The organism is Phycisphaerales bacterium AB-hyl4 (assembly GCA_041821185.1).
Taxonomy (GTDB): domain Bacteria; phylum Planctomycetota; class Phycisphaerae; order Phycisphaerales; family Phycisphaeraceae; genus Natronomicrosphaera; species Natronomicrosphaera hydrolytica.
On record JBGUBD010000002.1, the window covers coordinates 112,891 to 170,561 of the forward strand.

At 62.5% G+C, this 57,671-nt stretch carries 51 protein-coding genes (2 of these 51 only partly in view); 25 read left to right on the top strand and 26 right to left on the bottom strand.

The features are described from left to right. Window positions 1-40, top strand: the end of a protein-coding gene (locus ACERK3_02980) for a tetratricopeptide repeat protein (protein MFA9477253.1). Its footprint begins 272 nt before the window's first position; 40 of the gene's 312 nt are visible here — the last part of the coding sequence; the start codon falls outside the window, past its left edge; the stop codon is at window positions 38-40. 40 nt (window positions 41-80) lie between these two features. On the opposite strand, the gene ACERK3_02985 is transcribed toward ACERK3_02980, so the two are convergent. From ACERK3_02985 to ACERK3_02995, 3 genes are all read right to left on the bottom strand, one after another. Then, window positions 81-881, bottom strand: coding sequence for a prepilin-type N-terminal cleavage/methylation domain-containing protein (locus tag ACERK3_02985; protein MFA9477254.1), 801 nt, complete (start codon window positions 879-881; stop codon window positions 81-83). A 194-nt stretch (window positions 882-1,075) separates the two neighbouring features. Continuing rightward, on the bottom strand, window positions 1,076-1,843 hold the full coding sequence (locus ACERK3_02990; protein ID MFA9477255.1) for a GDSL-type esterase/lipase family protein: 768 nt from the start codon (window positions 1,841-1,843) through the stop codon (window positions 1,076-1,078). Window positions 1,844-2,071: 228 nt separating this feature from the next. Next, window positions 2,072-2,902: a YdjY domain-containing protein gene (locus ACERK3_02995; protein MFA9477256.1), complete on the bottom strand. Its 831-nt coding sequence runs from the start codon at window positions 2,900-2,902 to the stop codon at window positions 2,072-2,074. 144 nt (window positions 2,903-3,046) lie between these two features. Between ACERK3_02995 and ACERK3_03000 the strand changes: the two genes are divergently transcribed. Next, window positions 3,047-4,393 (top strand): sulfatase-like hydrolase/transferase, encoded by a 1,347-nt coding sequence (locus ACERK3_03000; protein ID MFA9477257.1) that lies wholly within the window; start codon window positions 3,047-3,049, stop codon window positions 4,391-4,393. A gap of 22 nt (window positions 4,394-4,415) precedes the next feature. Here the strand turns inward: ACERK3_03000 and mgtE are convergent, their stop codons facing one another. Next, window positions 4,416-5,831 carry a magnesium transporter gene (mgtE, locus tag ACERK3_03005; protein MFA9477258.1) on the bottom strand — a complete coding sequence of 472 codons (1,416 nt, stop codon included), beginning with the start codon at window positions 5,829-5,831 and terminating at the stop codon, window positions 4,416-4,418. 568 nt (window positions 5,832-6,399) lie between these two features. On the opposite strand from mgtE, the gene ACERK3_03010 reads away from it, so the two are divergent. Continuing rightward, the gene (locus tag ACERK3_03010; GenBank protein MFA9477259.1) at window positions 6,400-7,446 is read left to right on the top strand and encodes a Gfo/Idh/MocA family protein; all 1,047 of its coding nucleotides are present in this window, start codon (window positions 6,400-6,402) and stop codon (window positions 7,444-7,446) included. A 91-nt stretch (window positions 7,447-7,537) separates the two neighbouring features. Here the strand turns inward: ACERK3_03010 and ACERK3_03015 are convergent, their stop codons facing one another. Beyond that, the gene (locus tag ACERK3_03015; GenBank protein ID MFA9477260.1) at window positions 7,538-8,038 is read right to left on the bottom strand and encodes a protease complex subunit PrcB family protein; all 501 of its coding nucleotides are present in this window, start codon (window positions 8,036-8,038) and stop codon (window positions 7,538-7,540) included. A gap of 103 nt (window positions 8,039-8,141) precedes the next feature. Continuing rightward, on the bottom strand, window positions 8,142-8,834 hold the full coding sequence (gene trmB, locus ACERK3_03020) for a tRNA (guanosine(46)-N7)-methyltransferase TrmB (GenBank protein ID MFA9477261.1): 693 nt from the start codon (window positions 8,832-8,834) through the stop codon (window positions 8,142-8,144). A gap of 70 nt (window positions 8,835-8,904) precedes the next feature. Between trmB and aroB the strand changes: the two genes are divergently transcribed. After that, complete coding sequence (gene aroB, locus ACERK3_03025; GenBank protein MFA9477262.1) at window positions 8,905-10,005, top strand: 3-dehydroquinate synthase; 1,101 nt, start codon at window positions 8,905-8,907, stop codon at window positions 10,003-10,005. A 44-nt stretch (window positions 10,006-10,049) separates the two neighbouring features. Here the strand turns inward: aroB and ndk are convergent, their stop codons facing one another. Next, on the bottom strand, window positions 10,050-10,502 hold the full coding sequence (gene ndk, locus ACERK3_03030) for a nucleoside-diphosphate kinase (protein ID MFA9477263.1): 453 nt from the start codon (window positions 10,500-10,502) through the stop codon (window positions 10,050-10,052). Between the two features lie 117 nt (window positions 10,503-10,619). On the opposite strand from ndk, the gene ACERK3_03035 reads away from it, so the two are divergent. The 6 genes from ACERK3_03035 (at window position 10,620) to ACERK3_03060 (ending at window position 16,860) form a co-directional block, all read left to right on the top strand. Continuing rightward, a complete protein-coding gene (locus ACERK3_03035) occupies window positions 10,620-11,111 on the top strand; it encodes a hypothetical protein (GenBank protein MFA9477264.1) in 492 nt (163 codons plus the stop codon). Window positions 11,112-11,396: 285 nt separating this feature from the next. Further along, window positions 11,397-11,990, top strand: a complete 594-nt coding sequence (locus tag ACERK3_03040; GenBank protein MFA9477265.1) for a 3D domain-containing protein — start codon at window positions 11,397-11,399, stop codon at window positions 11,988-11,990. Between the two features lie 238 nt (window positions 11,991-12,228). Beyond that, complete coding sequence (locus ACERK3_03045; GenBank protein MFA9477266.1) at window positions 12,229-13,623, top strand: folylpolyglutamate synthase/dihydrofolate synthase family protein; 1,395 nt, start codon at window positions 12,229-12,231, stop codon at window positions 13,621-13,623. A gap of 179 nt (window positions 13,624-13,802) precedes the next feature. Next, entirely contained in the window at window positions 13,803-14,867 is a 1,065-nt protein-coding gene (locus ACERK3_03050) for an aldo/keto reductase (GenBank protein MFA9477267.1), read from the top strand. A gap of 116 nt (window positions 14,868-14,983) precedes the next feature. Then, complete coding sequence (locus tag ACERK3_03055) at window positions 14,984-15,769, top strand: enoyl-ACP reductase (protein ID MFA9477268.1); 786 nt, start codon at window positions 14,984-14,986, stop codon at window positions 15,767-15,769. Window positions 15,770-15,810: 41 nt separating this feature from the next. Continuing rightward, window positions 15,811-16,860 carry a Gfo/Idh/MocA family protein gene (locus ACERK3_03060; protein ID MFA9477269.1) on the top strand — a complete coding sequence of 350 codons (1,050 nt, stop codon included), beginning with the start codon at window positions 15,811-15,813 and terminating at the stop codon, window positions 16,858-16,860. Between the two features lie 45 nt (window positions 16,861-16,905). On the opposite strand, the gene ACERK3_03065 is transcribed toward ACERK3_03060, so the two are convergent. Further along, on the bottom strand, window positions 16,906-17,799 hold the full coding sequence (locus tag ACERK3_03065) for a B12-binding domain-containing protein (GenBank protein MFA9477270.1): 894 nt from the start codon (window positions 17,797-17,799) through the stop codon (window positions 16,906-16,908). A 223-nt stretch (window positions 17,800-18,022) separates the two neighbouring features. Here ACERK3_03065 and ACERK3_03070 point away from each other — a divergent pair, with 223 nt between their 5' ends. Further along, window positions 18,023-18,553: a CDP-paratose 2-epimerase gene (locus ACERK3_03070; GenBank protein MFA9477271.1), complete on the top strand. Its 531-nt coding sequence runs from the start codon at window positions 18,023-18,025 to the stop codon at window positions 18,551-18,553. 13 nt (window positions 18,554-18,566) lie between these two features. Further along, on the top strand, window positions 18,567-20,042 hold the full coding sequence (locus ACERK3_03075; protein MFA9477272.1) for an SDR family oxidoreductase: 1,476 nt from the start codon (window positions 18,567-18,569) through the stop codon (window positions 20,040-20,042). Window positions 20,043-20,093: 51 nt separating this feature from the next. Here ACERK3_03075 and ACERK3_03080 read toward each other — a convergent pair whose 3' ends face one another. The 7 genes from ACERK3_03080 to ACERK3_03110 all read right to left on the bottom strand — a co-directional run bounded on the left by ACERK3_03080 (window position 20,094) and on the right by ACERK3_03110 (window position 28,277). Further along, complete coding sequence (locus ACERK3_03080) at window positions 20,094-21,248, bottom strand: glycosyltransferase family 2 protein (GenBank protein ID MFA9477273.1); 1,155 nt, start codon at window positions 21,246-21,248, stop codon at window positions 20,094-20,096. After that, on the bottom strand, window positions 21,245-22,081 hold the full coding sequence (locus ACERK3_03085) for a lysophospholipid acyltransferase family protein (protein MFA9477274.1): 837 nt from the start codon (window positions 22,079-22,081) through the stop codon (window positions 21,245-21,247). Before ACERK3_03085 ends, ACERK3_03080 begins: the two co-directional genes overlap by 4 nt. Before the next feature lie 46 nt (window positions 22,082-22,127). Next, window positions 22,128-23,729 carry a phytoene desaturase family protein gene (locus ACERK3_03090; protein MFA9477275.1) on the bottom strand — a complete coding sequence of 534 codons (1,602 nt, stop codon included), beginning with the start codon at window positions 23,727-23,729 and terminating at the stop codon, window positions 22,128-22,130. A gap of 17 nt (window positions 23,730-23,746) precedes the next feature. Further along, a complete protein-coding gene (locus ACERK3_03095; protein MFA9477276.1) occupies window positions 23,747-25,192 on the bottom strand; it encodes an aldehyde dehydrogenase family protein in 1,446 nt (481 codons plus the stop codon). After that, window positions 25,189-26,739, bottom strand: coding sequence for a phytoene desaturase family protein (gene crtI / locus ACERK3_03100; protein ID MFA9477277.1), 1,551 nt, complete (start codon window positions 26,737-26,739; stop codon window positions 25,189-25,191). The genes ACERK3_03095 and crtI overlap by 4 nt, the downstream gene beginning before the upstream one ends. Window positions 26,740-27,156: 417 nt before the next feature. After that, window positions 27,157-27,699, bottom strand: a complete 543-nt coding sequence (locus ACERK3_03105; protein ID MFA9477278.1) for a GNAT family N-acetyltransferase — start codon at window positions 27,697-27,699, stop codon at window positions 27,157-27,159. 59 nt (window positions 27,700-27,758) lie between these two features. After that, window positions 27,759-28,277, bottom strand: a complete 519-nt coding sequence (locus ACERK3_03110) for a metallophosphoesterase (GenBank protein ID MFA9477279.1) — start codon at window positions 28,275-28,277, stop codon at window positions 27,759-27,761. 228 nt (window positions 28,278-28,505) lie between these two features. Between ACERK3_03110 and trpC the strand changes: the two genes are divergently transcribed. The 9 genes from trpC to ACERK3_03155 all read left to right on the top strand — a co-directional run bounded on the left by trpC (window position 28,506) and on the right by ACERK3_03155 (window position 38,293). After that, window positions 28,506-29,315, top strand: coding sequence for an indole-3-glycerol phosphate synthase TrpC (gene trpC / locus ACERK3_03115; GenBank protein MFA9477280.1), 810 nt, complete (start codon window positions 28,506-28,508; stop codon window positions 29,313-29,315). 165 nt (window positions 29,316-29,480) lie between these two features. Beyond that, the gene (rpsU, locus tag ACERK3_03120) at window positions 29,481-29,702 is read left to right on the top strand and encodes a 30S ribosomal protein S21 (GenBank protein MFA9477281.1); all 222 of its coding nucleotides are present in this window, start codon (window positions 29,481-29,483) and stop codon (window positions 29,700-29,702) included. Between the two features lie 238 nt (window positions 29,703-29,940). Beyond that, complete coding sequence (locus tag ACERK3_03125; GenBank protein ID MFA9477282.1) at window positions 29,941-30,690, top strand: hypothetical protein; 750 nt, start codon at window positions 29,941-29,943, stop codon at window positions 30,688-30,690. A gap of 118 nt (window positions 30,691-30,808) precedes the next feature. Further along, window positions 30,809-31,738 carry a D-alanine--D-alanine ligase gene (locus tag ACERK3_03130; protein MFA9477283.1) on the top strand — a complete coding sequence of 310 codons (930 nt, stop codon included), beginning with the start codon at window positions 30,809-30,811 and terminating at the stop codon, window positions 31,736-31,738. A gap of 117 nt (window positions 31,739-31,855) precedes the next feature. After that, the gene (locus ACERK3_03135) at window positions 31,856-32,815 is read left to right on the top strand and encodes a cell division protein FtsQ/DivIB (GenBank protein ID MFA9477284.1); all 960 of its coding nucleotides are present in this window, start codon (window positions 31,856-31,858) and stop codon (window positions 32,813-32,815) included. Window positions 32,816-32,963: 148 nt separating this feature from the next. Beyond that, on the top strand, window positions 32,964-33,845 hold the full coding sequence (locus tag ACERK3_03140; protein ID MFA9477285.1) for a hypothetical protein: 882 nt from the start codon (window positions 32,964-32,966) through the stop codon (window positions 33,843-33,845). Between the two features lie 175 nt (window positions 33,846-34,020). Further along, window positions 34,021-34,491 carry a transcription elongation factor GreA gene (greA, locus tag ACERK3_03145; GenBank protein MFA9477286.1) on the top strand — a complete coding sequence of 157 codons (471 nt, stop codon included), beginning with the start codon at window positions 34,021-34,023 and terminating at the stop codon, window positions 34,489-34,491. A gap of 84 nt (window positions 34,492-34,575) precedes the next feature. Then, on the top strand, window positions 34,576-36,348 hold the full coding sequence (locus tag ACERK3_03150; protein MFA9477287.1) for a hypothetical protein: 1,773 nt from the start codon (window positions 34,576-34,578) through the stop codon (window positions 36,346-36,348). A gap of 115 nt (window positions 36,349-36,463) precedes the next feature. Further along, the gene (locus ACERK3_03155) at window positions 36,464-38,293 is read left to right on the top strand and encodes a SpoIIE family protein phosphatase (GenBank protein MFA9477288.1); all 1,830 of its coding nucleotides are present in this window, start codon (window positions 36,464-36,466) and stop codon (window positions 38,291-38,293) included. 33 nt (window positions 38,294-38,326) lie between these two features. Here the strand turns inward: ACERK3_03155 and neuC are convergent, their stop codons facing one another. The 6 genes from neuC to ACERK3_03185 all read right to left on the bottom strand — a co-directional run bounded on the left by neuC (window position 38,327) and on the right by ACERK3_03185 (window position 44,413). Then, entirely contained in the window at window positions 38,327-39,478 is a 1,152-nt protein-coding gene (gene neuC / locus ACERK3_03160) for a UDP-N-acetylglucosamine 2-epimerase (protein ID MFA9477289.1), read from the bottom strand. Between the two features lie 29 nt (window positions 39,479-39,507). Further along, window positions 39,508-40,227, bottom strand: a complete 720-nt coding sequence (locus ACERK3_03165; protein MFA9477290.1) for a cytidylyltransferase domain-containing protein — start codon at window positions 40,225-40,227, stop codon at window positions 39,508-39,510. A 90-nt stretch (window positions 40,228-40,317) separates the two neighbouring features. Next, window positions 40,318-42,033 carry an urease subunit alpha gene (gene ureC, locus ACERK3_03170; GenBank protein MFA9477291.1) on the bottom strand — a complete coding sequence of 572 codons (1,716 nt, stop codon included), beginning with the start codon at window positions 42,031-42,033 and terminating at the stop codon, window positions 40,318-40,320. Between the two features lie 40 nt (window positions 42,034-42,073). Further along, complete coding sequence (locus tag ACERK3_03175) at window positions 42,074-42,847, bottom strand: urease subunit beta (protein ID MFA9477292.1); 774 nt, start codon at window positions 42,845-42,847, stop codon at window positions 42,074-42,076. Window positions 42,848-42,908: 61 nt separating this feature from the next. Continuing rightward, a complete protein-coding gene (locus ACERK3_03180) occupies window positions 42,909-43,784 on the bottom strand; it encodes an urease accessory protein UreD (GenBank protein ID MFA9477293.1) in 876 nt (291 codons plus the stop codon). Beyond that, window positions 43,775-44,413 carry a HupE/UreJ family protein gene (locus ACERK3_03185; protein MFA9477294.1) on the bottom strand — a complete coding sequence of 213 codons (639 nt, stop codon included), beginning with the start codon at window positions 44,411-44,413 and terminating at the stop codon, window positions 43,775-43,777. The genes ACERK3_03180 and ACERK3_03185 overlap by 10 nt, the downstream gene beginning before the upstream one ends. Window positions 44,414-44,793: 380 nt before the next feature. Between ACERK3_03185 and ACERK3_03190 the strand changes: the two genes are divergently transcribed. Both ACERK3_03190 and ureG read left to right on the top strand, forming a co-directional pair. Next, on the top strand, window positions 44,794-45,510 hold the full coding sequence (locus ACERK3_03190) for an urease accessory protein UreF (protein MFA9477295.1): 717 nt from the start codon (window positions 44,794-44,796) through the stop codon (window positions 45,508-45,510). 26 nt (window positions 45,511-45,536) lie between these two features. Next, window positions 45,537-46,235, top strand: a complete 699-nt coding sequence (gene ureG, locus ACERK3_03195; protein ID MFA9477296.1) for an urease accessory protein UreG — start codon at window positions 45,537-45,539, stop codon at window positions 46,233-46,235. Between the two features lie 148 nt (window positions 46,236-46,383). On the opposite strand, the gene gap is transcribed toward ureG, so the two are convergent. Next, entirely contained in the window at window positions 46,384-47,409 is a 1,026-nt protein-coding gene (gene gap / locus ACERK3_03200; GenBank protein ID MFA9477297.1) for a type I glyceraldehyde-3-phosphate dehydrogenase, read from the bottom strand. 278 nt (window positions 47,410-47,687) lie between these two features. Further along, entirely contained in the window at window positions 47,688-48,401 is a 714-nt protein-coding gene (rph, locus tag ACERK3_03205) for a ribonuclease PH (protein MFA9477298.1), read from the bottom strand. Window positions 48,402-48,576: 175 nt separating this feature from the next. Here rph and ACERK3_03210 point away from each other — a divergent pair, with 175 nt between their 5' ends. After that, window positions 48,577-49,602 carry a ketose-bisphosphate aldolase gene (locus ACERK3_03210; protein MFA9477299.1) on the top strand — a complete coding sequence of 342 codons (1,026 nt, stop codon included), beginning with the start codon at window positions 48,577-48,579 and terminating at the stop codon, window positions 49,600-49,602. A gap of 106 nt (window positions 49,603-49,708) precedes the next feature. On the opposite strand, the gene purM is transcribed toward ACERK3_03210, so the two are convergent. Continuing rightward, entirely contained in the window at window positions 49,709-50,794 is a 1,086-nt protein-coding gene (purM, locus tag ACERK3_03215) for a phosphoribosylformylglycinamidine cyclo-ligase (GenBank protein ID MFA9477300.1), read from the bottom strand. A 113-nt stretch (window positions 50,795-50,907) separates the two neighbouring features. Between purM and ACERK3_03220 the strand changes: the two genes are divergently transcribed. Continuing rightward, the gene (locus tag ACERK3_03220; protein ID MFA9477301.1) at window positions 50,908-52,224 is read left to right on the top strand and encodes a homoserine dehydrogenase; all 1,317 of its coding nucleotides are present in this window, start codon (window positions 50,908-50,910) and stop codon (window positions 52,222-52,224) included. 177 nt (window positions 52,225-52,401) lie between these two features. On the opposite strand, the gene smc is transcribed toward ACERK3_03220, so the two are convergent. After that, a complete protein-coding gene (gene smc, locus ACERK3_03225) occupies window positions 52,402-56,550 on the bottom strand; it encodes a chromosome segregation protein SMC (protein MFA9477302.1) in 4,149 nt (1,382 codons plus the stop codon). A 214-nt stretch (window positions 56,551-56,764) separates the two neighbouring features. Then, window positions 56,765-57,671: the 3' end of a flagellar basal body P-ring protein FlgI gene (locus tag ACERK3_03230; protein MFA9477303.1), read on the bottom strand. Its footprint extends 1,160 nt past the window's final position; only the last 907 of its 2,067 coding nucleotides appear in the window; its start codon lies off the right edge, out of view — the gene reads right to left on this strand; the stop codon is at window positions 56,765-56,767.

Sequence of the window (57,671 nt, forward strand, 5' to 3'; positions counted from 1 at the left end):
TGCAAGTGAGATCAGCGAATTGCTGGCTTCAATTGAGTAGGTTCTGATTCCCGGAAGAATCGAATTGTCATACGTAAACGCTAGCGCGGCGGTGGCCCACCACCATGCGGAGGTCCGCCACCGTGGGGCGGCCCACCACCGTGGGGCGGTCCGCCACCGGGTTTGCCGGGCCCACTGATCGGTGAGCCCATGCCGCCGGTGACCATGCGATCCGTGAGTTCGAAATGGGTGGCGACGTGACCGTCGGCGAATGCGACGTTGCCCTCGTTCATGTGCCGGCGAACGAAGGCGTTCGCGGCGTAGTCGTGCGAGTCGTCGAAAGCGCCTTGGAACTTCCCTTCGCCACCTCCGTTTTGCCCTTCGCTTTCAAAGAAGGTTGCGGTATGGCTCGGCGTGAAGATCGAGTCGAACCGCACGCCGCGAAGCATGAGGTCGATGTTGTAGGTGTAGCTGAGGAGGGTTTCATCATCGAGTTCGCCGTTTGGCCCCATCACCGGCACGGTGCCGCCGGACCTGTCGGTGGGGCAGGGCAGAATGTCGCGTAAGAACATGCTCCAGCCTTCGGTCCGAGCGAACGGTGGCCTGACGAGCACGAGGATTTTGCCCGGGGGCCCGGTGACATGGTCGGGGATTTTGTCCGAATCCGTAAAGTGGTTGTAGAAGAACCGAGGGAATCGGCCGTTGTTTTCGTCGCAGTACATCTGCGTCAGCGTCGTGATCTGTCGCAGATTCCCCATACACACCACTCGCTGCGCAGTGGCTCGAGCACGTGACAAAACCGGCATCGCGATGCCGATCAGGATGAGAATGATGGCGAGCACAACGAGCAATTCAATGATCGTCATCCCGCGATGTACGCGATAGTTGTTAGTACGCTTCATGTTCGGCCCCCCTGAGGCTGTGATACGAAATCTGAAATGCAGGCTTCAATTCGCCCACGTACGAAAATACACCACGTTTGGCGGGAGGCCAATGAAAATCAGCATGTGAGAAATATTTTTGTTACGGCAGCCGACTGACGGGCCGGTGCTTCAAGCGGCCGGCGACGTGGCGGGCAGGCATGGCCGGTCCTGTTTTACCGGGTTATCGACCCGTCATGGCAAACGCCGGTCCGCGCTTCAGGGGGCATGGGGCCGATATGTCGTCGCACCTCCTCCGCCCAGATCGTGTAACCCTCCCCGGTCAGGTGCACGCCATCGATGGTGTAGGGCAGTTCCAGTGAACCATTCGGCGCGAGGCTGGCGTTCAGGTCGATAAACGCAATGCCCGACTGCTGACAGAACTGGCGGACCGCATCGTTGATCTGTGCGATTTTCTCGTTAGTGCTCGGCGGCCGAACCGGTCCCACATGAAGCGTGCTTTGAAACACCGGCGCCGCGCCGCTGGCTTGAATGGTGGACAGGATCGTCTGGATGTTTGCGACAACGGTGCTGACTGGAATGCCGTGATCAAGATCGTTGATGCCGATCATCACGAACACCCATTCGGGCGAGGTGTCGAGGGAGTCGTTCAATCGATCCAGAACGCCTTGCGTCGTGTCGCCGCCGATGCCGCGGTTGGCGACGGGAATCTCCGGCAGCATCTCCCGCCATTCACCCTCGCGCGTGATTGAATCACCAATCATCACGACAACGGGCGATTCCGGCAGGGAGCGAAGATGCGAGAGTCGCCGTTTGTAGCTGGGGCCCCAGTTTTCATGTGGTAGCGGTGGCGGAAAGGCCATCTGCTTGATGTCACGCAGCAGTTGAAAAGGAAACGCCTCATGTCTGCCCACGCTGACGCCATAGCCGAATGCCGCGAGCATCGCGCACGCTATCACCGTTGCGACAAGCAGTTTCTTCATCGGCCGGGCGCCTTTCTCCACCTCCATCCGTTGGCCGTTCGTCTGGTTACTCGATTATTCTCATCGAGTGTCGTGATTTCTCGGTGGATCTCATGGGTCGGCCGTGGGAGATGTGCGGAATGCGAAGCCGGTGTGTCCGGATATCCGCCGGGCGGCAACGTCGATCAGCCGACTATCGTGTGGTGAAATGACGCGATCGTGCATCCGTGGGGCGACGGATTCAATCATTCACTCATCCACCTCCGGCGGCGCATCGTGTGGCGTGCCGGGCGGCGGCGGGGTTTCGTGCAGCAGTTCCTGCTCGGCGTCAACGAGGTCAGCGACGTCGTCGGCATCGCCGTCGTAGGGACGGATGCGCAGCTTCACGGATGTGCCCGTTTCGGGGATGCGCTCGGTATAGGTGTTCCACCGCTGCTCGTCGGTTTGGTCGGTGACCTGCGTGGGCCGGGCGATCAGGTCGTCGCCGAAGTTCACCAGTGAGACGATCGTGCCATTCAGGTCGGCGACGTAAAGGTTCTGCTCATGGATTCGTTCGAACACCGAGCCGGCGAAAAGCCAGACGTTGCCCGCCATCGTTTCGCCGGTGGGCTCGTGACGTATCCAGTCGGTGGCGGGTACTTCTACTTCTTCGCCGTCGTCATCTTCGTAGGCGATGTAGATGCTCAGCAACTCGCCTTGCGGTGGGCGGGTGAGGTAGCCGTCGTCGGTTTGTTCCCATTGCATCGGTGAGCCGGGCTGATAACCCAGCAGCAGCAGGGCAAGGTGAATGTGGCTCGGCCTTGCTTCGACGGTAAGGATCGATTCATGCTCGCGTGTCTGCGGCGAGCAGACCAGCAGTTCCAGCCAGTCGCCATCACGCAGCACGACGACGGCCTCGAGTTCGAGCTGCCGGGTTTCAAGATCCACCGTCACGCCAGGCAGCGCTTCCTCAAGCGACGCCAGCGGCGGCGGGGGAAGCGGCGCGTCGTCATCGTCTGCTTGCTCTGCCCAACTGGCGGTGAGCGGTGCTGACATGATGAGCATCGTGAGCGTGATGATCCAGCTTTGTCGTCGCCTCATTGACCTACTCCAAATAACCGGAACGATCGTCGCCAGAGGCGTTATGAGCAATGGCGACGCGACCGTCTCATTGTACGGCAGCCACAAGGCAAGGGGGCAAACACGACTCGATTCGCCTCGTGATTTCGCCGATGAAAAGAAGGTATGCGCGTTGACCGGAACCTGCTGCTGTTGTTCGCCCATGGTTTGCGAGCAGATGTGATCGGTGACACCAAGGCCTGGCCGCTGCGGACGCCGCACCTCGAACAATTGGCGGAAGGGGGCCTGCGCGTCGTGGCCGGCTCGGCGTGTCCGCAGGCGCAAGGCGGCATGGCCAGCCTGCTCACCGGTCTGCATGCCCGGCAGTATGACAGCACCGCTAACGCAGCCCGCGAGCAGGCGTCGCACAGCTTTGCTCACTGGCTTACCGAAGCGAACTACCACGTTGCGGGCGTGGGCCATGTCGGGCCGATCCGCTCGGCGCTCGACGAGTCCGTGCTGGTGGAAAATGTTGCCGTGGTCGAGCCGGCGCATTGCGCCTATTGGACTATGGCTCGCGGCCGCGGGTTGACCGATGCACTCAGCGACCAGCGCCGCCGTCGGCTTCGCAGCGGGCCGTTCGATCCACACCGACTGTTGCTTGAGCCTGAGGAAGACGTCGACGGGTTTATCGGCCAGCAAGCGGCGCTGATGCTCGAACGCATGCCCGACGATCGCCCGTGGGCGCTGATCGTCGTGTTCACTGGGCCTGGCAACGACTTGCCGCCGCCGCCGTTGTACGCCGATGTGGTCAGTGCTGCTGCGGTGAAGTCGCCGTTCGTGCCAGTCGATCTGCGCACGCTCGACGCGCTGGGCGAGCCGAGCTATCCGCGCTCGATGCTGCAACGCCTCGAACCAACGGCGATCGGTCGCCTTCGCGCTGACTACCTCGGACGCGTCAGCCTGCTCGACTACACTGTCGCTCAGTTACGCAAAGCACTGCACGCGCGTACTGACGCCGGCCGCACTTGGACGCTCGCCACCGCCGACCACGGCCATCTGCTCGGCGAGCATGGCCTCATCGGCGCTCAATCTTTCCTCTCGCCCGCCGTCGAAGTGCCCTTGCTGCTCGTGCCTCCGACCAACAGAAACCACGAACTCAACCAGGTGTCCGTCGACGGTTTGGTGAGCACCATTGACGTTGCGCCCACCGTCGCCGCCCTTGCTTGCACCGACCTGCCGCCTTGTCGCATCGGCCGATCGCTCGTGCCCATGCTTCGCGGCCAGACGATGCCCGCCGGCGACCAACTGGCCAACCTCAGTGAGTTTCACGATCGGCTGATGCTCGAAACCGAGCGATTCAAGGCCGTGTTCAACCGTGCCAACCGCGCCTGCCTCGGCCTCTACGACCTGTTCAACGATCCGAACGAAAAGCACAACCTTGTCGATCGTCCCGATGCAGCCAAGTTGCTGGACCCACTTCGGCTGCGCCTGGCCGACGTGCTGCTACCACTACGCTGCGCGACAGGGTAGCGCGGCGGTTTCGAAGTGTCGGCTACAGCCCCACGCTCGCGGCGGTTTCACGGAACTGGTCTGACAGCCACCATGTCGCGATGGTGAAATACAGCAGCAGGCCCGCAACGTCGACGACGGTTGCGACGAACGGCGTCGAGCCTGTCGCCGGGTCGAGCCCAAGTTTCAGCAGGAGGAACGGCAGCACCGATCCGACCATGTTGCCGAACAACACCACTGCAATCACCGACATGCTCACCGCCACCCCAACATTTGCCGAGCGTGAAAGCAGTTGCACGTCGCCTGAGTAGATCCACATGCCGACGATCGTCGCCATGATGAAGGCGATCACCGCGAGGATCAGGCCCAGCAGCAGGCCGCCGAACATCTCGCGTCCGAACACACGGCCGAAGTGGCGCGGCTCGACTTCCTGTAACGCGATGGCGCGTGTCATGATTGTCGCTGCCTGGAAGCCGCTGTTGCCTCCGGTGGCGATGATCAGCGGCACGAACACCGCCAGCAGCGGCAGTTGCTCGATCTGCTCTTCGAACGCCCCCATTGCGCCCACGGTCAACAGGCCTGCCCCGAAGAGGATCGCCAGCCAGCCGACGCGTTTGGACACCAGCGTCGGAATGGTCGTGCTCAGGTAAGGCTGCGTGAGCGAGACGACACCGCCGAGCTTGTGGAAGTCTTCCGTGGCTTCTTCCTGCTGCACGTCGAGCACGTCGTCAACGGTGACGATGCCCACCAGTCGATTGTCGCGGTCGACCACCGGCAGGGCGAGCAGGTCGTACTGCTGAATCAGCCGGGCGGCGTCGGCCTGGTCGTCCTCGGCCGAGATGGTGATCGGCGAAGTGTCCATCAGGTCGATCAGTTTCGCCTCGGGCGGACTGATGACCAGATCCTTCAGCGAGACAATGCCAACCAGGCGATGTGCGTCGTCGACGATGTAGTTGTAAAAAATCGTCTCTTTCTCACCAGCCTGTCGGCGAAGCTGTTCGAGCGCGCCTTGCACGGTGAGGTCCGCCTTGAGCGAGACGACGTCCGTGCTCATCACTGAGCCGGCGGTGTGCTCGGCGTACTGGTCTAGCCGTTCGATCTCCTCACGCTCGGGACCAGCCATCTCCGCGAGGATGCTTTCCTGCTGCGCCGGGTCGAGTTCCTGAATGACGTCCGTGCGGTCGTCCGGCGCGACCTGTTCCAGCAGCGTCGCCACCTCGCGGTCGTCGAATTGCTCCGCGAGACTCGCCTGCCGTTCCAGATCGAGATGCGAATACACCTGGCCCGCCTCGGTCGGGGGCATCTTTTGCAGCAGCGACCAGACCTGCTCGTCTTCCAGGTCAGCCACCAGTTCGGCGATGGTATGCGGGTGTGCTTCCTCGGCCAGTTGACGAATGGCCGCCTCGTCACCCTGCTCCAGCCAGGCTCGCACATTTTCCAAGGTTGGGGAGTCGGGCACGGTTGCCTTCCTTTCTCTAAACCCTTGGCCGGGCGAGGGAGGCAACCAGCGAGTCGGGCGGCCGCTCACATCAGCGACCGCTCTGCACGTGGGCGGGCTCCCCATCGGGGCGGTTGAGATGTCGTGGACACCTCAACCGAACAACTGCCGTCCGGATCCTCCGGCTCAACATAGAGCAGGAGTGCGGGGGTTTGATTGCCGTTTACATTCATCTCAGCAACACGCTTCATCAACAGGCAGCCGATGGCTTGCAATGCTGACGCGTAGCAGGACGATGGCCGGAGCAACGCTACTCCTGCCGATTTTTAAGTTACCGTCTGCACGGTGATTGATCAAGACAGGTACAAGCAACAGATGAAGCCAAAAAAAGAGGCCCGGTATGGGACTAGCCCACACCGAGCCCTTCCGGGGGCAAAAGAGGTTCAACAAGCATAATGGTAACTAAGCTTTCCGCGATCGCAAGGGGTGATCGCCACCTCCAGTAATTTTTCATCTACCATCTCACTGTGTCAGGGGGACTGAAGTCAGATCTTTCAAGTGGACCATTTGCACTTAAGAAAGTGGACCCATGAGCGACAAGAAGACGATCGGAATCGGTTTCATCGGTGCCGGCGGCATTGCACGCAGCCAACACCTGCCTCGCTTGCGCGAAATGGACGACGCGGCGGTGCGGGTGGTGTGCAATCGCAGCGAAGCCAGTTCGCGACAGGTGGCGGAGGAATATGACATCCCCGACATTGAAACTGACTGGCAGCGACTGATCGAACGCGATGATATTGACGCCGTGTTTATCGGGACGTGGCCTTGCACGCATAAGGCGATGTCAATAGCGGCACTGGAAGCGGGCAAGCATGTGTTCTGCCAGTCGCGGATGGCGATGGACCTGGCCGAGGCGAAGGCGATGGTCCAGGCGGCCGAGCGTCATGCCGGCCAGGTGGCGATGCTTTGCCCGCCGCCGCACCGCATGCCGTGGGAGCCTTACGTTCGGCAGGTGATCGACCGCGGCGAATTGGGTGAGCTGCGCGAGGTTCGGCTGGTTTCGGTTAGTGGTGCGAACCTTGGTGACTTGTCATGGCGTGAACGTGTGGAGTTGTCCGGCCGCCAGATGCTTCAGGTCGGCATCTGGGCTGAAACGCTGCACGCGTGGGTGGGCGAGTACGCCTCGTTGCACGCCCGTCTTGCCACGCCGATCGCCACCAAACGCGACGCGGCCGGCCAGACGTATGACATTCAGATCCCCCAGTCCGTGCTCATCCACGGCCGACTGACCAACGGCGCCGCCATCAGCGAGCACCACTCCGGCCTCTCGCCACACGAGAACATGAACTTCGTCAGCATCTACGGCTCAAAGGGTACGCTGCGCGTCGACGCCATGAAGTCGATCCAGTTCGCCCCCCTCGGCCAACCGCTTGCGCCTGTCGACGTGCCTGCCGAGCTTCAGCGGCCGTGGCGGGCAGAGCGTGATTTTCTTGACGCCGTGCACGCCACCCGGCAGGGCGAGTCGTGGCAGGTCAGCCCGGACTTTCACGAAGGCTTGCGTTATATGGCCAAGGTCGAAGCGCTGCACCGTTCGCACGACACGGACCAGGCCATCGCGCCTACCGATCTGGTCTGACGCGGCTTGAATGTGAAACATGAAAAGCCCCTCGCCGTCGATGACGGGAGGGGCTTTTTGATTGGAATCGTCAGTGCGACGGTAGGGCGGTTTACTCCGGCCGGGATTCGCCGCGGACCGAGTCGATGTCGCTGAGGGTTGTGGCCGCGTCGGTCTTGGGGATCACGACGGCGGCGAAGGGGTAGGTGAGCGCTTGCGTGGCGGCCTGATCTTCGCCGGGCTGGTTGGCCGTGCCTTGGACGTAGAGCACTTCGCCGACCTGCTGGACGCCGCTGATGTGGGCCCAGTAGCCGCCGGAGGGCTGTTCGCCGAGGGCGAAGACGATGACGTCGTACTCGGAGAAGTTGACTTCGAGGTTGCTGAGTTCTTCAACGCCGAGTTCGTCGAGCGCGTTGCGATCCTGAATCAGTCTGATGGTTGGTTCGTCAAGTGCCGAGTCATTGCCATGCACTTGCTCAACCACGGGCACGGCCCGGGCGCCTTGGAAGGCCTCACCGCCGGGGATGTCGGTGCGGTCGTTGTTCCCGCCGCAGCCGACCATCAAGGCGAGCATCAGCAGGGGCAGTCCGATTGAAGCGAAACGGTTGAGCATGTGAAATCTCCAATGTTGGCACGGGCAAGGTGGTGGTCGATTGACAGTGGGCAATATAACGCAAACTGCGGCCAAGGTCAGTTTCACTCTCCGCCGGGCGGGCTCAAAGCACCTTTTTTCGCAGGATCATGCCTTGGAACTGGCGTCCCTCTTCACGATATTTGCGTTCGAAATTCGTGCCCACCAGTTCGCCTTCGCCCGCGGAGGCGGGACGCTCAAAGGGCAGGCGGTCGAAGTGATCGGCAACCTTCGCCGCGTGCTCCTCCATCCATTCGAAGTAGTCGGCGTGATCGGTCGCCAGCCTCACCTGCCCCGCTTCGGTGTCGTCGGCACGCGGGTCGGCGAGGATGCGGTGCAACTCCAGCAGGAAGGGGGCCTGCACGAGTCGGCGTTTGTTGTGGCGTTTCTTCGGCCAGGGGTCGGGGAAGTAAATGTGCACCTGGCGGATCGAGCGGTCGGCGATGAGGTTCCGCACGAACGCGCCGGCCTCGGTGTGCACCAGCCGAACGTTTGTGATGTTGTTGCGACGAACGCGGTCGGCGGCGTGCCGCCAGAAGGCGCGGGCATATTCGAGCCCAACGTAGTTGATGTTCGGCGTCTGCACGGCCTGCTGGACGAGGAACGTGCCTTTGCCCGAGCCGATCTCCAGGTCGAGGGGGTGGTCGGCCCGGTCGTCGTCGGCGAACCAGGCGCTCAGGTCGATCGGGCCCGCGTCCCAGGCGGGCAGGCTGTCGCGGTCGATGCCGAATCGGCCGACGTCAAGCGATCGGCCATGTGATGAAAGCGATGCACTCATAGCCGAAGAGTGTAGCGACGGAACCCGAGTTTGGCCCGCCCGCGGCAAGCGCTTTTGCTATCCTCCCGCCATGGCTACCGTCAACGTCACACTCCCGCATCACCGTTACGAAGTCCGCATCGAGCCGGGCTCGCTCGTTCGCCTCGGCTTGCTCGTCCGCGAGGCATCGCCGCACGATCGCGCAGCCCTAGTTGTCGATGAGCAGATCGCCAGCAGCCACGGCCGGGTCGCCGCCCGCTCGCTCTCGGCGGCTGACTATGACACGCAGGTCGCCAACATGCCGACCGGCGAAAAACATAAGACGCTCGGCACGGTTCGCGGCCTCTACGAAGTGCTGCTCAACGCCAGGCTCGAACGCAAGAGCCCGGTCGTCGCGCTAGGCGGCGGGATCACGGGCGATACCGCCGGCTTCGTCGCGGCGACATATCTGCGCGGTGTGCCGCTGGTGCAATGCCCCACGACGCTGCTGGCCATGGTCGACGCGTCGGTCGGCGGCAAGGTCGGCGTGAATGTGCCGCAAGGTAAAAACCTCATCGGTGCATTTCATCAGCCGACGCTGGTGGTGATTGACCCCGACACGCTGCGCACGCTGCCGGAGCGGGAGCTGCGCTGTGGGCTCGCCGAGTGCGTGAAACATGCGGTGATTCGTGACGAGGCCCTGTTCGACTGGCTGGAAGACCGCCGTGACGACATCCTCAAACTCGACAGCGACACGATGACAACCCTGGTCGAACGGAACGTGGCGATCAAGGCGGCGGTGGTGATGGAAGATGAGAAGGAGGCCGGCGTGCGGGCGCACCTGAACTTCGGGCACACGTTCGCCCACGCGATCGAGGCGGGGACGGAATATGGCACATACCACCACGGCGAAGCAGTAAGCCTGGGCATGGTGGCGGCGACTCGGCTGGCGGTTGATCGCGGGCTTTGCCGAGCGGGTGTGCTCGATCGACTGGTGACGCTGCTGGAGGCGGTGGGTCTGCCGACGTCGGCGGAAGACTTGCCCGCAGCGGAAAAACTGCTCGATTTGATGCGGTCGGACAAGAAGGTGGCCGACGGGCGTATTCGCCTGGTGCTGCCGACGCGGTTGGGCGAGGTTGTCATCGTGAACGACGCGCCGGATGAGGCGATCGCGGCCGCGTGGGGGGCGTTAAGTGAAAAGCCCACGGATTGAATCCGTGGGCTTCGGGGGTTGCTCTGATTTGGTGGGAGGGTGTTTTACTCGGTGATCCACGCACCGACGGTCTGTTCGTAGGTGTGGATTTCGTCCTTGGTGAAGAACAGTTCGAGCTCGCGTTTGGCGGACTTGGCGCTGTCCGAGCCGTGGACGAGGTTGTAGCCCTTGCTCAGGCCGAAGTCGCCGCGGATCGTGCCGGGGTCGGCTTCGATGCCATTGGTCTTGCCCAGCAGCCGACGGCAAACTTCAATCGCCTCGTCGCCGCGGATGGCGAGCACGAGCACGGGGTTGCTCGTCATGAACTTGACCAGCCCGGCGTAGAACGGCTTGCCCTCGTGCTCGGCGTAATGCTTGCCGGCGAGGTCCTCGGTGATGCGCATCAGCTTCGCGCCGACGACTTGAAGGCCTTTGTCTTCGAAGCGGGCGATGATGCGCCCCATCAACTGCCGCTGCACCGCATCCGGCTTGAGAATGATCAACGTCGTCTCAACCATCGCTATCGCTACCTCTCGTTCAGGGTTGCCGGGCGGTTTGCAGTGCCCGAGGGTTCAGTCCGTTTCCGACCCACGGCCGGGGCGGTGTTATCTCCGATACCCGCGCCGGCTGCAACCTTGGACGTCAGAAAGGGGGAGTTCCAATTTGCCAGAAAAAGCGTAAAAACCGCCAGTTGGCGAGATCCAAGCATCTACATGATCAAGCTGACCTTAGCGCATTTCACCGACGAAACCCGCCGTGACCGCCCGGAAGCGATACGAGAAACGCGGGTTGGCTGGTTCTACGATTCGCACCAAAGAGGGCAACAAATCATGCGAAAGATTCAAAACACTCAAGATTATTCGGGACGGACCCTCAGTCGAGGCGAAACCGTCAGCACCCTCAATGGTTATCTCACGGCCCGCATCTGCGACATCGCCGCCGACGACGGTGCGACGTTCGTGCGCCTGCGGCCGTTGCATCAGCCCTATGGCCCGGGCACGTGGCACGCCGCCGACCGGGTGGTCTGGGTTGCCGCGGCCTCGCGTCGACGTCGGCGTCGCAAGTCCCGCGCCGCCGCCGAGGCCTCGACCGCTGAGCCCGTGGCCAGTGGCAGCGTTGCCGAGTGAACGGTGGCACGGCCTTCGTGAGGCCAACTTACCGACATTGCCTAGCTTGCCCCAGGGGTGCAAGCGGGCGCTCTCGGCTGGGCAGGGGGTCGGACTTTAGTTTTTCCGAAAAAATTTTCGCACGGGGTCGATTCAAGGGGTATGATGGCGAGCGATCTACTTAACCGCCAGGGACGGCGGCGATCGTCGAAAGCCCCTTTGTGATGGGGTTCGAAGAGAGTCGTTCCTTTTTGTGTGGTCGGAGGGATCAGTATGAGACGCGCTCAGCGGCCTGCCGTTTTCGGCATGCCAGGCATTTTCTTGATCGGTTCTGTAACGGTGCTGGGTATGTCGGCACTGGCGTGGGGGCTATGGGCGGCGGAAGACCGCGTCGGGTCGCCGGGGTTGATGTCGATTGAGTCGCGGCCGATCGCGTCGGCGAACTCGGCTTCGCAACAGGCGGCGACGGCGGTTGTGCCGCAGCTTGAGATACCGGCCCTGTACGAGCCGCAAGTGGAAGAAAAGGAAGAGGTTGCGCCGTCGTACGATGGTCCGACCTTTGACGGCCGACCGTTGCGGCCCGCTGGGAAAATGGACATGACCGTCACCGCGTACAGCCCGGACGAGCAGTCCTGCGGCGTGTGGGCCGACGGCTGGACCGCCTCCGGCTACAGCGTCTGGACCAATGGGATGAAGCTCGTCGCGGCTGACATCTCCATCCTCCCATTCGGCAGTATCGTCAGCATCCCTGGCTACAACAACGGTGAGCCCGTTGAGGTGCTCGACGTCGGCGGGGCGATCAAGGGCAACCGCCTGGATGTGCTTTATCCGACCCACGAACGGGCCCTGCAATGGGGCGTGCAGCGACTCAAAATTACGGTCTGGGAATATGCGGACTGATCGGCGAAGGTCTGCCGGAGAGCGTGGCCGATGTTTTATACGACACGCAACCTGGCCGTTTTGGTGTAAGTCTATTATAATCAGCCGTTAACAATCGACTCATTGACGGATTGGCTCATTTATGCTAGTGTGATGGGCTATGCCTTCCTCGTCAGCACCCACCCCGAAAAAGAAAAGTACCCGGCGATCGCAGGTCTCCAAAAAGGCCGCGCCGAGCCGGCCCCGGAGCAGCAAGCCGTTGAAAACCGCTACCCGTGGGCGATCCGACGCCGCCGCGTCGATCACCAACTACACCACCGCTTTGCGCTGGCTTTATGAGCATGTTGACCATGAACGACTGCGGATCGTCCGCTACAACGAGCGGACGTTCAACCTCAGTCGCATGCGTAAGTTACTGGAACTGATCGGCAACCCACACGAGCAGCTTCGCTGTGTGCAGGTCGCGGGCACGAAGGGCAAGGGGTCGACCTGCTCGATGCTTGCCCGCATGCTGCAGGAGGCCGGCTACGGCGTCGGGCTGTACACAAGCCCGCACCTGGTTGACCTGCGTGAACGCATCACCGTCAACGGTCAGATGATCGCGTACAACGATGCGGCCGAGGCGTTCAAGCTGATCGCTTCGGTGGAGGATAAGTTCGGCGAAGAGCCGCCGACGTTCTTCGAAATCATGACCGCTGCGGCGTTGAAGCACTTCGCGGATCAGGCGGTGGACGTCGCGGTGCTGGAGACCGGCCTGGGCGGTCGACTGGACTGCACGACGGTGGTCGACCCGTTGGTTACCGGCATCACGCGCATCAGCCTCGATCACACGAACATCCTCGGCAACAAGCTGGAGGAAATCGCTCGGGAGAAGGCTGGCATTTTCAAAAAGGACGTGCCCGCGGTCAGTGTGGAGCAGACGCCGGAGGTTGAGGCGGTGCTGCGCGAAGTGGCCGAGGAAGTGGGTACGACGGTGGAGTTCACCGGCAACGAGATCGACTTCAGCTACCGTTTCGAAGCCAACCGCGAGTTGGGGCCGCACACGCGTGTCTGCGTGACGACTTCGACAAGCAAGTTCGAGCACCTGCCCGTGCCGTTGCGTGGTGAGCATCAGGCGCACAACTGCGGCCTCGCGCTGGCGATGCTCGACAAACTCAAGGGCCACGAGTTCAGCCTGCCGGAAGAAAAGATCATCGTCGGTCTGGCGAGCACCGAACTGCACGGCCGTATGGAGCAGGTCTGGACTGAACCGCGCATCATCATTGACGGAGCACACAACGCCGCGTCGATCACCGCTTTGATCCGTGCGCTGGGCGCTCACATCAGCTACGACTCGCTGGTGATGATCTTCGGCTGTGGGCAGGACAAAGACGTTGAAGGCATGCTTCAGCAGATCGCGCTGGGGGCGGACAAGGTGATTTTCACGCGAGCGAAATCGAATCCGCGAGCGGTCGAGCCTGGCGAGCTGATGACCAAGTTCAACGAGGTGTCAGGCAAGATGGCGCAGACCGCGCCGAACCTGCCGGACGCGATTCGGCTGGCAGCTCGGGCAGTCAGCCGAGAGGATCTGATTGTGATCTGCGGTAGCTTCTACATCGCGGGCGAGGCGCGGAAGTATTGCCTCGACGCCCAGTCGAAGCGACAGCGGCGATGAGCGGTTGAATTGGCGTCCTGGTGGTGAGTCCGTCTGGGTTTACCCAATTGGTAAAATTAAGCAGCTACGATGCAACCCCGACGCTAGCAGGCGTCGGGGTTGTTTCATGTTCGGGTTGAGGCGTTATGATCGGAGGGGGCGTTGGTGTCTGTGGTGTCATTTTCAGCAAGGGATTGGTCATGGAATTTGAATATCGCTACCTCGGCCGAACCGGCATTCGCGTGAGTCCGCTTTGCCTGGGCACGATGATGTTTGGTGGCAAGACGTCGCCGGAGGACAGCTACGCGATCATCAACCGTGCGATTGATGAGGGCATCAACTTTATTGACACTGCCAACGTCTATGTCAACGGCCGCAGTGAAGAGGTCACGGGCGAAGCGCTAAAGCGCAACGGTCATCGTGACTGGATCGTGCTCGCTACGAAATGTCACGGCAACATGCACAAGGTTCCCAGCAAGGGCGACGATGTCGACGAGACGCAGAAGCTTCGCGCCCGGCTGAACCCGAACCGTTGGGGCAACTCGCGCAGGCAGATTATCGAGCAGTGTGACGCGTCGTTGAAGCGATTGCAGACCGACTGGATCGACCTGTACCAGATCCATCGGCCGCATCCGGATTGTGCGATCGACGAAACGCTGCGCGCCATGGATGACCTCGTGCGAGCGGGCAAGGTTCGATACATCGGCTGTTCGACGTTCGCGGCGTGGCAGGTGGTTGAGTCGCTATGGGCGGCGGATCGTCATCAATTGAATCGCTTTGTGACCGAGCAGCCGCCTTATCACCTGTTGGACCGACGCATCGAGCGAGAGCTGATCCCGGTGGCGCAGACGTATGGCTTGGGGTTGATTCCCTGGTCGCCGCTGGCGGGCGGGTTCCTTACGGGCAAATACAAACGTGGCGTCGATGCGCCGGCCGATACGCGCTACGGCAGCGGGCATGGGCGGTCCGATTCGTTGCTGGGTGTGGATCGCGCGTTTGATGTGGTTGAGGTGCTGGAGCAACTCGCGAAGGCGAAGGGGTGCACAGTGAGCCAGCTTGGGCTGGCGTGGTGCATGCATCAGCCGGGCGTGACGAGTCCGGTCGCCGGGCCGCGCACAATGGAGCAGTTGGAAGATAACCTTGGCGCGTTGAGCGTCGAGGTGACGGACGCGGATCGTCAGAAGCTTGATGAAGTGTCGCCGCCTGGCAGCGTGATCGTGCCTTTTTATGAGGCGCAGTTCGGGCCGAGCGTGCATCGATTTTAGCCAGAGCGAGGGGCTGGGAGGGGCTGTTGGCGGTGGCGCCATGATGCGTTTGGCATTCGCGACGCTTTTCTCTACCCTTTGCTCTTCGTAATAACCGCAAACAGGAGCGTACGACCATGGGTCTACTTGAGGGTAAAAAGGGCATCGTCTTCGGCATCGCCAACGACCGCAGCTATGCGTGGTACATCACCAAGTGCCTTGTCGAGCAAGGGGCGGAGTGTGCGTTTACGCACCTGCCGGACGAGAAGGGCAAGATGGAGCGGCGCTGCCGAATGGCGGTGAAAGAGCTTGGCGTGGAAGACCCGTGGCTTACGCCGTGTGATGTGAGCAAGGACGAGGACCTTGACGCAGTGTTCGCGAAGCTCAAAAGCGACTTTGGCAAGATCGACTTCATCGTGCACAGCGTCGCGTATGCTGACCGGCAGTTTCTCCAGATTGGCAACTTTCACAAGACGTCGCGCGAGGCGTGGACGCAGGCGCTGGACATCAGCGCCTACTCGCTGCTGGCGATGGGCCAACGAGCTGTCGATGTGATGCCCGACGGCGGGGCGATCATCAGCATGACCTACTACGGCGGCGAAAAGGTCATCCCCGGCTACAACATCATGGGCGTCGCCAAGGCCGCTCTGGAACACACCACCCGCTACCTCGCGGCCGACCTGGGCGAAAAGAACATTCGCGTGAATACGATCTCCGGCGGCCCGCTGCGCACACTCGCGGCATCGGCGGTCGGCGGCATCTCGGAAATGTTTGAGCACCAGGAACGCAAGGCCTCGATGAAACGCAATATCACCGGCGACGAGGTGGGCAATACGGCGGTCTATCTGCTGAGCGACCTAAGCTCCGGAGTGACCGGCGAGACGATCCACGTCGATGCAGGCTTCAGCATCGTGGGGCTGTAAAGAGATCTGGTCTTCTGCGAGGCTCGATGGATACACGAACCATGAATACCGTACGATTTGCAATTCTGGGTTCGGGCAGCATTGCTCGGCAGCATGCCAACGCGATCGCGGCGGCGCCTTCCGCGGAACTGGTCGGTGTGTGGAACCGTTCACGCGAAGGCGCGGTGGCGATGGGTGAGGAATTCGGCGTGCCCGGGACGGCCGACCTGCAGGAGATCCTCAGTCGAGCCGATGTCGATGCGGTGACGGTTGCGACGCCCAGCGGCGCACATCTGGACGTGATCGAGCCCGCGGCGGCGGCGGGCAAGCATGTGCTCTGCGAGAAGCCGTTGGAGGTGACGACGGACCGGGTCCGCAAGGTAATTGAAGTGTGCCGCAAGCATGACGTGCTGCTGGCCGGCGTCTTTCAGTCACGGCTTAGCCGAAACGCGCATCGCATCCGTGAGGCGATGCAAAGCGGTCGCTTCGGCAGGCTGGTGCTGGCGAGCATGCAGCTGCGGTGGTATCGAGATCAGGCCTACTACGACAGCAGTGACTGGCGCGGTACGTGGTCGCTCGACGGCGGCGGGGCGCTGATGAACCAGGGCATTCACTTCGTTGATCTGCTTTGCTATCTCGTCGGTGATCCGGACGAGGTGCAGGCCTACGCTGCGACGCGAGCGCATGCTTCAATTGAAGTTGAAGACACGATCGCTGCCACGCTTCATTTCCCCGGTGGAGGCCTGGGCACGATTGAAGCGAGCACCGCGTGTGCGCCGGGCTTTCCCCGTCGGCTGGAGATCTCCGGCGAGCATGGCACTGCTTTGCTGGAAGACGATCGCCTGATCTGCTGGAAGTTTGCCGACGAACAGCCTGAAGATGAGCAGATCCGCGCTGAGGGGTTGGCGGGCGATCAGATGAAAGGCGGGACTTCGGACCCCACTGCGATTGACTGCGAGGGGCACCGCCGACTGATCGAAGACCTGGCTTGCGCGATCCGCGAGAAGCGTGAGCCGATCATCCCGGGCGAGGAAGCACAGCGAGCGGTTCGTGTGATCGAGGCAATCTACCAGGCAGTGCGGGAACGTCGGTCGGTTCAGGTTGCGAAGTGAGATCGGCTCCGCCTAACTGGCATACACACGCATGATCGCCCGCGATCAGCCGTCGCTTGTGGGCGAAGGCGGGCGAGCCTGCCTGATGCCTTTGGCGAAGGCCGCTAACTCTGCCATGGAGTTGGCCGAGTGTACGTCTGGCATGGTTGATCGCGGCGCACGCCAGGCTCGGCCGCCAACCACGAGCACGCCGCCTTGCTCGGTCAGTTTGGCAGCGAGCGGTTGCAGGTTGTTCAGCAGTTCGGGCATCACTTTCTCGTAGCTGACCGACAACCAGACGAGGTCGGGACGATACTTGGCGATCGCTCGTTCCAGCGATGCGATCGGCAGGTTCGGGCCGAGGTTGATTGCCTGCCACTGTTCGTCGAGCAAGGTCATCGACGCCATCAGCGATGGGATGATGTACGTATCTCCGCCCGGCGCTGCGCCGATCGCGAGCGGGGCATTGGGGGGCGGCGGCGGGATGAGTGATCGCAATCGTTCGAGGCCTTGAATGCAGGCGTCGGTCGCACGGTGTTCCTGATGAATGCCATCCGGGTCGTGCTGCCACAGCTTGCCGACTTCGGACATCGCAGCGGCGAACGGGCCATCGCACAAGGATGCCAGCCGTCGGCCGGCCACGAACATCGACAGCGCGAGCGAACGCACGCGTTCCGCATCACCTGACACAATGGCTCGGCAGAGCGCCTCGTCATGATGCGATTGAGCCGATCCCTCGCCGCCTATGCCTGCCAACTCGCCGAGCTCCAGCGGTGCGGGGTCGACCACGAGCATGCCCTCGTCGCGGATGAATCGCAGGGCCTCGCGCTGCTCGATCCGCCGATGGCCGCCGGGCGTACGGGCGACGTCGATACGGCCGGCGTCAATCCACCGCTTCAGCGAGGACTCACTGGCGCCGATCGCCTTTGCAAGCGACTTCGGTGAAAGGTGTACCGTCATTGGTGCCTCGAATGGCTGTTTTGATCGCTTCTGGTTCGGCGGTTTTGAGCTTCGACTCATGAAATCATGCCTCATAATATAACACGAAGCGTCATTTGCCTTGACCAGCAATGGGGGGAGGGCATCTAATATATGAATGCTTTGGATGTTTTTGGGATGGGTCGTTTCAAGTCCAACCCGGCGAAGCGATCCGCAGTGCTTGTCCTTTGAAGAGTGATGCTCCATGATGACTCAATCTGCTGGACCGGGTTATGTGCTGCGGAGCGGTCAGTCGTTTCAGGAACCTGTGGACCGACTGTTTGATTTTTTCTGTTCGCCCGCGAATTTGGAACGGATCACCCCGGGCTGGCTGAACTTTCGCATCCTGCCGCCTTCGCCGACGGACGTGACGCAGGGAACGCGGATCGCTTACCGCATTCGTCTTTACGGTGTTCCGATGAACTGGCTGACTGAGATTACCGCATGGCAGCCACCTGGCCGGTTCGTGGACACGCAAGTTGCCGGGCCTTACAAGCGTTGGGTTCATGAGCATGTGCTGAAAGTTGAGAACGGGTTGACGGTGATGGAAGATACGGTTCGCTTCCTGTCGGCCGGGCCCTCGCTGCTGCTGCCGACGATTCATCGAATGTTTGTCAATCCCAGGGTTCAAGCGATCTTTAACTTTCGACAGCAGTGTCTGCGCGAGTTGTTCCGTTGCCACACTATGTCGCCGGTGACCATCGAGCGAGAGACGAAAGGCCTGGTGTCGAACTAAGATGAACGATTCCATGACACGCCCGGCCAAAAATCCAGAGGATCGTTCGTGCATATTGCTGACCGGCGCAACCGGGTACGTAGGCGGTCGACTGGTGCCGCGGTTGCTCGAAGCGGGCTATCGCGTGCGATGTGTTGTGCGGTCGGCTGATAAACTGGCGGCTCGGCCGTGGGCCAACGATCCGAACATTGAGTCGGTCGAACTGGACCTGTCCGACACGGCCGGCCTTGCTCGAGCGATGCGTGGCTGCTGGTGTGGCTACTACCTGGTGCATTCGATGCAGAGCGGCCGAGCGTACGCAGACGCTGACCGCCAACTCGCGTCGTCGTTCGCCGACGCAGCCGAGCAGGCGGGTCTTGAGCGAATCATCTATCTCGGTGGGCTCGGCGAAATGGGTGATGATCTCAGCGAACATCTTCGCTCCCGGCGGGACGTGGAGCATGTGCTGGCTCAAGGCTCCGTGCCGGTCACTGTGCTGCGGGCCGCGATGGTGATTGGCTCGGGCTCGGCATCTTTTGAAATATTGCGTTATCTGGTTGAGCGCTTGCCGGTGATGATCACGCCGCGATGGGTGCAAACGCTGTCGCAACCGATCGCCATTCGTGACTTGATCGGCTATCTCGTCGCCTGCCTCAGCGTTGAGGAGACCGTCGGCCGTACGATCGACGTTGGCGGCCCGGACATCGTCAGCTACGAGCGGCTGATGCGGATTACCTCCGAAGTGATCGGCTTGCCGCGTCGGTGGATCGTGCCCGTGCCGCTGCTAACGCCGCGGCTCAGTTCGCTGTGGATACATCTGGTGACGCCTGTGAGTTTCCGCATCGCCCGCCCGCTGGCTGAGGGGTTGCGCAACCCGGTGGTTTGTCGGGACGATCTGGCTCAACAGTTGATGCCGCAGCCGTTGTTGTCGGTGGAGCAGGCGATTTCGTTTGCGGTACAGCGGACGCGCGAGCAACAGGTGCAGACCGTGTGGAGCGGGGCGGGCGTCATCCCCGGCGACCCCGACTGGGCGGGGGGCACGGTGCTGGAAGACCGGCGCGAATACCGTGTCAACGCACCCGCGGATGCGGTATTCAATACCATATGTCGGCTTGGCGGGAGGCAAGGCTACTTCGCCTATGACTTACTTTGGCAGGTGCGCGGCGGCCTGGACCGCCTCGTCGGTGGGCCCGGCTTACGCCGTGGACGGCGCGACCCGCAACAGATCGCTTTTGGTGACGCTTTGGACTTCTGGCGGGTCGTCGACTATCAGCCCGGCCGACAACTGACGCTGCGCGCCGAGATGAAAGTGCCCGGTGAAGCCGTCCTGCAATTCAATGTCGAACACGACGAAGGTGACAACACGCGATGCCTCATGATTCAGACCGCACGCTTTCGGCCGCGCGGCTTGGGTGGCATCGCATACTGGTACGCGCTACTGCCCATGCATGCACTGATCTTCGGCGGGATGCAACGCGGCATCGCACGAGCTGCAATCAGTCAGCTGTAACGCAACAACCGATCGTCGTTGCCGAGTCGGCTCCACCTGTCAATGAGTCGTTCAGCTGGCGGCATAGCTTCGGCCGCGCCAACTCACGGGTTGCCCGATCAGTTTGCGCGAGTATGCGTACCACTGGATGCCAAGCAGCATCATCACGCCGATCGGCCGCAGCAGCAGACTCAGCCACGGATGGCCGAACCGCCACCATGCCAGCGTGTTGCTCGTCACAGCCAGCAGCAGCGCTACGCCCGCCAAGACGACGGTGGCCGACGATCTAAAGTCAGCCGGTACCCCGAAGCCGAACACAATCGCCGCGAAAAGCCAGGGCAGGACATGCCCGCCGAACAGCAGCACGCTCCAGACCCAGATGCCAACGGAGGTGGCGAGCCCTTCTGTCGCGTTCTTGGCGAATCCCTGCCAGACCGCGGCGGGCGAGTCGTACATGCGACATCGGGCGATGTCCTGTGCATCAAAAATATCCGTTGCATGACCCGCCTGTCGGAACGTGCGCGGCAGCATGATGCCGTCGTGCAGTGTGGCGCGGATGGCGGCGTGTCCGCCGACCTGGTGGTAGGTGTTTCGGTCCGCCATAAACATCTGGCCGCAGCCGGCGGCAAAGCCCGGCGACGTGCTCTTGCGCATCCGGTCCAGGGGCAGGTAACCCAGCAGGACAATATGAATCAAAGGTACGACCAGCGCTTCTGCCCACGTCCTGCAAACCTGATAGGGGAACCCGCTGACCAGTGGCGCGTTGGAACGGTCCATGAACGCAACGGTTCGTTCAATCGCATCGGGGGTCAGGCGAATGTCCGCGTCGATCCACATCAGTCGATCGTTTCGAGCATGTCGTGCGAGTACATGGCAGGCATGTTGCTTGCCACACCAGCCGGCGGGCAGTGACGGCGCGCGATGCAGGCGAACGCGTGAGTCATGCGAGGCGATCTCGCTGACCACCTCATCCGTGCCGTCGGTGGAACGATCGTCAAGCACGAGCACTTCCATTTCAACACCTTCATTGGCGAGCACCTCGCGCAGGCAGTCGGCAATCGAATCCGCCTCGTCGCGTGCCGGGATAAGCACGGAGACCGTCGGTTGGCGGTCGGTGTTGCGTTTCGTCTTGGGGGCGCGTTGGAAGTTGGAGAGGTTGACCGCCAGCATCAACGTGGGAATCATCGCCAACACAACCGTCACAATGCCAATCACTGGCCAGATCATCGCGCCTCCTTTGTATCGTTGTCGAAGGATGATCCGCCGTGGGAGGGATCGAAGCGTTGGCCACGCGCCCATGCCTTGCAGCGGCGCCACAAGTCATACACGCCACCGATGCCACGTCGGCCGTCGAGCAGGTTGTCAAACAGCGCAGGATCGCGCGTCTGAGACGCGGTTGCCAAGCGATCCATTGTGCGCTCCAGCCGATGCGCCAATTCCCGCTGCCACTCAGTGACGTCCCATTGCTTGGCAGCCTCGGCTGTATTAATCGGATCACCAAAAGCCATCAATGCTTCAGGCGTGCTTTCGTCCCAGAAAATGTATTCGATGGCGACCGGCACGATTCGGGCGTGCGGCAGCCGACGAGCCAGATGCGCCAGGCCCGGCCTTAACTGCACGGGGCGAAGACGCGGGTCGGTGAACTGGCCTTCCGCTGTGATCCACAAAGCGGCATCGGGCTGTGCAAGAATCGCCTGACCGACTCGAAGCAACTTCGCCGCGCCGCGGGTGCTGTTCGGCTCGATGCCAAAAAAACCCAACCGCTCAAAGAATGCATATTTGCCAAGCATGGCCGCGTCGATGGGTGCGTAATGTTGACGTTGCGGGTACCGCTGCGTCGCGAGCAGCGCCAGCATCAACGGGTCCCACCAACTCGGATGGTTGACATAAAACACGACGGGCGTGTCCGACGGAAGATCGCAAGTCGACTCACGCAGTACCCGCACCGCATTGAATTGCTTGCCCACGTACCGACGAACGTAGCGCACGAACATTGCCAGCAGCCTTGGCGAGCGGCGCGGCAGGTTGGCATGGCGAGGTTGTGTGCGCGGTTGAGTCATTGCCGGATCAATCCCTGACGGCGCCGTGCCGTTGCTTTGCAGGCGTTCACGCCATCGCCTTCGTCTTCATCGTCGACTGTTTATCAACCACGGCGTCCTGATCCAGCACGTCGGCGGCGATCCAGCCGGACTGTAGCACCATCGGCATGCCGGGGCCGGGATGGGCCGCGCCGCCGGCGAGGTAAAGGCCCTTGATGCGATCGCTGCGATTGCCCGGCTTGAATGCGCCGGTCCATTTGCCGTGGCTGGCGAGGCCGTAGATCGCACCATTGAGAACGCGATACCTGTCGTGAATATCCTGCGGCGTCAGAGCGTGCTCGGTGACGATGCGCTCGCGGATGTCGGTCAGGCCGGCGGTGCGTTCGAGTTTGTCCAGAATGGTTTCGCGATACGCAGGCAGTAGCTTTGTCCAGTCGTGGTGCGGCCGAAGGTATGGCGTGTGAACCAGCACGTAGAGCGCTTCGCCGCCGGGCGGCGCGGAGGCAGGCTCGGTGCGGGCGGTTGCCGCGAGATAGCAGGTGGGGTCTGGCGCAGGCTCGCCTCGGCGATAGATGTAGTCGAACTCCTCATCCGGGTCGCGGCTGAATACGAAGTCGTGATGCGCCAGATGCGGATAAGCTTCGCGCAAACCCAGGTAAAGCACGACGCCGCTGCATGCAGGCTCGTATCGACTGAGCGCGTCGCGACCGAGGGCGTGGTTGCCCTGATGGTCGTGGCCATCGACGAGTTCGCGCATGGTACGCACGGCGTCCATGTTGGACACCACTGCACCACAAGCATGCACCTGTCCATCTTCGGTGATGACGGACTGGACACGGCCGGCCTGCGTGACTATGCGCGACACGCCCACGCCGGTGTGAATGCGCACCCCCAGGTCGACTGCCACCCGGGCCAGCGTTTCGGGCACGGCCCGCGTGCCGCCGATCGGATACCACACGCCCTCATTGACCTGCATGCTGGCGATGCCACAGAGGATGGTGGGCGAGGCGAACGGCGACGAGCCGACGTACTGCGTGAAGTGATCCAGCATCTGGGCCACCCGCTCATCGGGCACGTACTTGCGAATCGTGGCGGCGACGCTTCGGCCCATTCGCATACTCAGCACATCGCCGAGCGTGCGAGCATTGAACGAAAGCCCGAGGCTGACCATGTCGCCGATCGAGCCAATGGGCTTGTCAAAAAAGAACCGCTCGGAGATGTCGTGCAACCGCTCGGCGTAGCGGATGAACGCGGCATACTGCCTGGTTTGCTTTTCATCCAGCCCGAACGCTTTCAATTCCTGCTGCATCTGCTGCACTTGTTCGCGCAGGTCCAGCACATCGCCGCTATCGAAAAAGCATCGCCACTGTGGGTCGAGGCGGACGAGTTCCAATTCTTCGTCCATGTTTCGCCCCGCCTCGTCAAAAATGCGACGGAGCATTTTCGGCATCGTGACAATGGTGGGCCCCATATCGAATCGATAGCCGCGATCGTGAAGTTGGCACGCTTTTCCGCCAACCCATGCGTTGCTTTCAAACAATGAGACGGCGTAGCCTCGGCCGGCCAACGTACACGCGGCGGCGAGTCCCGCGAGCCCGCCGCCAATGACGATCACGCGATCGCGGTCGGACTTCGCAAGCTGTGAGGCATTGGTGCTGGTGGTGATCATGGTGGTTTCCTGTGTCCTTATTGCCCCATGCGGATCAGCTTCCGCCACGCCTGAATCCGACGGCGCCACGGTCCGTGACTCGCCTGAATGAGCGTCTCGATCCGGTCTGCATCGTTGTCGCGCTGCGGCATGAGATGCGCCTGCAAGCGAGCGGGGCGATCGACGACGCAGCGAATCTGTGTCAGTTCGAGCAGGCCCGCCGCGCCGCGCGTCACGCCGAAACCACTTTCGCCTCGTCCGCCAAATGGTAGCCGGGGGTCCGCGGTAGGGGCGATCAAGTCATTGACGGTGACGACGCCTGCCTGCACCTGCTGCGCCAGCGCCGCCGCCGACTTCGGCTTGCCGAATACGCTCGCCCCTAACGCATAGTCGCACGCCTGATCCAGCGAAAGCGCCTGTTCATCCGACGCCACCGACACCAGCGACAACACGGGGGCGAACAGGTCGGTGCGCAGCAGTTCGTCGGCGGGTGACACGTTTTTAAGCACGAACGGCCTGACCCGTCCGTCGCCCATCGCCTCGCCTGCGATGAGCTCTGCCCCATCTTGTCGCGCCTGCTCAACCAACACCCGCAGCCGATCGACCGCCGTTGGCTGGGCGTGCAACGCTGGCCCGTCTTTAAATGCCTTTGCGAGGCGTTGGCATAAGGCGTCGTGGCAGGCTTCGTGAACCCAAGCGCGACGTGGCGCGATGCATGTTGCGCTGCTGTTGATCGATAGCCCGAAGGTGAGGCATCGCGTTACATGATCGAGATCCGCGTCGGCTTGAACGAAGACCGAGTCGCAGCCGGACAACTCAAGCGTCACTGGTGTAAGCTGCTCGGTACATCGTCGCATGACGTCGCGCCCGGCCTGGCTTGATCCGGTCATCACCACGTGATCGACGCCGACGTCAATGGCGTTCAGCCCCGCCTCGATGCTGTCATCCAGCACTTGCACCAGCCCTGTCGGCAACCCGGCGTCGAGCGCCAGCTTCGCAAGCATCGCCGCGGCGGGTTGCCCCAGTCGGCCGGGCTTGAGCAGCACGGCGTTGCCCGCAGTCAGCGCTTGTCCCATCGGTGCACCGCCGAGCAGCAGCGGATAATTGAACGGGCAGATAATCAGCACGACGCCCTTCGGCTCGCGGTAGATCGTACTCCGCGAGCCCCAGAGCCAGATCGGCCGACCTCGCGCACCAAGCTGACGCGGGCGAAGCACCGCCCGGGCACGCTTCTCCAAAAACCGCCAACCGTCAAGCAATGGCAGCACCTCGGCGGCCAGCGTTTCCGCAGTGCTACGTCGCTGGGGCAGCGCGGACGTCAGTTGCTCGGCCACGTTACGAGCATCAACTGAGAGCGCGCGGCGCATACGGCCAATCACTGTCAGTCGCTCGGCCAGCGGCGTGCGGGCCCAGGCAGACTGCGCCGCGCGCGCCAGCTTCACGTGATCCGCGATCGATTCATGCTCAACGATCGAGACGTTCATGCCATCGCCTCTACAGTCTGCATAGGCCTCGGCCGGGCCGTGCTCGGCCCCGCATGCCAGTCTACGTTGATGCCCAGATCAGAAACCAGCAATTCGCTGCTGATCAAGGCCGACTGGTAAATCACTGGCAGTCCGGAGCCGGGATGCGTGCCGCCGCCAACGAGATACACACCTTGCAGATCTTCGAAACGGTTCCTCGGCCGAAGATGGAGCATCTGCCTGAACGTATGGGCGAGGTTGAACGTCGCCCCCCGGTAGATGTTCATCTGCGACTGCCAGTCCTGTGGCGTCAGCACACGCTCGTAACGGATATGTGATTCAATGTCGTCCAGCCCCAACGCATGGAGCTTGCCCAGCACGGTTCGACGAAAGCGGGCCTGCTCGTGGGTCCAGTCGATATTTTCGTGCATGTGCGAAACTGGTGCGAGCACGTAAAGCGAGCTATGGCCCGGCGGCGCCATGGTCGGATCGGTCACGACCGGATTGTGGACGTAGATCGAGGGGTTGTCGGAAAGCGTGTGGTTGCGCTCGATGTCGTACAGGTTCTGCTGGTAATCGCTGGAGAGCATGATCGTGTGATGCGCCACCTCGTCGTATCGCCGATCCAGCCCGAGGTACATCATGAACGTGGAGCAGGAGTACTTTTTCTTCGCCAGCTTGCGGTCCCGCCAGCGTCGGCGAAGGTGATCCGGTACGAGCTGCTGCATGGCATGTGCGAAGTCCGCGTTGATGACCAAGGCATCGCAGGGGTAGAGCCCTTGATCGGTTTGGACTGCGGTCGCTCGCTTGCCGGTGAAGTTGATCTTTTGCACTGTCTCACCGAGATGGATGGCGGCACCCATCTGCGATGCCGCGTCGGCCATGGCTTGACTCACCGCACCGCATCCGCCGCGTGGGTGGTAGACGCCGTACTCGTATTCCAGAAACGAGAGAATGGTAAAGAGGCTCGGGCATTGAAAAGGAGACATGCCCAGGTACTTGCTCTGGAACGAGAACGCCAGTCGGATGCGCGGATCTTCAAAGTAGCGTTTCAGGTCATGATCCACGCTCGACCAAGGGCGCACGAGGCCGATGGCGCGCGGATCGAGTTTGAGCAGATCCGTCCAACCGTTGAAAGCCCGTTGGAGGATCGGCTTGAACGCCGCGAACTTTCGCCGGTTGTCTGCGAGGTAGTGATCCAGCCGACCGGCATCATTGGGCGATAGCGCAGCGATGGCTTGCTTCATCCGCTGGACGTTCGGCGTGGCGAGCAGTTCGCCACCTTGCTCAAAGATCAGCCGATACTGCGGGTCCAGGCGAATGAGTTCGACATGGTCGTGCAGGTTCAGGCCGCAGCGCTGAAACACCTCTTCGAGCACCGCGTGATAGAGGAAAAAAGTCGGGCCCAAGTCAAAGCGATAGCCGGCGTCCGTCACATGCGTCGATGTCCGCCCGCCGGGGGTGACCATCCGCTCAAGTACGGTGACATCCAACCCCGCCCGCGTCAGCAGCATGGCCGAGGCAAGCCCGCCCGGTCCGCCGCCCACGATGACCACTTTTTCAGGCATGACATATTCCAGCGTGTGAGTTTGCCAATGGCCTCGCGGTGAGGCTGTGGAGATTATACACATAGATGAACGTTTTGAACGTTTTTAGAGAGAATTTATTCCGTGTCCGCATCTGGACGCTCCGTTCGACCCGTCTTCTTGCGGTTTTAGGCGGCTGAGTCGCCGGTGGGGTGAGCCAGAAAGACGCTGCATTGGACTTGGCGAAGAAACGTGGTTCCCCTTACGTTTCCACCAGCAAACGGCCTCTGGGCAGGCTCGGGTGCCGTTTCATACGGAATACCCATCTAACTCGGGTTCTGTGTATGAGGCGAAGCCCACGGATTGAATCCGTGGGCTTCAGCGCGTCTGGACCTGCGCAGCCGACAGCTGCACGGAGGGTGTGGCGAGCGGTTTATTTTGAAATGAGTCTGGTCTGCTTTACGGTTGATCGTCCGGGCGATCATGTCCGTCGGTGTCGTGCTTGGGCTGGCGGTAGAGGTCGAGGTAGAACTCGAGCATCTCTTTATCGTGCACGCTGCGTGTGCGGGTGTGCTGGAAGCCGACGTGGTCGAACAGGTCGACAGCGGCGTCTCGGCTGAAGCGTGTGTCGAGCACCACCTTGAGGTAGCCGTGGTGTCGGCAGTGATTGATGGCGGTCTTGATCAGGGCGGAGGGGATTTCGGTCTGTTGGTGGTTACTGTCGACGCGGAGTCGACGGATCTCGGCGGTGTTTTCGTCGTCGCTGCCGACGCCGATCATGCCAAGGACCTGGCCGTCGACTTCGGCGACCCAGAAGTGGTGACGTTCGTCGTCGAAGTAGGCTTCGCGGATGTTTTCGATGTCGGCCCCGGTATCGTTGGGCGCGAGCTGGCCGGCGAGCAGGCCGTGGGCGTATAGCCGAGCGACAGCCTGCTGGTCTTTGGGCTCAAACGGCCGGACCTTCAGGCCTGCGACGGTTTCCGTGTGTCTTTCACTCGACATGACGTTGTCTGCTTTGCCAGATCGCCTTTTCTACATGGCGGGCGACATTGATTTTATCATCACGATCCGCCGACGGGATAGAACGTCAGCTCATCGTCGGCCGTATCCAGCACGGCCACGGTGTAACGTTGGGCCCGGAACAGTGCACCGGGGTTGATCACGCGGGTCGAGCCCTGGCGTTGATCAAGCGTGCGGTGCGTGTGCCCGTGGCAGAGGTAACGCACCTGCTCGGCGATCGCCTGGTGGAGCACGTCGGCCTGGTGGCCGTGGCAGAACACAAGCGTGCCTTGTTCCACTGGCAGCCGACCGACGGGGTCGTCCACGTGCACACCAAGTTCGCGGGCATAGCGGGCCAGGGCATCGGTGTCCCAGTCCGTGTTGCCGAAGACAAGGTGCGCTTCGATTGGTTGGCCGGAGCGCTGGCTTATCTCGCCGGCCAGTGCGTCGATAACCTCGACCGTGCCGACATCGCCGAGGTGCACCAGCAGATCAACTTCCTGCGAGAGCAATACCTCCACGGCCAGCCGTGTGGTTTTAGCGCGGCCATGTGAATCCGATAGCAGACCAATTCGCGGCAATGATGCTCTCCCCGCCTGTCACCTTAACGCAGGGCCATCCGACAAGTGTAGAGAATGCCATGGGATAATCAAATCGGCCCGATCCGCGCGATGGCGGGTACGGGCCGGTGGGAAGTTGCTGGTTGAAGGCAGGGTTGGCGGGCCTCCGTCATCGGCTTGTTTTCCCATACGCCGTCGGGCCGCTATGCTTTGCGGACGATAACGACGATGTATGTGGATTGACCCTGTATGAGTGATGTGCTGGCAGAGATTGTTGCTCACAAGCGGACCGAGGTTGCCCGTGCTCAGCAGCGGATTCCGTTGGAGCAGATCAAGGAGCGGGCGGAGCAGAGCGCGTCGCCGCGTAACTTTTTCGCGGCGGTGACGCGGCCGAAGGGCGAACTGCGCGTCATAGCCGAGATCAAGAAGGCCAGTCCCTCCGCCGGTCTGATCCGTGAAGATTTCGACCCGGTGGCGCTCGCGCGGGCCTACCACGAAGCCGGGGCCGCGGCGATCAGCTGTTTGACGGATGAGAAGTACTTCCAGGGGTCGCTGGATTACATCGCGCAGATCAAGGAAGCGGTGCCGCTGCCGGTGCTGCGCAAGGATTTCATCATCGATCCGTACCAGGTGTACGAGGCCCGTGCTGCGGGGGCGGACGCGATCCTGCTGATTGGCGAGTGTCTGGGGGAGGCCGAGCTGCTGGATCTGCTGATCCTGGCGCACTCATTGAAGCTGACGACGCTGATCGAGGTGCACGAGGTCGAGCATCTGCTTAAGATCCGCCCGCACATCGGTTTCCCGCACCCGGCGTATACGCTGTTGGGGATCAATAATCGCGATTTGAAGTCGATGACGACCGACATCGGCCATACGTTTCGGCTGTTGGGCATGATCGAGGAAAGCGATATCGACATCCTCGTCAGCGAGTCGGGCATCAAGACGCCGGACGACATCCGCCGACTCGCTGAGGCGGGGGTGCACCGCATTCTCGTAGGCGAGCACCTGATGCGCCAGCCCGACCCCGGGCAGGCGTTGCGGGAGTTGATGGGGGGGTAGGGGGAGGTTTCTGGTTTCTCGTTCTTGGTTCCTGGTTGTGATTTGGTCAGACCATGGTCAAAGTGGCCGGAAACGAGAAGCCCGGTTTGCAATTGGCAGGCCGGCATGTAACAATATCTGACTCGACGTTTTCAGCCCGGCACACCGGAAAGGACAGAGGTTCACATGGCGATCCGTATCAAATCGCGCGGCAACGAGTCGGTGGAGCAGATGCTTCGCCGCTTTAAGAAGCTGTGCGAAAAGGAAGGCTTGACCAAGGACATCAAGAAGCGTGCGTTTTACGAGAAGCCCTCGGAACGCAAGCAGCGTGCACTGCGTAAGGCCGAGAAGCGTCGGCAGCAGCAGGGCATGTTCGGCACGACTGCGCCGCCGCGTCGCGGACGCTGATGCCAGCCGTAACTAAGTGAGATTCATGACAAGCCGTGCCATGCCCATGGCGACGGCTTTTGTCATGCGCTTTCGCGGCGAAGAGCGGCGTCGCTCGCTGCTGGAACCGCGGTGTTGCGAGTTGGAGGAGGGGGTTGTGGGTCGCCGGGCTTGGATGGCGATGCTATACTCAGGGTTGACGTCTGGCCGATGATCCTGCGAATCGGTATCGGACCCCGTGTCACGGGAAGGAACGAACATGGCAACGAGTTTCGGCGCGCTTTGCACCGACTTCTATGTGAACCAGAAACTGGCGTTGAAGATGGACCTGCCCGCCGAGCGGGAGACAGTCCTGCACTTCTTCGACCGGGTGCGCAAGAGCTCGCCGAGCATGAATCGGTTTCGTCGTTACGACGGCGAGTTTGCCCTTGAATCGTCTCGTCGCGACCCGCAGTATCGGTGGATGGCGTTGCGTCGCACGAGCTTGCGCACGGGCCATGTCAACCCGGATTCGATGGAGCAGGCGTATCGCTTTCACCGCGAAATTCTTGAGCTTGCGCCGCATTTTCTGACTATCAGCCCGCTGGACGTGGATTACCTTGAGTTGCTGTACGGCTTCGATCTGGAGTGTGATGGCAATCACGATCAGGTGATTTACGAAGCGTTGTACGAGAACACGCCGATGGCGGAGGCGCTCAAGGCCCCGGGTGTGAAGATGCTGGACGTGCAGCCGATCTTCGGGCTGTCGCTGAGCGATCGGGGGGACATTCAGGCGTACTTCGAGGTGAAGACTCGGCCGAAGAGTCGGCGGGGATCGAGCAAGCCCTATCGCGGCGAGCCGATCAGCCTGTTCGTGACGGTTCGCAAGTATGGCCCGATCGACGACCTGGTGGATCTGCAGACGGCGTTTGACAAGTTGTCGGAGCATGTGGAAACGCTGGCGACCGAGCGGCTGGTGCCGCATCTGCTGACGCCGATCGCGCGGCATATCACGTCCGGGTCGGCGTGACCCTTCCGGAAATCGTAGCAATGCATGGGGGAACGTCGATAGAGAGTGGGCTGTTGTTGTGCGCGTGAGGGCAGTGCACCTTAAGGTGCACTGCCTTGGGTGAGACATGGAGGTTGTGATGGGTGAACGGTTGAAGGTGTTGGTCCTCGCGGGCGGACCCGACCGGGAGCGGGAGGTGAGCCTGGTGTCGGGGGCTGCCGTCGCGGCGGCGCTGGGTGAGGCGGGGCATGAGGTACGGCAAAGCGATGTCGGGCCCGGCGATCTGTCGGCGTTGGACGCGTTTGTGCAATGGGATGGCGATGTAATCTTCCCTGTGCTGCACGGAAGGTGGGGCGAAGGTGGCGGGCTGCAGCGCGTGCTGGATGAGCGTGCGTTGCCTTACGTCGGTTGTCGAGCGGAGGCGGCCGCGCTCTGCATGGACAAGGGGGCGACGAAGCAGGTGCTGGTGGAGCAGGGGCTGCCCACGCCGACGGGGGCGGTGGTGGAGCGGGGGGCGTTGACGACATTGCAAGGCGTGGAGGCGCCGTGCGTGGTGAAGGCGGTGGACGAAGGGTCAAGCTTCGGAATGGCGATCTGTCAGACCGCGGACGAGGCGACGGCGGCGGTCGGCCGACTGCTCGGCGAGTATGAGCGGGTGGTGGTGGAGCAATATGTGAAGGGCATGGAAGTGACGGTGGGGGTGATCGACGCAGCGGAGGGCGAGGGCGTCGAGGGGCTGCCAGCGATCCAGATCGTGCCCGCTGGCGCGTTTTACGATTTCCAGGCGAAGTATGAGAGTGATGCGACGCAATACCGGTTTGATGTGGCGTTGCCGGGCGAGGTGATGGCGGAGATTCAGCGGTTGGCGTTGCAGGCGTACGAGGTGCTGGGGGTGAGGCATATGGGGCGGGTGGATTTTCTGGTGGATGAGCAGGGTCGGCCCTGGATTCTGGAGGTGAACACCATCCCCGGCTTCACGAGCCATTCGCTGCTGCCGATGGCGGCGGCGAAGGCGGGGCTGGCGATGCCGGCGCTGGTGGATCGGCTGGCGCGGCTGGGGCAGGGGTGATCGTCGTTCATTGGCGTTTTGGGCGGTGGCTGGCCGATTAGGGGATAGCTTGAAACTCGGTGGCATTGTTGAAGCCGCCGAAAGTGTTTCGTGGAGAAGGAATACACGGGAGTGAGCATGGGCTGGTTTCTTGGCGGTACATCAAAGAAGAAGGGCCGAGCGAGCACGCGCGGCAAGAGCAAGTCTGCCAAAGGCGTCGGGCCGAGCTGGGACCCGCAGCGGACGATCTTCGCCGCGAAGGTGCTGGTGGGCTTCGCGGTGCTGGTGACGCTGGTGGTCGGCTGGCGGTGGTCGGAAACTTGGCTGCGCGAGTATGTCAAGGAGGAGCACGGGCAGGCGGTTGCGGCGGAGGATGTGTTGCTGGGTGACACCGGCCGTATCCCGATGCTGGCGGTGGAGCAGTTGCAGGAGTTTGTCGCGGAGCATGTGACGGGCGATCCGCTGGATGGCGAGTCGCTTCGCGTGGCGGCCCGGCTGCTGGAGCGCGACGCATGGGTGCGGGAGTTGCGGCAGTTGCGTCGGCTGAGCGGCGGTCGCGTGCTGGTGGAGGCGGAGTATCGCCAGCCGATGGCGATGATCGAGGACGGCGGGGTGTATCACGTGGTGGACGGCGAAGGTATCCGCCTGCCGGCGTTGTACATGACGCAGCGGACGGACGTGGACCTGCCGTTGATTGTGGGCGTGGCGTCGGGGCCGGGGCCGGTGGGGGAGGTCTGGCCTGGGCGTGACGTGCAGGCCGGGTTGGCGCTGGTGTCGATGTTGGAGCATGAGGCGTTCGCCGACCAGATCCGGGCGTATGACGTGAGCGGACGCGATCCGCGAGGTCGGCTAAGGCTGAGCCTGTGGACGACCGGCGGAGGCGTGGTTCGCTGGGGCCTGCCGCCAGGCGAAGAGCCGGGCATTGAAACGCGGGCGGCGGAGAAAGTGCTCCGGCTGCGCGAGGTGGATGAGCGGCGCGGTGCCATTGATGCGGGTGGAAAGGTCGTTGATGTTTACGGCGCGACGACCACGATTCAGGTTTCTCAGCCTGTGCCGAGCGGCGGCGAGCCGATGTCGGCGTACACTTTGGGTAGATAAGCAGTTAGACTGAAGTGTCGGGCGTGTTGCTCGGCGGCTGCGCGGACGTTGGGGGGATACCCCGGACGCGGCGGCCACACGGATACGCTTTGCTCAGTTGCGGGCGGTTCGGGTACGGATGGGGCGGTCATGATTGCATACTTTGCCCATGGGTGATCCAACACCAGAATTTCACGGGCCGAACGCTGAGCCGGCTGCGCCGACGCCGACGGGCGCGGCAACGCCTGGTGCGGTTTCGTCAGCCGGGGATGGCGGCGAGCCGAAGCCAAGCGAAGCGTTTGAGGACCCGTCGGGCAGCCCGGGCATTCAGTTGATGGTGCTGATGTGGTGTATGTGGCTGTTGGGTTCGTGGACGGTGGTGCGTTGGCAGGAGCCGCCGATGCGGCTGGAGCGGTGGATGCTGCTGGCGTCGATGATCGGATTGCTGGCGGCGTGGCCTGCGATACGGTTGGGGCAACGTCGCATGCCGCCGGGCCGATTGGGGACACGGCCGGGGGGCGTGGCGTTGCGGTTGCGTCGGCAGTGGCAGTTGATGGATCTGGCGGTGGAGTGGTTGTGCCTGGTGCTGGTGTTCCAGGCGGTGGTGTGGCCGTTGTCGTTTGTGGCGCAGTGGAGTCTGGGGCAGGCGTTGTGGGTGAATGCGGCGGTGGTGGCGTGGTCGGCGGCGGCGGCGGCGCTGATCGGCTGGGGTAGCGTGTTTGCACGCGGGCCGGGGCGCGGTGTGGCGATGTTGGTTTGCCTGGTGCTACTGGCGGGTGAACCGGTGCTGGTGGCGTTGCTGACGCTGGTGAACACGTCGTGGAATGGGGCGTGGGGTGTGAGTCCGCTGCCGACGTTGTGGGCGTTGACCGAGCCGAGCGGGCGAGGGGCTGCGGTGGAGTTGGCGCGGTGGTATGCGGTGGGGATGGCGTCGGCGGCGGGGGCGGGGTGGCTGCTGCTGTCGTTGGCGGCGAAGTGGATGCCCGAGTCGGCGGATGATGGGCCGGAGGCCTCGCCGCTCAGGTCGACGGGCCGAACGAACCGATCATAAATAAGACCATGGCCTCTCGTGGCTGAGCGAATCGGTTGCGAACCGTGGTGTATGGCTGGCCCCATCGGCTCGCGGCTTTGTGATACGATTTCACGTTGCTGCTTGGCGAACGGGCTGTTTGCCAAGCCATGGAACCAGACAGGATTTGATCAACCCGACCAGACGGAGATTCGACGTGCAGTTTATTACCCGTGATGAAAAACAAAAGCTGGAAGAGAAGCTCAAGCAGCTTGAGGCTCGTCGGCCGGAGATTACGACCCGTATCGCCGAGGCTCGCGCATTGGGCGACTTGAAGGAAAACGCCGAGTATCACGCCGCCCGCGACGAGCAGGGGATGAACGAGGCGGAGATTCGTCGGCTCAGCGAGAAGCTCAAGAACGCGCAGGTTGCTGACGATATCGAAGTGCCCGAAGACATGGTCTTCCTCGGCGCGGTCGTGAAACTGCGTGACTCGGACGACGGCGAGGAGGAGCTTTACAAGCTGGTGGGCGAGTCGACAGGCACGTTCGACCTGGACAGCGACGAGATCGAGGTAACGGTCTCCAGCCCGATGGGCGAAGCGCTGCTCAAGGCAAGGGTGGGGGAGACGATCAAGGTGGACCTGCCGCGGGGCACGAAGCGTTACGAAATTGTTGAAATCGTTTAACTGTGCATGCTCTGCATCGTTCGCAGGCGATTTGCCCGCTAGAATAGTGGTAGACGAGAGCAACCGCCTGTGGGAGAGAATGTGATGACCAGCTTGATCAACAGAACGTGGAAGAGTGTGCTGAGCGCGGGGTTTGCCGCGGGCGTGCTGCTGAGCGGTGCGGTTGATTCGGCTGAAGCGCAGCAGCGAGCCGGCGACGACGGCCGGGCGCTGGACGCCAACCAGCAGGTTGGCGGCGGGGGTGTGAATCCGCAACGTGAACAGCTTGATTTCCGTTTGCGCAACGATGTGGTGACGGGCAACGTCGGGGGCGGCAGGGCGTTTCGCGACGGTGTGGGCTACAGCGCGCCGGGCGAGTTTCGCGATGCGACGGGGGCGGATGACCTTTTTCAGTTCAGGCGTGATTCTTTCGGTACGGGAGCTCAACCCGGCGCGCCGCGCGGCACGGCGGACGTGGGCAGTGTGTACCGACCGTATTCGAGCCCGCACGTGGCGCGGCCGCGGCTTCAGACGGGCGAGGCGCATACCTCGCCGTGGTCGATTGATGGGCAGGGTGCGTTGCGTGGCGATGTGGACTTGCGGATCAGGCCCGGCCGACAGCAGTTGGACGCGTTTGACCGTGTGAGGCTTGATGGGGATGAGGGGCGTTGGCTGGAGGTTAGCGCCTCGCCGTTGCTGGGTGTTCGTTCGGACGTTCGGCCGGGGTTGAGCCGTATGGAAGGGCGCGAGGGGTATGACCCTTGGCGTGAGATTCAGTTGACGCCGGACTGGGACGACCCGTTGCAGATGCGGGAGGAAGACTGGGAGATTGACCGTTCGTTGCGACGTTCGAGCATGCTCGACTCGCGGGCATACCAGCTTTCGACGGGCATGGGAACGTTGGAAGAGGAACGCAACGGTGTATCACGTGTCAGCCCAACGCTGATGCTGGGCAATCAACTGCGTTCGCAAGTGCTCGCGCCTGAGCGTGATCGGCGGTTCTCGGAAGCGGCAGAACGGCGAATGGATCAGTTGGAACAGCGGATGTTCGACCCGTTGCAATCGGTGCGCAGCGTTGAGCCTGGCGAAGATGTTTACCTTGATCTGTTGGCGGCGATGCGTGAGCGAGATGCAGAGCGTGACCGTGGCCATGAGCCCGATGTCGAACAGCGGGACCGATCTGTCCGTCGCGATGGCGAAGAAGATGTTGACGACGAGGCGGAAGCGGACGATCCGTTTGCGCTGCCCGAGGTCTTGAGGCGTCAGGAAGAGGCCCAGCGGGGTGCGGACGACGCGGAGGTTGACCCGCGTTTCGATCGTCAGCGGACACGAGCCGAGGAGCTGCTGGATCGGCTGGACTATGACCTGCCGCCATTGGAGACGTTGGCCGGGCGGGGCGAAGGTCGGGCAAACCAGATGCTTCGCGAAGCGGAAGAGTTGCTTCGTGATGGGCGGTTTTTTGACGCCGAGGCAGCGTATCGCGAGATCGTGGTGCGTGATGTGGATGCGCCGATGGCGCGTGTCGGTTTGGCGCATGCACAGTTGAGTGCGGGCATGATCCGCTCGGCGGCGATGAACCTTCGCACGTTGTTCGAGCAACATCCGGAACTGATCGCGGCGCGGTACGACGCGAACCTGCTGCCGCCGGCGGATCGGCGTGACTGGATTGCCGGCGAGCTCCGGCGGATGATGGATGATGATCGCCAGGCACCGTTCGAGGCGGCGCTGATGTTGGCCTACCTCGGCTATCAGCAGGGTGACGAGGCCGCGATTCAGGAAGGGCTTGACGCCGTCGCTGCTCGCGATGAGCATGACGGCCTACTGCACGTGCTCCGGCACATCTGGCTCGACGAGCCTGAGCAGAACGGTGAGCGTTAAGCGAGTGATCGTAATCGTTGACGATGCTTGTACGGTGGCGCGGTCAGATGGCCCGGGGCGGTATGATTTCGAGACGGCCGTTTGATAGCGGCATCCACAAGGGGAACCAGTCGGCGTGAGTGCCAGTGAACCAACGACTACGTCGTCGCAAGCGGCGGCGGAAGTGGACGCTTCCGTGCGTCCCGGGCATGATCCGGCTCAGCCGGATGTCGGCCGACCGCTGAGTCCGCGTCTGTCGCTGACTGATTTTCTTGAGCTCACCACGCTTCAGGAAATTCAGGACAGCTTCGCGGCTGTCACGCGCATCAGCACGAGCATTCGTGATCCCGAAGGCACGCCGTTGACGCTGCCGACCAATGCCGAGACGCGTGCTCGCTCGGATCAGTGGCTTGATCATCTGCTCTCGCCGACGGAGGAAGAGGGTGACCGCTACAGCGCGCCGATCGTCGTGGCCGGTCAGGAGCTTGGCGCGATCTGTCTTGAGCCTGACGCCGTCGAAGCCAGCACCGGCGTGCCCGAAGCCCGCGCCCGCTTTGAGGCGATCGCCCGTCGGCTGAAGCTTGACGATGATCAGATCGCTGCGCTGGTGGACTCTGCGGAAGACAGTTTCTCGCCTGCCCGTGCCGCGAGCATCCAGTTTCTCTACCTCATGGCCAACGCGGTTGCCCGGCTGTGCTACGAGCAATACCAGGCGCAGCAGCGCATCGATGAGTTGTCCACGCTTTACAAAGTCAGCACACTGCTCTCGGCGCAGCGCGACGTGCAGCAGGTGCTCGAAATCGCCGCAAGTTCCATCGCCGAGGTTTTGCAGGCGAAGGCGGCGAGCGTTCGGCTTATCCGCAAGCACGAAGGCGCCAACGAACTCGTCCCACGTGCGGTTTACAACCTCTCGGATGAGTACCTGAACAAGGGGCCGATTCGCGTCGACAAAAGCGAGCTATTCCAGCAGGCGATCGACGGCGAAGTGCCTTATGTCGAAGACATGGCCACCGATCCGCGCATCATCTATCCCGAAGATGCCCGCCGGGAGGGGCTGGTCTCAATGCTGTGCGCTGCGATGGTGCATCACGGTAAGCCGATCGGCCTGGTACAACTTTTCACTGACGAAAAACGGAAGTTCACCAACTTCGAAGTGCAACTGCTGCGTGCGATGGCGCAGATGCTTGGCACGGCGATCGAGAATGCGAAGCTCGATCAGGCGCGGATGGAAAACCAGCGCATGATGCGCCAACTCCACCTTGCTGCGGATGTGCAACGGCGGATGTTGCCCGGCTCGATGCCGCATCTGCCGCCGTTCGACATCGCTGCGCGATACGTGCCCAGCTTCGAACTTGGCGGCGACTTCTACGATTTTATTGACCTCGACGGCCACCTTGGTGTCGCGGTCGGCGATGTGGTCGGCAAAGGCGTCGCCGCCAGCTTGCTCATGGCCAGCGTTCGCGCGAGCCTTCGAGCGTATGCGCAGGACGTGTACGACCTGGACGAAGTGATCGCGCGGGTGAACATCGCGCTTTGCCGTGACACGACCGACCGGGAGTTCGCGACGCTGTGGTACGGCGTGTTCGATCCGCGCACGCGTCGGTTGACCTATTCCAACGCCGGGCATGAGCCGACGCTTCTTCTGCGGCGGGGAAAGGTCCAGTATCTCGGTGCCGGCGGTATGCTCGCAGGTGTGGACCCGGCGCAGGAATATGACAAGGGGCTGGTCGAACTCCAGGCCGGTGACGTGCTGCTGCTTTACAGTGATGGCCTTGTTGATGCGTTCAACTTCAAGGACGAGCGGTTCGGTCGCGATCGCATTGTGGATGCCTTACGCGAGGCGGCGGATCGGTCGGCGGGTGAAGTGCTCAATCACATTCTCTGGTGCATGCGCCGTTTTACCGGTATGCGCCGCAGCCTGGATGACACGACGCTGGTGGTGATCAAGGTCGGGCAGTCCGGCTGAACAGCCAGTAACCGATCACGATGCAGCAGCGTGTCAGTACGCGTTGCGCTTGTTTAAGGAAATGGCGGCGAGGTCGACGTTCGCGAGGTGGTGGGCGATCCGCTGGGCGGTGTCGCCTTGGCCATAGGGATGCCGCAGTCGACGCAGGTCGAGTTGGCTTGCTTGTCGCAGCGCGGCAAGGACGTTGGCTTTGCCATAGTCGCAGTCGATCACATTGCCAGTGCGTTCGCGTCCGCTCTGGCGCGGGCCAATGTTGACGCAGGGGACTTTCAGCACAGCCGACTCGATTAACCCGGCTGAGGAGTTGCCGACGATGGCGATGCTGTGGTGCAGCTTGGCGAGGAATCCGCCGCGCGGCAGGTATCGCCAGTTGTGATAACGGCCCGCCTGTCCGCCGCGGGGCGTGCGGTTGGGGATGCGTTCGTTGATGGCCTGCTGAATGCCGTCGCTGCCGGGGTCTGCGTTGGGGTCGAAGATGAGTACGTCGGTGTTGCCCGACTGCTCGCGGGCGAAGGCGTCCGCCGCGGCGAGCGTCTGTTTCATCCATCGTTTTTCTTCAGCGGTCGAACCGCCCACCGGGTGTTGCATGACGATCAGATGTTTGGGGTCGCGACGCAGTTTGCGTTGTTGTTGCAGCAGTTCATCCACTGCTGGCGAGCCGACACGCACGACATGTTCTGTCGATTCGCCCATGCGCAGCAATCGTCGTCGGCTGAGTGCGGTGGCAGGGTAATGCAGATGGGCAAGCTTTGAGATGGCGTGCCGCATTGCTTCGTCTGCGACGCCTTCCGCGCGATCGCCGCCGTGGATGTGGGCGACATGAATCCCGCCGATGCTCGCCGCCGTCGCCGCGGCGAATGCTTCGACACGATCGCCGAGCACGAGCACCACGCTCGGCTGCACTTCGGCGAACGTGCGACCAAAGCCGGTCACACCTCGCCCGATCGCTGCGACGTCCGCCTCTCGTCCCGACTGGCCGCGCTGCTGCATGCTGACTTTCGCATCAATGCTCAGCCCCCAGTCGGCCTGCACGCTTCGCCACGTGCCAGTGGTCAGGTGCAGCCCCGCCACCACCACGCGCAGGCGCAGCTTCGCCTGTTGTTTGATTGCATGCATGACTGGCGCCAGCAGCCCCAACTCGGCTCGCGTGCCCGTGACGACTGCAATGGTGCGCTGCCTTTTCATGTGTATTCAAGCCGTCGAGGTCAACAGCGTCACGCCGTGGGCGTCCAGCCTTCCCTAAGCACGATCTCGGCCAGTTTGCGATCCAGTTCGCTGTCCACGTCGATGACTTCGCCCGCCTGTGTGACGATTGCTCTTCGGTCGTTGCCGAGGAAAGCGTGCGGCTGACCTTCCACGACATTGAACAGACTCGCTCGTGTCACCGCAATCACACCGCCATCGAGCATGTACACCGGCGGGAGATCCTGTCGGCGGTAGACGATGTTGTCCTGGTATTGTTCGAGGCGATCGCCCGTGTTGCCGGCGAGCTTTTTCATCCAGTACGGATGCATTTTGTCAACGGGACAGATGCTTTGCACAGAGTCGCAGCCGGTTTCGTGCAGTTTCGCCACCGCGCGGTCGGTCAGGTTGACGGGGCGGACGGGTACGTTGCCGTAGAGGATCACGACGTTGTCATATGGCGCGCCGCGTTCGGCCTCGACGATTTCGAGCGCGTGTCGGGCTGCGGCGTCGACCGTTGCGGCGTCGGCCGCCAGCGTTTCGGGGCGATCGATGACGTGCAGTGCGTGCTCTTGGGCGATCTGCTTATACGTCGGCGTGTCGGTCGAGAGCACGGTGTGTCTCAACGATCGCGAGCGCATGGCGTGCTCGATCGTCCAGACGAGCATCGGCCGATCGGCGACGAGCAGACCGTTTTTGTCGGGGAGGCCTTTGCTGCCGCCGCGTGCGAGAATGATGCCCAATGTGGTCAATGTGTTCGCTCCGTCTGGTCGGCGGATCAATTGCTGGCCGTAGAGAATACCAGCCCTGCGTGAGCGCCGCCGACGAAATGCGAGCGATCATCAAAACAGGCTGTAGCGCTGCGCCAGCGGCAGTCGCTTGGCGGGCTCGCAGGTGAGTCGTTCGCCGTCGGCGGTGACTTCGTAGGTTTCGGGGTCGACCGTGATCTTCGGCAGTGCGTCGTTGAGCTTCATATCACGCTTGGTTGCAGTGCGGCAGCCGTGCACCGGCAGGATGTGTTTTTCCAGCCCATAGCCCGCCGCCGCGTTGCTTGCGGCGCATGCCTGGCTGACGAATGCGATCGAGGTGGGGCCGGTCGCTTTGCCGTAGCTGCCGAACATCGGCCGCATGAACACCGGCTGCGGTGTGGGGATTGACGCGTTGGGATCGCCCATCTGCGACCAGGCGATGACGCCACCTTTGATGACCTGCTCCGGCTTGATGCCGAAGTAGCCGGGCTTCCATAACACGAGGTCTGCGAGCTTGCCGACTTCGATCGAGCCGATGTGCTTCGACATGCCGTGGGCGATCGCAGGGTTGATCGTGTACTTGGCGACGTAGCGTTTAATGCGCTCGTTGTCGTTATCACCTTGTTCGCTGCTGAGTCGGCCGCGCTGCTGGCGCATCTTGTCGGCGGTCTGCCAGGTGCGCGTGATCAGTTCGCCGACTCGCCCCATCGCCTGCGAGTCGCTGCCCATGATGCTGATCGCGCCCAGGTCATGCAGGATGTCCTCCGCAGCGATGGTCTCGCCACGGATACGACTTTCCGCGAACGCGACGTCCTCGGGCAGGTTCTTGTCAAGGTGATGGCAGACCATGAGCATGTCCAGATGCTCGTCGATCGTGTTCACGGTGTAGGGCCGAGTCGGATTGGTCGAGCTTGGGAGAATGTTGGCTTCGCCACAGACGCGGATGATGTCGGGCGCGTGGCCGCCGCCTGCGCCCTCGCTGTGGTAGGTGTGGATGGTACGGCCCTTCATCGCGGCGATGGAGGTTTCGACGAAGCCGGACTCGTTGAGCGTGTCGGTGTGGATGGCGACCTGGACGTCGTGGTCTTCCGCGACGCTGAGGCAGCAGTCGATGGCCGCGGGGGTGGTACCCCAGTCTTCGTGAAGTTTGAAACCGATCGCGCCGGCTTCGAGTTGGCTGGCCAGGCCCTGAGGGGTGGCGGTGTTGCCCTTGCCGAGGAAGCCGAAGTTTAATGGCAGCGCGTCGGTGGCCTGGAGCATCATGCGGATGTGGTTTGCGCCGGGGGTGCAGGTGGTGGCGCAGGTGCCGGTGGCCGGGCCGGTGCCGCCACCGACGAAGGTGGTGACGCCTGAGGCGATGGCTTCGTCGGCTTGTTGGGGGCAGATGTAGTGGATGTGGCTGTCGAAGCCGCCGGCGGTGAGGATGAGACCTTCGCCGGCGATGGCTTCGGTGGTGACGCCGACGATCATATTTTCGTCGACGCCTTGCATGACGTCAGGGTTGCCGGCTTTGCCGATGCCGGCGATGCGGCCGTGCTTGATGCCGACGTCGGCCTTGTAGATGCCGGTGTAGTCGACGATGAGGGCGTTGGTGATCACGCAGTCGAGGGCCTTGTCATCATCGACGCCGGCGGCTTGGCCCATGCCTTCGCGAAGCACTTTGCCGCCGCCGAACTTGCATTCGTCGCCATAGGCGGTGTGATCGCGCTCGACTTCGAGGGTGAGGCTGGTGTCGGCAAGGCGGAGTTTGTCGCCGGTGGTCGGGCCGAACATTTCGGCATAGGCGTGTCGTGGCATTCGGTGTGGCATATAAGTGACTCCGTGAGGCAGTGCGAGAAGGCGGTGTCAACTACTGCTGTTGTTGCTGCTGTTGTTGTTGGCGTTGGAGCATGGCGCCGCGGTTGATGTCGTTGACCTGTCCGGTGGCGAAATTGTTGCCGCCCTGGATGATGCGGCGGCCGGCGATGTCGACGAGGGTGACGGTTTTTGTGTCGCCTGGCTCGAAACGGACAGCGGTGCCGGCGGGGATGTCGAGACGCTTGCCGTAGGCGGCGGCGCGGTCGAATTTCAGTGCGGCGTTCGTCTCAACAAAGTGGTAGTGACTGCCGACCTGCACGGGGCGGTCGCCGAGGTTGGTTACTTCAATCTCGATGGCGTTGCGGTTCTCGTTAAGAACGATATCGCCATCGCCGGGGGTGACCTTGCCGGGAATGAACTGATCTGGGGAGAGTGACTCGTCAGCTTGATCCACATCGAAAGCGGCAAGGTCGGGTGTGGGCAGAAAGCTGCCATAGAGAGCGAGGCGGAGGTCGCCGTCTTCGCGAGCGATGGGCTGGTGGACGGTGACGAGTTTCGTACCGTCGGGGAACGTGCCTTCGACCTGCACTTCGCTGACGAGTTCGGGAATGCCGGGCATGACCTGACGTCGGCCGAGCAGTTGTCGACCGACGTCCATAAGCTCGGCGACTGACTTACCGTCGCGGATGAACTCGAGCACTTGCGTGGCGATGAGCGCGGTGGCTTCGGGGGCATTGAGGCGGACGCCGCGGGCGAGGCGTTTTTGTGCGAGGAAGCCTGCGTTGTGGAGCATGAGCTTTTCGATTTCACGCGGACTCAGGTGCATGGGTGGGCTCCGGGAGAGGAGGGATGCAGAGCAGTTTAAACTGCACTGTCTTTGGGGGCGACTACCATTTTCGACGCCAGGGATCGTCGTTGAGCAGGTCGGTTAAGGGAGCGAGGCGCTGGCGAAGGCGGCGTTGGACGGCTTCGGTCGTGGTGGCGAGCAGCCGCCAGACGACGCCGCTTTTGATGGGGCTCGCGGCTTCGAGCAGCGTATCGCTTTGCATCGGCTCGGCGTCCACGGCGTCGCGCAATCGTTCGGCGATGGTGGCGAGCATCGGGCCGATGAGCGCGACGGTCGCGGTGCACTCGTGTTTGCCGAGTCGGAACGGCGCGTCGATCGGGCCGTCGGCGGGATCGAGCAGCAGCGCGTCGGCGAGGAGATGCTCACCGTCGACGTAGACATCATTGCGACTGAGGTATCGGGTGAAGGCCCAGCGTTCGCCGCGCTGGTGTCGGCCGCTGGTCAGCCAGTCGACGAGCAGCAGGTTACCGCGCGGCGCGAGGTCAAAACGCTGGGTCTGCTCATAGCTTGCATCGGCGAAGCATGTCAGCGGATCGGGCGCGAGTATAAGCAGAGCGTCGTCGGCCACGCTCGCGTGCAAACGCTGACGGGCGGGGCGGTCGATGGTGTTGCGGTACACCTTGGTGGAGGCCTGTGTACTGGCGAAGCAGGTTGTGTTGGGATGCAGGGTCATTTGCAGGTCGATCTGATCGCCTCCGACGAGGCCGCCGCCATAGCTGCCGACGAAGACGCTGGCGTAGTTGCGTCCGCTGCGTGGTGCGATGAGTTTGAGCGGTGTGCACGCGCGCTGCCGTGTGATGGTGGGTTGTCCGCGTACGTTTTCGACAATGAACTCACCGTGGCCTGGGGCGGGAGGGCGAGCGGCTTCATCGCGAACGCTGGCAGGCGAGGCGGGGTTGGCGGCGATTACACCCACGCGGTAGCCACCAGTACGAGGCCGACCGTGGCGATGCCGCCGCCGCACGCGCGGACGAGCATGGCCTGTCCGCGTGTCTGGAGCAGTTGGCCGACGCCAAGCCCTGCGAAGCACAGAGCTGCACTGGCGAGGGCGAAGCCGATGCCGAAGGCGGCGAGTGACGCGCCGGTGGTCATTTCGCTGACGTGTGCGTAGCCGTGGAATATGGCGAACAGGCCGGCGACGGCCGCACCGCCGACGAGCGGGAGTTTGCATGCGGCCGCGACGAGCAGACCGAGGATGAGCACGGATGCGAGGATGCCGCCTTCGACGGCGACCAGCGGCAGGCCGAGCGTTGCGCCGAGGCCGCCGACGATCATGAGGGCAACGAACGCGGCGGGCATGGCCCAGGTGTGTCGTCCGCCGATCTGACTTGCCCAAAGGCCGATGGCGAGCATGGCGAGTACGTGGTCGAGGCCGGTGATCGGGTGTAGCAGGCCGTGGACGAAAGCGTTTTCGCCATGGATGTGTGGTTTGTGATGCGGATGAGCCCACGCGACGCCGACGGGGGCGAGCGTGGCGGCGGCGCCGACAGCGAGCAGGGCGATGCGGAGCAGGGGGCGTGTGAGGATGAGCGATGGACGGATCATGTCTGTTCCTTGGGTGGCGTGCGGGACGACGCTGGTATGCCCGTTACGTGTTGAGTCGCCTGGCCATGGGGCCATGAAGATCATACGAGCAGGAGCGCGAAGTTTGAAGCTTATTTGCGTTCTCGTCATTGCGATTCAATCGCCTTGATGTGGCTCGGGACCAAGGCGTGTTGAGTGTAACGCAACTGCGATGCCGGAAGGCATGAAGGCCGACCATCGCGATCTATGTGCTTATTCGCTATGCAGGCCATCTTTTGTGCATGTTTTTTGTGCAGGCCGAGCTGGACGGCAGAGCGATTGTCGAAGCTCAACGGGCATGAAGTAGGGAGGCATCTTTTTTGCATATTCGTTTCGGCAGTGGATGCGTTAAAGTGATCTGTGTGAATTCGAACAGCCCTTCGCAGACGACTGCTTTGCCAACGCTCGGCTTTGCCGACGAGTGGTTGATGTGGCAGCTCGCCGACTCGGCGTTTCCGACTGGCGGGTTTGCTCACTCCGGTGGTTTGGAGGCGGCGGTGCAGACGGGGGCAGTGCCGGATGTGGCGGCGCTGGAAGCGTTTTGCCGCGTGAGTCTGACGCAGCTTGCTCGGCAGAGCCTGCCGTTGCTGCGGGCGGTGCATGCCGAGCCGGAGCGGTTACCGACGGTGGACCGTCAGTGTGAAGCGATGTTGAGCAACCATGTTGCCAACCGCGCCAGCCGATCGCAGGGGCGCGCGCTGCTGTTGGCGGCGGAGCGGGCCTTCGCCCACGGTCGGCCGGCGGTGGGACGCTTGCGCGACCGGGTTCGCCAGGAGCGGCTGCCGGGGCATCTCGCGCCGCTGTTCGGCGCGGTGGCGGCGGCGATGGGGCTTGATGGTGAGGCGTCGGCTCGACTATTTACTTTCACCGCAACGCGTGATCTGATTTCCGCGGCGGTGCGTTTGAACGTGGTCGGACCATTGCAAGCCCAGGCATTGCAACATGCGCTCGGCGAAGCAGCCGCGGCCGCGATTGCGCATGCTCCCGTTGACGCGATGGAAGCGGCAAGCGCTGCGCCCGTGCTGGAACTGCTTCAGGCACGGCAAGATCGACTCTACTCGCGATTATTTCATAGCTGACACTTTTAACAAGGACGCAAGCAACCATGCATCGCCATTACGACGACGGACCGGGCCAGTACCACCATCGTGAGAATCGACTGAACCGCCGCGACTATACGGATCGTGCGTTCACCGTCGGCATCGGTGGGCCGGTGGGCAGCGGGAAGACGGCACTTGTGCTGGCGATGTGCAAGGCGCTTCGCGAGCGGATGTCGCTGGCGGTCGTGACGAACGACATTTTTACGAAGGAAGACGCGGAGTTTCTCACGCGCCACGAAGCATTGCCGAGCGAGCGTATCGTGCCGATCGAAACCGGCGGCTGCCCGCACGCAGCCATTCGCGAAGATGTGTCCGCCAACCTGTTGGCGTTGGAGCAGTTGACCGAGCAGTTTTCGCCCGAGATGTTGCTGCTGGAGTCCGGTGGTGACAATCTCGCTGCGAACTTCAGCCGGGAGTTGGCGGACTATACGATCTACGTGATTGACGTGTCCGGCGGCGACAAGGTGCCCCGAAAGGGCGGCCCGGGCATTACGCAGTCAGACCTGCTTGTGATCAACAAGACAGATCTGGCCGAGGCGGTGGGGGCGGATCTGGATGTGATGGACCGCGATGCGAAGAAGATGCGTGGCGATGGGCCGACTGTCTTCGCGCAAGTCAAGGGCGACGTCGGTGTCGATGCGATCGTCGAGCATGTTCTGCATGCACGCGGACATGCGTTGGAGGCGACGACGTCGTCGGCGTGACCGGCGTCGTTTTAGCGGCGCGCGATCGCGAGTGATGAATGTGTACGCCTGATACACAACAACGCCCCGGCGTTTGCCGGGGCGTTGCGTAGTTGCGTATGCATAGTTGGGTCGGCAGTCCGTGTGGTTGTGGACCGCGCTGCCGGGCTTAGGCCAACCCGTCTTCTTTACCCATGTGCACGACAAGGTCGATCATACGGCTGGAGAAGCCAAACTCGTTGTCGTACCAGCTGACGAGCTTGAAGAACGTGTCGCTGAGGCCGATGCCCGCGCCAGAGTCGAACACGCTGCTGTAGGTCGAGCCAATGAAGTCACTCGAGACGACTTCCTCGTCGGTGTAGCCGAGCACACCCTTGAGCTCGCCGTCGGCGGCGGCCTTCATCTTCTTGCAGATTTCTTCGTAGCTCGTGCCCTTGCTCGTGCGAACGGTAAGGTCGACGACCGAGACGTCGACGGTCGGCACGCGGAAGGACATGCCGGTGAGCTTGCCCTTGATTTCCGGCAGCACGAGGCCCACCGCCTTGGCGGCGCCGGTGCTGGCGGGGATGATGTTGGCGTAAGCATTGCGGCCGCCGCGCCAGTCCTTGCGGCTGGGGCCGTCCTGCGTCGGCTGCGTGGCGGTGACGGCGTGGATCGTGGTCATCAGGCCTTCTTCAATGCCGAAGTTGTCCTGCACCACCTTCGCCAGCGGCGCGAGGCAGTTGGTCGTGCACGAGGCGTTGGAGATGACCGTGTCCTTGCTCTTGTCGAAGTCTTTGTGGTTGACGCCGACTACGACGGTCTTGACCGTGTCGGGCGTCTTGGTCGGAGCCGAGATCACGACGCGCTTCGCACCGCCGCCTTCGACGTGCTTGACGGCATCTTCGTAGGTGGTGAACAAGCCGGTGGACTCGATGACATAGTCCGCACCGATTTTGCCCCAGGGGAGCTTGGCCGGGTCTTTTTCGGAGAAGCACTTGATTGTCTTGCCGTTGACGACGAGGTCGTCGCCCTTGGCTTCGACGGTGCCTTTGAATCGGCCGTGAATCGTGTCGTACTTCAGCAGGTAGGCGAGGCCGTCGGCCTCGACGAGGTCGTTCACGCCGACGAACTCGACGTTGGGGTTGTCAATGCCGGCTCGGAGCACGAGGCGACCGATACGACCAAATCCGTTGATACCAATCTTAAGAGCCATTGCTCACTCTCCATCCCTAAACAGGTTGAGTTGGGGGAAATAGTTGTCCGGAGGGTTGTCAGCCGGGGTAGATCCCGATTAACGCCAAGGTAGGTACTTCACTTGCCCCGTGCAAGTTGGCCCCGACGGCCGACCGGCAGGTTGCACGACAACGCGACCTTGATGTCGCACCTCCATTTAGCCGCGGGCCTTGGCCCGCGCGTTCAGCTCTATAGTTCCGAAGAGCGCGGTGCGAGCACCGCGGCTAAATGTTGCCAGGGTGAAACCGCGTTGTTGAATTAAGACAGGGCTTTCCGTTGCACTTTCATGAGTTGCCGAATGCCCTTCGTCGCCGCGTCGAGCAGCTCGTCGAGTTGTTCGCGTGAGAAGACGCCCTGTTCGCCCGTGCCTTGCACTTCGATGAATTGGCCCTGGTGGTTCATCGCGACGTTCATGTCGACCTCGGCCCGCACGTCCAGCGGGTAGTCAAGGTCGGTGTAGATTTGTCCGTCGACTACGCCGACGCTCACGGCAGCGACCGGGCCCTTGATGGGGTTGCCCTTGATGAGCCCGGCTTTACGCGCTGCGGCGATGGCTTGCGAGAGGGCGACGAATGCCCCCGTAATGGAGGCGGTGCGTGTGCCGCCGTCGGCGAGCATGACGTCGCAGTCGCAGGTGATGGCGACGCCGGGCATCTTGTCGAGGTCGACGGCGGCGCGGAGCACGCGGCCGATGAGCCGTTGAATTTCCGTACCGCGACTGTCGGGCCCGCGCCGCTTCCGGTCGGGCGTCGAGCCGGGCATCATGTTGTACTCGGCGGTGACCCAGCCACGCTTCGGCTCGCCGGTTTGCGGGTCGAGCAGCCAGCGCGGCACTTCGCTGGCAATGCTGGCGGTGCAGAGCACGTGGGTGTCGCCCTGACGGATGATCACGCTGCCCGCCGCGGCGGTGCGATGAGGCTCGATGGTGGTGGGGCGAAGTTGATGACGCTTGCGAGGCTTGGCTTTCGACATGCCGGGAGTGTTAGCAGAGCAGGCAGCCGACCGCAAATGAACACACCGTCGCCGCCGACGCACAGCCGGCAGGTTTGCTATAATCTTGCGTGTTAGTTGTTCCATCCCGACAAAGCTCAACGTGGGGACAAACGCTCCCGTTGCGCGTTCACCCCGCATTAATCGGAGGTTTCTTATGCCACTGATGTCCACCAAACCCATGTTCGATCTGGCCTATGAAGGCGGATTCGGCGTCGGGGCCTTCAACGTCAACAACATGGAGATCACGCAGGGCATCATCGAAGCCTGCGCTCAGGAAAAAAGCCCGCTGATCCTCCAGATTTCCAAGGGCGCGCGCAAGTACGCCAATATGCGCTACCTCAAGGCCATCATCGACGCCGCTGTCGAGGAATACCCTGAGCTGCCCATCGCGATCCACCTCGACCACGGCGACACCGTCGACCTGGTCAAGGAGTGCATCGGCGACGGCTTCACCAGCGTGATGATCGACGGCTCGCATCACTCGTTGGAAGAAAACATCAGCCTCACCGCCGAGGCGGTCAAGGTCGCTCACGCGGCGGGCGTGGTGGTCGAAGCCGAGCTTGGCATGCTCGGCGGCATTGAGGAAGACGTCGTCGGCCTCGACGCCGCGGAATACGAAAAGAACATCGAAAAGTTCCTCACTGATCCCGAAGATGCCAAAGTGTTCTACGAAAAGACAGGCATCGACAGCCTGGCCGTCGCCATCGGCACCAGCCACGGCGCGTACAAGTTCACGCACGAAGCCAAGCTCGCCTTCGACCGCATCGAGCAGATCATGAAGACCTGCCCGGGCCTGCCGCTGGTGATGCACGGCAGCTCGTCCGTGCCGAAGGAATTCATCGACCTGATCAACCAGTACGGCGGCAAGATGCCCAACGCCATGGGCGTGCCCGAAGATCAGATCGCCAACGCTGTCCGTCAGTACGGCGTGTGCAAGGTCAACATCGACACGGACCTTCGCCTGGCCCTGACGGCGAAAATCCGCGAAGTCTTCGCCAAGGACCCGGCCGAGTTCGACCCGCGCAAGTACCTTGCCCCCGGTCGTGACGCGATCACCGAGATGGTCAAGCGCAAGCTGCACATGCTCAACAGTGCAGGCAAGGCCGAGCAGATCATCGCCCATTGGAAGAAGGAAGGCGAGCCGCTGCCGAACTACTACAAGCAGACCGCTGGCGTCTGAACGACTTGATTCACCTGCGAATCTAAAAAGCCCCGATGCCGCAAGGCGTCGGGGCTTTTTTGTTGCGTTTCAGATGAAGCTGTTCGTGGCTTGGCCTCGTGGCGGTCTACCGAAATTTTACTTCCCCACTGCCGGGCACGAGTTCGCCTAGGCGGTACACCGTCTCGCCCGCTTTCGCCAGCCGGTCGGCGATGGCCTCGGCGAAGTAGGGGCGGACGGTGAGGATGTAGCCGACGCCCATGTTGAACACGCGCAGCATCTCGTCCTCTTCGACGTTGCCACGCTGTTGAAGCAGCTTGAAGATCGGCGGCACATCCCACGACTTGCGGTCAATTACCGCGTCGAGTGTATCGCCCAAGGTACGTGGAATGTTGTCGACCATCCCGCCGCCGGTGATGTGGCTCATCGCGGAGACGACCTGCTTCACCGTGTAATGGCGCAGCGTCGACACGACCGACTTTGCGTAGATGCGTGTGGGCTCGAGCAGCACACGGCCGAGCGGTTCGTCCGTCTCCAACTCGTCATAGACTTTGTTCAAGTCGAGGCCAGCCTCTTTGATGACCGCGCGCACGAGGCTGTATCCGTTCGAGTGCACACCGCTGGACGCGAGGCCGAGGATGACGTCGCCCGGCTCGGTGCGTGAGCCATCGATCATGCGGTTCATCTCGCACACGCCCACAGCGAAGCCGGCGAGGTCGAAGTCGCCCTCGGCATAAACGTCGGGCATCTCCGCCGTCTCGCCGCCGAGCAGGGCACAGCCCGCCAATTCGCAGCCGTCGGCAACGCCTTTGACGATCGCCGCCGCGAGTTCAGGCGTGAGCTTGTGGATGCCGATGTAATCGAGGAAGAACAGCGGCTCGGCACCCTGGACGATGAGGTCGTTGACGTTCATCGCGACCAGGTCCTGGCCGACCGTGTCGTGGATGTTCATCTGCGCGGCGAGTTTGACCTTCGTACCCACGCCGTCGGTGCAGGAGACGAGGACGGGGTCGCGATAGTTGCGTTGGAACAGGCGTTCGTTGAAGTCGAGCCGGAAGCAGCCGGCGAAGGCGCCGTGCTTGCCGAGGACGCGCGGGCCGTAGGTCCGGCGCATGTGGTGCTCGATGAGGTTGACCATACGGTCGCCAGCGTCGATATCGACACCAGCGCCGGCGTAGGTCATGGGTTTGGCAGGGGGGCGTGAGTCGGCCATAGGGTGCATAGTTTAGCGAAACGAGCGGGTCGGCGTTGGCCGGTTCAGGGGCGCGCTGGTATCCTGCCGGGCTCGCATCGAAGCAGCAGGGCGACCCGCGGAAGGAGCACGGTTTGGCGGCGAAACCAATTGGTATCGGCATGATCGGTTGCGGCACGGTCGGCGGCGGCGTGGCGACGTTATTGCGCGAGCAGGCGGCGTTATATGAGCAGCGAATCGGTCGGCCGATCGAGCTTCGGCGCGTGCTGGTGCGCGATGTCGAAAAAGCCTGCCGCGGCGGCGAGGTGGGCCGCTCGCTGGTGACGGCCGATGCGGAGGCGTTTTTCGACACGCCGGACGTGAGCGTGGTTGTCGAAGTCGCCGGCGGCAGGGGCGTGGTCAGCGACTACGTCCGCCGATCGCTCAAGGCGGGCAAACACGTGGTGACTGCGAACAAGGCGCTGCTCGCTGCCGAGGGGGCGGAACTGTTCGACCTTGCCCGGCGACATCACGCAGCGATAGCGTTTGAAGCCTCATGTGCCGGCGGCATTCCGTGCATTACCGCACTGAAGTTCGGCCTGATGGCCAACCGCATCGACGGGCTGTACGGCATTCTCAACGGCACGTGCAACTTTATCCTCACCGCCATGAGCCAGGCCGGCCGCGCGTATGACGATGTGCTCAACGAAGCGCAGGAAAAAGGCTATGCCGAGGCCGACCCGACGTTGGATGTCTCCGGGAAGGACGCGGCGCAGAAGTTGGCGATTCTTGCGTCGCTGGCGTTTGGCGTGGCCGTGCCGGAAGACGCGGTGGGTTGCATTGGCATCGATAACCTCGACCTGGCGGACATCCGCTTCGGCGCGGAGTTGGGGTATGACATGAAGCTGCTCGCCATTGCCGAGCGCAAGCCCGGCGAGTCGGCGGTAAGCGTCGGCGTGCAGCCTTGCTTCATCCACAAACACGAATTGCTGGCCAAGGTCGAAGGTGCGTTCAACGCGCTAAGCGTGTTCGGCCACGCGGTGGGGCATACGCTTTACTACGGCCCCGGGGCCGGCCGTATGCCCACTGCCAGCGCGGTGGTCAGCGACGTGCTCAACGTCGCCGCCGGCTGGTACCCGTGTGCCTTCGCTGACATGCACCTCACGCCTGATCGCAATGCCGCTGCCGATTTAGTGCCATCTGACGATCGGGTCAGCCGATACTACCTGCGCATCAACGCACTGGATATGCCGGGCACGATGGCAAAGGTAACCTCGACGCTGGGCGAGCTGAACATCAGCCTCTCGGCGGTGCTGCAACATGAAAGCGCGGTCGGCGAGTTTGTTCCCGTGGTGGTCCTCACGCATGACGCGAAGCAGGGCGACCTGTTCGAAGCGGTCAAGCGCATCAAGGCACTCGACGCCATCGCGGACGAGCCCGTGGTGATTCGCATCGTCGATATGCCTGCGTAAGTTGTTCAGTCGAGGCCGCGGCTGGAGCACGCTTAATCCCAATGTAGCGGCCGACTCAAGCTCCATGTTTAGCCCCCGCGGCCACGCGGGGGCGCTTCCGGGGGCCGCCGTAGGCAGCGGGGCTAATCGCTACTTTTAGGTTGAACTCACGGCCAAATGGCCCGTTGTGAAACCGGCTCAATTCTGATGTACATCGCCGTTGCCGTTGACGCTCGCCGGTTCGCGACCTTCGAGCATCGCCGCGAGTCGCTGCCGCATGCTTGATGATCCGCTGGGGCGATCGTCGGCGGAGGCCTGCGTATCTGCCTCGGCTTCGGTAGCGATTTCGGCCGTGGCTTGTGGTTCGGCAGTATCGCCGTTCGCGTGATCTTCGGGATGACCGTTGCCGTTACCATTGCCATTGTCATTGCCGTTGTCTGACATGACGGCGGGCGTTTCTTCTGCGGGTTCGTCGCGGGCCTCCTCGGCTTCGATGGCTTCCTGCGCGATGCGGCCGTCGCTGCCGACCTGGTCGAATCGCACCGCAACACGTTTGGACACGCCGCGCTCCTGCATCGTCACGCCATAGAGCGTATCGCAGGCCTGCATGGTGCGCTTGTGGTGCGTGATGATGATGAAATGCGAATGGTCGAGGAAACTCTTGACCACCTGCGTGAATCGCTCGACATTCGCCTCGTCCAGCGCGGCGTCGACTTCGTCGAGAATCGCGTAAGGCGACGGCCGCGTCTTGAAGATCGCCATGAGCATCGCCACGGCGGTCATCGTTTTTTCGCCGCCGGAAAGCTGGCTGATCGCGCAAGGCTCTTTGCCGGGCGGCTTGGCCATGATCTCAATGCCGCTTTCCAGCACGTCCACGTTGCCTGCCTCGTCCGGCTTGAGGAACAGGTCGGCCTTGCCGCCGCCGAAGAGCTTCCGGAACAGGCCCTGCGGCCCGGCGAAGTTCTCGCGGATCTCGTTGAACGTTACTTCAAACCGCTTACGCGAATCGTCGTTGATCTTGCGGATCAGGTTCTCGAGCTGCTGCCGAGCGTCTTCGATGTCCTGTACCTGGTCGGCCAGCTCATCATGCTTGCCTTCGAGCTCGTCCTGCTCCTGAATCGCGTCAACGTTGACACTGCCAAGGCGTGTGATTTTCTGACGCAGCTCGGTCATCTCGGTTTCGACCGATTTCCAGTCGATCTCGAACGGGTCGGCGGTTTGTGCGTCGGCGACTTTCGATTCGGCATCCCCAGCGTTGGCATCAGTCGACTCCTCATCGGATTCGAAGTCGCCATCTTCAGCGTCGCTCGTTGACGCAAGCTCGGCCGACGGCTCCGCCTCCGACGATGCCTCGGCTTGTTGTGATTCGATCGCCTCGCGATAGGCCTCCGCGACGTCCATATCGAGCTGCTGATGCGCTCGCTCGCGCACAGCCTCGATCTTCACCTCGATCTCGCGCTGGCGCACTTGCATGCGATGCAGCGATGCCTCGGCCTTCTCGAGTTCGCCACGTTGCTGCTTCGCCTTTTCGCGCAAGCCGCGCATCGACTCGTTCGCCTGATCGAGCTTGCGCTGCACCAGTTCGCAGTGCGTGGTCAGCTCCTGCAATTCGGCGTCGGCGGTTTCGGCTTGTTGCTTCGCCTCGGCTTCGGCTTTCTCCAACTCGGCGATACGGCCGTTGGCGCCCGCGAGTTGGTCTTCAATGACCTTGTGCTGACGCTGCACGTCCGCGGAGGCGATCTCGGCCTGTCGCACCTGCCGTTGAGCGCCGCTGAGCTGCTCCGACAGTTTGCTCGATTCGACGCGCACCGCTGTCACCGCTTCGCGGGCCTGCTCGACTTCGCTGTTGAGCGAGCCGATCTGCTGCTCCAGCGCCGCCACCCGCTCTTGCCGGGCGGCGGAGTCCTGTTCAAGCTGCTCGGCTTCATTGCGATGCGTCTTGCGCTTCTCGTTCGTATCGCGCAGTTGATCGTGAATCTGCTCTGTCTCGGCGGCGATGACTGGCTGTTCCTTCTCCAGCGAGGCGATCTGCGAACGCAGATTCTCCAGTCGACTGTTCAACTCCACACGTACCGAGTTAGTCTCGTAGATCGACTTTCGCAGATCGTCCGCCACCTTCGCCACATGCGCCGCGTGGTCCGACAGCTCGGCCAAATGCTGCTGATCGCGATTGATTGTCTCATCCAGCTCGGCGATCTGACTTTGCAACGCGGCGAGTTCACTTCGTCGACTGATCAGGCCGCCCGCCGCCTGGTTCACCGGCCCGGCATACACGCGGCCGTCGGCGTCGAGCAACTCACCCGATTCGGTCACGAAGCGATAGCCCGCCGGCAGCGTCGAGCGCAGCAGCATCGCCGACTCGAGATCGCGCACCCACAGCGTTCGGCCGAGCACGCGCCACACGATCGGCCCCAGCCAGTCAGGGTACGTCACGAGATCGATCAACGGCCGACGGGCCGGCAACGATTCGTTCCCATCAAGCGATGACAGCGGCGGCAATGGCGGTTGGTCGATCGCCAAAAAGCTCACGCGCCCCGCAAGCGACTCGATCGCCGACCGTCCGCCGTTCGTCGAGCACACCTCGGCGAGGCGATTCACGACGAGCGCCTGCTGGTAATCGCCCAGCGCTGTCTCAATCAACTGGGCGTGTTCGACATCGGTTTCGATCAGCTCGGCGAGCAGGCCTTGCACGAAGCCGAACGTATCTTCGCCTTCGCTGCGGGCGAGCACCGCCTTGACCGGATCGCTCAGGCCTTCCTGTTTGTCCTGCATCTCCTGCAGCAGGTTTCGCCGTGAGTCGAGGGCGGATCGTCGCTCTTTCGCTTCGGCGAGTCGCTTGGCAAGCTCACGCTGCTGCGTGTCGAATTGCTGGCCGAGCTCGCTTTGCTTCTCAAGCTGCGCCTTTTCCTGCTCCAGCAGCTTCTCCGCCTCGGCGAGCTTTTCCTCCGCCTCGTCGCGGCTGGTCAGATACCGCTCCAACTGCTCGCCGATCGACTCGGCTCGCTGATCGAGCTTTTCACGCGTCGCGAGCAGGTTCTTCTCGAACGTGTCGAGGCTGTTGATCTGATTGTGAAGCTGAGCGGTGCGACGCATCAGGTCGGTGATGCCGTTCTTGTCATCGTCGAGCGAAGATCGCTTCTCGTTCAGGTCGTGTTGCAGTTCGCGATACTTCTGCTGGGCCGCTTCGAGCCTGGCGGCCCCTTCCTGTTGCTCGTTGGTCAGGCGTTCGACGTCCTGCTGATGTTCAGCGAGCTCTTTGGTGAGCTGCTCGCGACGCTGGGCGAGTTCTTCAAGCCGACGGCTGTCACGTTCGATGTGCTGGCGGACCTCGGTCAGCGATGTGCGAGCGAACTGCTCACGCTGCTGGGCTTTTTCCTTGGCGGACTGCTGCTGAAGGCGATCGTGCTCAAGCTGCTTCTGCCGATTGGCGATCGCCTGCCGTTCCACGTCGCCGTCGTTGAACGCCTGTTCGTGTTCGCTGAGCAGGCGAGCGGCCCGGCTGCGGTCGGCCTCGGCCTGCTCAAGCTGCTCGGTCAACTCACCAAGCTGACTTTGCAGCTTGTGATACTCCGCGAGGCTGTGTTGAAGCTGCAACTCGCGCAGGCGGGTGGTGTATTCCTGGTAGCTGCGGGCGCGAGCGGCCTGCATCTTCACACTGCGCAGACGCTTCTCGTTGTCTTCGAGCCGTTGACGCACGAGGGCGAGGTTCTGTTCCGTGCGGTCGAGCTTGCGGATGGCCTCTTTCTTTCGGGCCTTGAATCGGCTGATGCCGGCCGCCTCTTCGAAGATGCTCCGCCGTTCGTCGGCGTTGGCTTGCAGCAGTACGTCGACGCGGCCCTGCTCGATCACGGAGTAGGCGTCGGTGCCGATGCCTGTGTCCATGAACAGCTCTTTGATGTCGCGCAGGCGAGCTCGCTTGCCGTTGATCAGGTATTCGCTCGTGCCATCGCGATAGAGCTGGCGGGTGACATCGACCAGGTCGACGTCGACGGGAAGGATGCGTCGGCCTTCGGATTCGGTTGATGAGGTGGAATGATCCGGCCCTTCGTCGTGTTGCTGCCCAGCGGTCGGCTTGGGGGCGACAATGGGGTTGTCGAAGGTGAGGGTGACGCTTGCCAGGCCGCTGGGCTTGCGGGTGGACGAGCCGTTGAAGATGACGTCCATCATCGCGCCGCCGCGGAGGCTCTTGGCGGACTGCTCGCCGAGGACCCACTTGATGGCATCGACGACGTTGGACTTGCCGCAGCCGTTGGGCCCGACGATGCCGACGAGCGGCTGGTCGAATCGGATGACGGTCTTGTCCGCGAAGGACTTGAAACCGGCGAGTGTGAGCTTGGCCAGACGCATGTGTATTCGACCTCCGTGTCGTATTGCCGGACGACGGGGCCGGTCTCCACCGGCATGGCGCTCCCATCATCCCCCTCAAAAGTTATCGGTCAGTATTGCTTGAATCATCCAATTGCCAGCGCCCTGCCGCGGGGGGCGGTGAGACGGGCGAAGGCGGCCATGGTGGTGGCGAGTCGTATGTCCCCTCAGCGAATCAGGTTGGCCGACGATGATATCAATTGTCCTCGGGCTGGGTGAGGATCGGCGGGTCCGTGCCGGGCGAGCGTGTGGGCTGCTGGGTGTTGTCGCCCGGCAGCTCGGGTCGCCCGGCGTCCGGCGAAGACACGCCGGGGCTGCCGCCACCCATCCACGGGACACCTTCCGTGCGGTCACGGCCGGTCGGCTGGCCGGGCCGATCGAGCCAATCGCCCTCGGTGACCGGCTCGGGGCCGAGCATGGGCTCAGGGGTCTCGTCGCCAATTTCCGGACGCAACTGGTCGACGGTCTCTTCGTACTCGGCGATGAGCTGCGCCAGCGGGCCCGTGTTCACTTCCACCGGAGCGGCGATGTGGCCGCGGTTGGCGAAGCGGTAGATAGTTTCCACGACCTGGCTGTAGGTCAGGTCCAGGCCCTTCTCGTCCGTACCGGGCTCGGGTGAGTGTGCGAGCAGATAGGCCAGCGACGCCACGTTGGGCCAGACCTCGTATTGCTTGCCCTCGATCGTGCCCGGCCGTTGGTAGTAGACGTTCAGGGCGGCTTCTTCGTCATCCGACCGGACCATCAGCCGACTGTCCCACATCTGCGCGAACATGGGTGTGCGGAAGCCGAGCTGGTCGTCGAAAATCACCAGCCGGGGGAAGTGCTCCTGCGTGATGTAGATCATCGGCTTTTCGGCCGGCACGCGATCGATGACGAACTTCAGCCCGTTGGCATTGCGGATCGGCATACGGTCGATGATGGGGTCGTTGATTGCTGCCAGCGATTCGTACGCCGCGATCCGCACCGCCGTATCGTCATCATCAAGCAGTGCCTTGAGCGCCCGCGATCCGCTGGTGCTGCGAGGCAGGTAAACCAATGCCTCGGCCACACGCTGCCGTGCCTGCGGCTCGTCGCTGCTCCTGGCCAGCGATGCCAGCACAAGC

Excerpts from the sequence above, each read along its gene's own strand:
- ACERK3_02985 (MFA9477254.1), bottom strand. The coding sequence starts at position 881 with ATGAAGCGTACTAACAACTATCGCGTACATCGCGGGATGACGATCATT.
- ACERK3_02990 (MFA9477255.1), bottom strand. The coding sequence starts at position 1,843 with ATGAAGAAACTGCTTGTCGCAACGGTGATAGCGTGCGCGATGCTCGCG.
- ACERK3_02995 (MFA9477256.1), bottom strand. The coding sequence starts at position 2,902 with ATGAGGCGACGACAAAGCTGGATCATCACGCTCACGATGCTCATCATG.
- ACERK3_03000 (MFA9477257.1), top strand. The coding sequence starts at position 3,047 with ATGCGCGTTGACCGGAACCTGCTGCTGTTGTTCGCCCATGGTTTGCGA.
- ACERK3_03010 (MFA9477259.1), top strand. The coding sequence starts at position 6,400 with ATGAGCGACAAGAAGACGATCGGAATCGGTTTCATCGGTGCCGGCGGC.
- ACERK3_03015 (MFA9477260.1), bottom strand. The coding sequence starts at position 8,038 with ATGCTCAACCGTTTCGCTTCAATCGGACTGCCCCTGCTGATGCTCGCC.
- trmB (MFA9477261.1), bottom strand. The coding sequence starts at position 8,834 with ATGAGTGCATCGCTTTCATCACATGGCCGATCGCTTGACGTCGGCCGA.
- aroB (MFA9477262.1), top strand. The coding sequence starts at position 8,905 with ATGGCTACCGTCAACGTCACACTCCCGCATCACCGTTACGAAGTCCGC.
- ndk (MFA9477263.1), bottom strand. The coding sequence starts at position 10,502 with ATGGTTGAGACGACGTTGATCATTCTCAAGCCGGATGCGGTGCAGCGG.
- ACERK3_03040 (MFA9477265.1), top strand. The coding sequence starts at position 11,397 with ATGCCAGGCATTTTCTTGATCGGTTCTGTAACGGTGCTGGGTATGTCG.
- ACERK3_03050 (MFA9477267.1), top strand. The coding sequence starts at position 13,803 with ATGGAATTTGAATATCGCTACCTCGGCCGAACCGGCATTCGCGTGAGT.
- ACERK3_03055 (MFA9477268.1), top strand. The coding sequence starts at position 14,984 with ATGGGTCTACTTGAGGGTAAAAAGGGCATCGTCTTCGGCATCGCCAAC.
- ACERK3_03060 (MFA9477269.1), top strand. The coding sequence starts at position 15,811 with ATGAATACCGTACGATTTGCAATTCTGGGTTCGGGCAGCATTGCTCGG.
- ACERK3_03065 (MFA9477270.1), bottom strand. The coding sequence starts at position 17,799 with ATGACGGTACACCTTTCACCGAAGTCGCTTGCAAAGGCGATCGGCGCC.
- ACERK3_03070 (MFA9477271.1), top strand. The coding sequence starts at position 18,023 with ATGATGACTCAATCTGCTGGACCGGGTTATGTGCTGCGGAGCGGTCAG.
- ACERK3_03075 (MFA9477272.1), top strand. The coding sequence starts at position 18,567 with ATGACACGCCCGGCCAAAAATCCAGAGGATCGTTCGTGCATATTGCTG.
- ACERK3_03080 (MFA9477273.1), bottom strand. The coding sequence starts at position 21,248 with ATGATCTGGCCAGTGATTGGCATTGTGACGGTTGTGTTGGCGATGATT.
- ACERK3_03085 (MFA9477274.1), bottom strand. The coding sequence starts at position 22,081 with ATGACTCAACCGCGCACACAACCTCGCCATGCCAACCTGCCGCGCCGC.
- ACERK3_03090 (MFA9477275.1), bottom strand. The coding sequence starts at position 23,729 with ATGATCACCACCAGCACCAATGCCTCACAGCTTGCGAAGTCCGACCGC.
- ACERK3_03095 (MFA9477276.1), bottom strand. The coding sequence starts at position 25,192 with ATGAACGTCTCGATCGTTGAGCATGAATCGATCGCGGATCACGTGAAG.
- crtI (MFA9477277.1), bottom strand. The coding sequence starts at position 26,739 with ATGCCTGAAAAAGTGGTCATCGTGGGCGGCGGACCGGGCGGGCTTGCC.
- ACERK3_03105 (MFA9477278.1), bottom strand. The coding sequence starts at position 27,699 with ATGTCGAGTGAAAGACACACGGAAACCGTCGCAGGCCTGAAGGTCCGG.
- trpC (MFA9477280.1), top strand. The coding sequence starts at position 28,506 with ATGAGTGATGTGCTGGCAGAGATTGTTGCTCACAAGCGGACCGAGGTT.
- rpsU (MFA9477281.1), top strand. The coding sequence starts at position 29,481 with ATGGCGATCCGTATCAAATCGCGCGGCAACGAGTCGGTGGAGCAGATG.
- ACERK3_03125 (MFA9477282.1), top strand. The coding sequence starts at position 29,941 with ATGGCAACGAGTTTCGGCGCGCTTTGCACCGACTTCTATGTGAACCAG.
- ACERK3_03130 (MFA9477283.1), top strand. The coding sequence starts at position 30,809 with ATGGGTGAACGGTTGAAGGTGTTGGTCCTCGCGGGCGGACCCGACCGG.
- ACERK3_03135 (MFA9477284.1), top strand. The coding sequence starts at position 31,856 with ATGGGCTGGTTTCTTGGCGGTACATCAAAGAAGAAGGGCCGAGCGAGC.
- ACERK3_03140 (MFA9477285.1), top strand. The coding sequence starts at position 32,964 with ATGGGTGATCCAACACCAGAATTTCACGGGCCGAACGCTGAGCCGGCT.
- ACERK3_03150 (MFA9477287.1), top strand. The coding sequence starts at position 34,576 with ATGACCAGCTTGATCAACAGAACGTGGAAGAGTGTGCTGAGCGCGGGG.
- neuC (MFA9477289.1), bottom strand. The coding sequence starts at position 39,478 with ATGAAAAGGCAGCGCACCATTGCAGTCGTCACGGGCACGCGAGCCGAG.
- ureC (MFA9477291.1), bottom strand. The coding sequence starts at position 42,033 with ATGCCACACCGAATGCCACGACACGCCTATGCCGAAATGTTCGGCCCG.
- ACERK3_03175 (MFA9477292.1), bottom strand. The coding sequence starts at position 42,847 with ATGCACCTGAGTCCGCGTGAAATCGAAAAGCTCATGCTCCACAACGCA.
- ACERK3_03185 (MFA9477294.1), bottom strand. The coding sequence starts at position 44,413 with ATGATCCGTCCATCGCTCATCCTCACACGCCCCCTGCTCCGCATCGCC.
- ureG (MFA9477296.1), top strand. The coding sequence starts at position 45,537 with ATGCATCGCCATTACGACGACGGACCGGGCCAGTACCACCATCGTGAG.
- gap (MFA9477297.1), bottom strand. The coding sequence starts at position 47,409 with ATGGCTCTTAAGATTGGTATCAACGGATTTGGTCGTATCGGTCGCCTC.
- rph (MFA9477298.1), bottom strand. The coding sequence starts at position 48,401 with ATGTCGAAAGCCAAGCCTCGCAAGCGTCATCAACTTCGCCCCACCACC.
- ACERK3_03210 (MFA9477299.1), top strand. The coding sequence starts at position 48,577 with ATGCCACTGATGTCCACCAAACCCATGTTCGATCTGGCCTATGAAGGC.
- purM (MFA9477300.1), bottom strand. The coding sequence starts at position 50,794 with ATGGCCGACTCACGCCCCCCTGCCAAACCCATGACCTACGCCGGCGCT.
- smc (MFA9477302.1), bottom strand. The coding sequence starts at position 56,550 with ATGCGTCTGGCCAAGCTCACACTCGCCGGTTTCAAGTCCTTCGCGGAC.